Origin of the sequence: Kitasatospora sp. NPDC018058 (assembly GCF_044327205.1) — a bacterium.
Classification (GTDB): Bacteria; Actinomycetota; Actinomycetes; order Streptomycetales; family Streptomycetaceae; genus Kitasatospora.
Genome location: NZ_JBIRFA010000035.1, coordinates 1 through 54993, shown reverse-complemented (window position 1 = coordinate 54993; position 54993 = coordinate 1). Strand labels below are relative to the sequence as shown.

Annotated in this window: 54 protein-coding genes (1 of these 54 only partly in view); 27 read left to right on the top strand and 27 right to left on the bottom strand. The window is 74.3% G+C overall.

Annotated features, from left to right (window positions below; genetic code table 11):
* The 3 genes in view from ACH4E7_RS34675 to ACH4E7_RS34665 are tightly spaced (at most 24 nt apart) and all read left to right on the top strand, a layout consistent with a single transcriptional unit that may run on beyond the window.
* On the top strand, positions 1–287 hold the 3' end of the coding sequence (locus ACH4E7_RS34675) for a LamB/YcsF family protein (RefSeq protein ID WP_396253137.1). The gene continues 490 nt to the left of window position 1, outside the view; only the last 287 of its 777 coding nucleotides appear in the window; its start codon lies off the left edge, out of view; its stop codon occupies positions 285–287.
* Entirely contained in the window at positions 284–910 is a 627-nt protein-coding gene (gene pxpB, locus ACH4E7_RS34670; RefSeq protein ID WP_396253136.1) for a 5-oxoprolinase subunit PxpB, read from the top strand. The genes ACH4E7_RS34675 and pxpB overlap by 4 nt, the downstream gene beginning before the upstream one ends.
* 24 nt (positions 911–934) lie before the next feature.
* A complete protein-coding gene (locus ACH4E7_RS34665) occupies positions 935–1798 on the top strand; it encodes a biotin-dependent carboxyltransferase family protein (protein ID WP_396253135.1) in 864 nt (287 codons plus the stop codon).
* A 32-nt stretch (positions 1799–1830) separates the two neighbouring features.
* On the opposite strand, the gene ACH4E7_RS34660 is transcribed toward ACH4E7_RS34665, so the two are convergent.
* Both ACH4E7_RS34660 and ACH4E7_RS34655 read right to left on the bottom strand, forming a co-directional pair.
* Positions 1831–2757, bottom strand: a complete 927-nt coding sequence (locus tag ACH4E7_RS34660) for an aminoglycoside phosphotransferase family protein (protein ID WP_396253134.1) — start codon at positions 2755–2757, stop codon at positions 1831–1833.
* Positions 2758–2880: 123 nt separating this feature from the next.
* Positions 2881–3651 (bottom strand): alpha/beta fold hydrolase, encoded by a 771-nt coding sequence (locus ACH4E7_RS34655; protein WP_396253133.1) that lies wholly within the window; start codon positions 3649–3651, stop codon positions 2881–2883.
* Positions 3652–3796: 145 nt separating this feature from the next.
* Between ACH4E7_RS34655 and ACH4E7_RS34650 the strand changes: the two genes are divergently transcribed.
* The 3 genes from ACH4E7_RS34650 (at position 3797) to ACH4E7_RS34640 (ending at position 5887) form a co-directional block, all read left to right on the top strand.
* The gene (locus ACH4E7_RS34650) at positions 3797–4357 is read left to right on the top strand and encodes a PadR family transcriptional regulator (protein WP_396253132.1); all 561 of its coding nucleotides are present in this window, start codon (positions 3797–3799) and stop codon (positions 4355–4357) included.
* Between the two features lie 57 nt (positions 4358–4414).
* The gene (locus tag ACH4E7_RS34645) at positions 4415–5128 is read left to right on the top strand and encodes a class I SAM-dependent methyltransferase (RefSeq protein ID WP_396253131.1); all 714 of its coding nucleotides are present in this window, start codon (positions 4415–4417) and stop codon (positions 5126–5128) included.
* Between the two features lie 204 nt (positions 5129–5332).
* Complete coding sequence (locus ACH4E7_RS34640; protein WP_396253130.1) at positions 5333–5887, top strand: undecaprenyl-diphosphate phosphatase; 555 nt, start codon at positions 5333–5335, stop codon at positions 5885–5887.
* A 144-nt stretch (positions 5888–6031) separates the two neighbouring features.
* Here the strand turns inward: ACH4E7_RS34640 and ACH4E7_RS34635 are convergent, their stop codons facing one another.
* Positions 6032–7531, bottom strand: coding sequence for a HEAT repeat domain-containing protein (locus ACH4E7_RS34635; protein WP_396253129.1), 1500 nt, complete (start codon positions 7529–7531; stop codon positions 6032–6034).
* Positions 7532–7817: 286 nt separating this feature from the next.
* Between ACH4E7_RS34635 and ACH4E7_RS34630 the strand changes: the two genes are divergently transcribed.
* Entirely contained in the window at positions 7818–8354 is a 537-nt protein-coding gene (locus tag ACH4E7_RS34630) for a PAS domain-containing protein (protein ID WP_396253128.1), read from the top strand.
* A gap of 90 nt (positions 8355–8444) precedes the next feature.
* Here ACH4E7_RS34630 and ACH4E7_RS34625 read toward each other — a convergent pair whose 3' ends face one another.
* Positions 8445–9926, bottom strand: coding sequence for a hypothetical protein (locus ACH4E7_RS34625; protein WP_396253127.1), 1482 nt, complete (start codon positions 9924–9926; stop codon positions 8445–8447).
* A gap of 470 nt (positions 9927–10396) precedes the next feature.
* Between ACH4E7_RS34625 and ACH4E7_RS34620 the strand changes: the two genes are divergently transcribed.
* Positions 10397–11608 (top strand): phosphotransferase, encoded by a 1212-nt coding sequence (locus tag ACH4E7_RS34620; protein ID WP_396253126.1) that lies wholly within the window; start codon positions 10397–10399, stop codon positions 11606–11608.
* Between the two features lie 57 nt (positions 11609–11665).
* On the opposite strand, the gene ACH4E7_RS34615 is transcribed toward ACH4E7_RS34620, so the two are convergent.
* The 4 genes from ACH4E7_RS34615 to ACH4E7_RS34600 all read right to left on the bottom strand — a co-directional run bounded on the left by ACH4E7_RS34615 (position 11666) and on the right by ACH4E7_RS34600 (position 14813).
* Positions 11666–12958, bottom strand: a complete 1293-nt coding sequence (locus ACH4E7_RS34615; protein WP_396253125.1) for an acyl-CoA dehydrogenase family protein — start codon at positions 12956–12958, stop codon at positions 11666–11668.
* A 167-nt stretch (positions 12959–13125) separates the two neighbouring features.
* A complete protein-coding gene (locus ACH4E7_RS34610; RefSeq protein ID WP_396253162.1) occupies positions 13126–13209 on the bottom strand; it encodes a putative leader peptide in 84 nt (27 codons plus the stop codon).
* Between the two features lie 67 nt (positions 13210–13276).
* A complete protein-coding gene (locus ACH4E7_RS34605) occupies positions 13277–13771 on the bottom strand; it encodes a hypothetical protein (protein ID WP_396253124.1) in 495 nt (164 codons plus the stop codon).
* 784 nt (positions 13772–14555) lie between these two features.
* A complete protein-coding gene (locus tag ACH4E7_RS34600) occupies positions 14556–14813 on the bottom strand; it encodes a DUF397 domain-containing protein (protein WP_396253161.1) in 258 nt (85 codons plus the stop codon).
* A 369-nt stretch (positions 14814–15182) separates the two neighbouring features.
* Between ACH4E7_RS34600 and ACH4E7_RS34595 the strand changes: the two genes are divergently transcribed.
* Positions 15183–15722 carry a PTS-dependent dihydroxyacetone kinase phosphotransferase subunit DhaM gene (locus ACH4E7_RS34595; RefSeq protein ID WP_396253123.1) on the top strand — a complete coding sequence of 180 codons (540 nt, stop codon included), beginning with the start codon at positions 15183–15185 and terminating at the stop codon, positions 15720–15722.
* 22 nt (positions 15723–15744) lie between these two features.
* Here the strand turns inward: ACH4E7_RS34595 and ACH4E7_RS34590 are convergent, their stop codons facing one another.
* Positions 15745–16233 (bottom strand): NUDIX hydrolase, encoded by a 489-nt coding sequence (locus tag ACH4E7_RS34590; RefSeq protein ID WP_396253122.1) that lies wholly within the window; start codon positions 16231–16233, stop codon positions 15745–15747.
* A 354-nt stretch (positions 16234–16587) separates the two neighbouring features.
* Positions 16588–16860 carry a hypothetical protein gene (locus ACH4E7_RS34585; protein WP_396253121.1) on the bottom strand — a complete coding sequence of 91 codons (273 nt, stop codon included), beginning with the start codon at positions 16858–16860 and terminating at the stop codon, positions 16588–16590.
* A 342-nt stretch (positions 16861–17202) separates the two neighbouring features.
* Here ACH4E7_RS34585 and ACH4E7_RS34580 point away from each other — a divergent pair, with 342 nt between their 5' ends.
* On the top strand, positions 17203–18288 hold the full coding sequence (locus ACH4E7_RS34580) for a polysaccharide deacetylase family protein (protein ID WP_396253120.1): 1086 nt from the start codon (positions 17203–17205) through the stop codon (positions 18286–18288).
* A 518-nt stretch (positions 18289–18806) separates the two neighbouring features.
* Here ACH4E7_RS34580 and ACH4E7_RS34575 read toward each other — a convergent pair.
* Entirely contained in the window at positions 18807–19577 is a 771-nt protein-coding gene (locus ACH4E7_RS34575; protein WP_396253119.1) for a glutamate racemase, read from the bottom strand.
* 57 nt (positions 19578–19634) lie between these two features.
* Here ACH4E7_RS34575 and ACH4E7_RS34570 point away from each other — a divergent pair, with 57 nt between their 5' ends.
* Together ACH4E7_RS34570 and ACH4E7_RS34565 are read left to right on the top strand one after the other, a co-directional pair.
* Positions 19635–20783 carry a glycosyltransferase gene (locus ACH4E7_RS34570; RefSeq protein ID WP_396253118.1) on the top strand — a complete coding sequence of 383 codons (1149 nt, stop codon included), beginning with the start codon at positions 19635–19637 and terminating at the stop codon, positions 20781–20783.
* A gap of 43 nt (positions 20784–20826) precedes the next feature.
* A complete protein-coding gene (locus ACH4E7_RS34565; protein WP_396253117.1) occupies positions 20827–21573 on the top strand; it encodes an SAM-dependent methyltransferase in 747 nt (248 codons plus the stop codon).
* Positions 21574–21591: 18 nt separating this feature from the next.
* Here ACH4E7_RS34565 and ACH4E7_RS34560 read toward each other — a convergent pair whose 3' ends face one another.
* The 3 genes from ACH4E7_RS34560 to ACH4E7_RS34550 all read right to left on the bottom strand — a co-directional run bounded on the left by ACH4E7_RS34560 (position 21592) and on the right by ACH4E7_RS34550 (position 24523).
* Entirely contained in the window at positions 21592–22467 is an 876-nt protein-coding gene (locus ACH4E7_RS34560; protein WP_396253116.1) for an alpha/beta fold hydrolase, read from the bottom strand.
* Between the two features lie 72 nt (positions 22468–22539).
* On the bottom strand, positions 22540–23214 hold the full coding sequence (locus tag ACH4E7_RS34555) for a thiol:disulfide interchange protein DsbA/DsbL (RefSeq protein ID WP_396253115.1): 675 nt from the start codon (positions 23212–23214) through the stop codon (positions 22540–22542).
* A 103-nt stretch (positions 23215–23317) separates the two neighbouring features.
* Positions 23318–24523, bottom strand: a complete 1206-nt coding sequence (locus ACH4E7_RS34550; protein ID WP_396253114.1) for a glycosyltransferase family 4 protein — start codon at positions 24521–24523, stop codon at positions 23318–23320.
* 437 nt (positions 24524–24960) lie between these two features.
* Between ACH4E7_RS34550 and mscL the strand changes: the two genes are divergently transcribed.
* The 5 genes from mscL to ACH4E7_RS34525 all read left to right on the top strand — a co-directional run bounded on the left by mscL (position 24961) and on the right by ACH4E7_RS34525 (position 30805).
* Positions 24961–25410 (top strand): large conductance mechanosensitive channel protein MscL, encoded by a 450-nt coding sequence (gene mscL / locus ACH4E7_RS34545; protein WP_396253113.1) that lies wholly within the window; start codon positions 24961–24963, stop codon positions 25408–25410.
* 398 nt (positions 25411–25808) lie between these two features.
* Positions 25809–26591, top strand: a complete 783-nt coding sequence (locus ACH4E7_RS34540; RefSeq protein WP_396253112.1) for a DUF6643 family protein — start codon at positions 25809–25811, stop codon at positions 26589–26591.
* Positions 26592–26801: 210 nt separating this feature from the next.
* Positions 26802–27677: an MOSC domain-containing protein gene (locus tag ACH4E7_RS34535; RefSeq protein ID WP_396253111.1), complete on the top strand. Its 876-nt coding sequence runs from the start codon at positions 26802–26804 to the stop codon at positions 27675–27677.
* A gap of 268 nt (positions 27678–27945) precedes the next feature.
* Positions 27946–30375, top strand: a complete 2430-nt coding sequence (locus ACH4E7_RS34530; protein WP_396253110.1) for a right-handed parallel beta-helix repeat-containing protein — start codon at positions 27946–27948, stop codon at positions 30373–30375.
* A 115-nt stretch (positions 30376–30490) separates the two neighbouring features.
* Positions 30491–30805 (top strand): DUF6191 domain-containing protein, encoded by a 315-nt coding sequence (locus tag ACH4E7_RS34525; protein ID WP_396253109.1) that lies wholly within the window; start codon positions 30491–30493, stop codon positions 30803–30805.
* 83 nt (positions 30806–30888) lie between these two features.
* Here the strand turns inward: ACH4E7_RS34525 and ACH4E7_RS34520 are convergent, their stop codons facing one another.
* Positions 30889–31461, bottom strand: coding sequence for a TetR/AcrR family transcriptional regulator (locus tag ACH4E7_RS34520; RefSeq protein ID WP_396253108.1), 573 nt, complete (start codon positions 31459–31461; stop codon positions 30889–30891).
* Positions 31462–31575: 114 nt separating this feature from the next.
* Here ACH4E7_RS34520 and ACH4E7_RS34515 point away from each other — a divergent pair, with 114 nt between their 5' ends.
* On the top strand, positions 31576–32031 hold the full coding sequence (locus ACH4E7_RS34515) for a DUF4267 domain-containing protein (RefSeq protein WP_396253107.1): 456 nt from the start codon (positions 31576–31578) through the stop codon (positions 32029–32031).
* 7 nt (positions 32032–32038) lie between these two features.
* On the opposite strand, the gene ACH4E7_RS34510 is transcribed toward ACH4E7_RS34515, so the two are convergent.
* A complete protein-coding gene (locus ACH4E7_RS34510; protein ID WP_396253106.1) occupies positions 32039–33169 on the bottom strand; it encodes a PLP-dependent cysteine synthase family protein in 1131 nt (376 codons plus the stop codon).
* A gap of 207 nt (positions 33170–33376) precedes the next feature.
* Entirely contained in the window at positions 33377–34651 is a 1275-nt protein-coding gene (locus ACH4E7_RS34505) for an ROK family protein (RefSeq protein WP_396253105.1), read from the bottom strand.
* A gap of 17 nt (positions 34652–34668) precedes the next feature.
* On the opposite strand from ACH4E7_RS34505, the gene ACH4E7_RS34500 reads away from it, so the two are divergent.
* Both ACH4E7_RS34500 and ACH4E7_RS34495 read left to right on the top strand, forming a co-directional pair.
* Complete coding sequence (locus ACH4E7_RS34500; protein ID WP_396253104.1) at positions 34669–35898, top strand: MFS transporter; 1230 nt, start codon at positions 34669–34671, stop codon at positions 35896–35898.
* Positions 35899–36017: 119 nt separating this feature from the next.
* On the top strand, positions 36018–36593 hold the full coding sequence (locus ACH4E7_RS34495) for a HutD family protein (protein ID WP_396253103.1): 576 nt from the start codon (positions 36018–36020) through the stop codon (positions 36591–36593).
* A 62-nt stretch (positions 36594–36655) separates the two neighbouring features.
* On the opposite strand, the gene ACH4E7_RS34490 is transcribed toward ACH4E7_RS34495, so the two are convergent.
* Complete coding sequence (locus ACH4E7_RS34490; RefSeq protein WP_396253160.1) at positions 36656–37579, bottom strand: esterase/lipase family protein; 924 nt, start codon at positions 37577–37579, stop codon at positions 36656–36658.
* A gap of 150 nt (positions 37580–37729) precedes the next feature.
* Here ACH4E7_RS34490 and ACH4E7_RS34485 point away from each other — a divergent pair, with 150 nt between their 5' ends.
* Positions 37730–39055, top strand: a complete 1326-nt coding sequence (locus ACH4E7_RS34485; protein WP_396253102.1) for a PucR family transcriptional regulator — start codon at positions 37730–37732, stop codon at positions 39053–39055.
* A gap of 110 nt (positions 39056–39165) precedes the next feature.
* Here ACH4E7_RS34485 and ACH4E7_RS34480 read toward each other — a convergent pair whose 3' ends face one another.
* Positions 39166–39921, bottom strand: coding sequence for an acyltransferase (locus tag ACH4E7_RS34480; protein ID WP_396253101.1), 756 nt, complete (start codon positions 39919–39921; stop codon positions 39166–39168).
* Positions 39922–40077: 156 nt separating this feature from the next.
* Between ACH4E7_RS34480 and ACH4E7_RS34475 the strand changes: the two genes are divergently transcribed.
* Entirely contained in the window at positions 40078–40851 is a 774-nt protein-coding gene (locus tag ACH4E7_RS34475) for a maleylpyruvate isomerase family mycothiol-dependent enzyme (protein ID WP_396253100.1), read from the top strand.
* A gap of 27 nt (positions 40852–40878) precedes the next feature.
* Here ACH4E7_RS34475 and ACH4E7_RS34470 read toward each other — a convergent pair whose 3' ends face one another.
* Positions 40879–41652 carry an enoyl-CoA hydratase family protein gene (locus tag ACH4E7_RS34470; protein WP_396253099.1) on the bottom strand — a complete coding sequence of 258 codons (774 nt, stop codon included), beginning with the start codon at positions 41650–41652 and terminating at the stop codon, positions 40879–40881.
* A 189-nt stretch (positions 41653–41841) separates the two neighbouring features.
* On the opposite strand from ACH4E7_RS34470, the gene ACH4E7_RS34465 reads away from it, so the two are divergent.
* Positions 41842–42639: an ATP-grasp domain-containing protein gene (locus tag ACH4E7_RS34465; RefSeq protein ID WP_396253098.1), complete on the top strand. Its 798-nt coding sequence runs from the start codon at positions 41842–41844 to the stop codon at positions 42637–42639.
* 63 nt (positions 42640–42702) lie between these two features.
* On the top strand, positions 42703–43107 hold the full coding sequence (locus tag ACH4E7_RS34460; RefSeq protein ID WP_396253097.1) for a RidA family protein: 405 nt from the start codon (positions 42703–42705) through the stop codon (positions 43105–43107).
* Positions 43108–43114: 7 nt separating this feature from the next.
* Here the strand turns inward: ACH4E7_RS34460 and ACH4E7_RS34455 are convergent, their stop codons facing one another.
* Positions 43115–44461 (bottom strand): MFS transporter, encoded by a 1347-nt coding sequence (locus tag ACH4E7_RS34455; protein ID WP_396253096.1) that lies wholly within the window; start codon positions 44459–44461, stop codon positions 43115–43117.
* A 76-nt stretch (positions 44462–44537) separates the two neighbouring features.
* Here ACH4E7_RS34455 and ACH4E7_RS34450 point away from each other — a divergent pair, with 76 nt between their 5' ends.
* Entirely contained in the window at positions 44538–45530 is a 993-nt protein-coding gene (locus ACH4E7_RS34450; RefSeq protein ID WP_396253095.1) for an ArsR/SmtB family transcription factor, read from the top strand.
* A gap of 12 nt (positions 45531–45542) precedes the next feature.
* Here the strand turns inward: ACH4E7_RS34450 and ACH4E7_RS34445 are convergent, their stop codons facing one another.
* Positions 45543–46883, bottom strand: a complete 1341-nt coding sequence (locus ACH4E7_RS34445; protein ID WP_396253094.1) for a geranylgeranyl reductase family protein — start codon at positions 46881–46883, stop codon at positions 45543–45545.
* 139 nt (positions 46884–47022) lie between these two features.
* Between ACH4E7_RS34445 and ACH4E7_RS34440 the strand changes: the two genes are divergently transcribed.
* The gene (locus tag ACH4E7_RS34440) at positions 47023–48387 is read left to right on the top strand and encodes a dipeptidase (RefSeq protein ID WP_396253093.1); all 1365 of its coding nucleotides are present in this window, start codon (positions 47023–47025) and stop codon (positions 48385–48387) included.
* Here ACH4E7_RS34440 and ACH4E7_RS34435 read toward each other — a convergent pair.
* Positions 48338–49201, bottom strand: a complete 864-nt coding sequence (locus ACH4E7_RS34435) for a DUF4184 family protein (RefSeq protein WP_396253092.1) — start codon at positions 49199–49201, stop codon at positions 48338–48340. The genes ACH4E7_RS34440 and ACH4E7_RS34435 overlap by 50 nt on opposite strands.
* Before the next feature lie 110 nt (positions 49202–49311).
* Complete coding sequence (locus ACH4E7_RS34430; RefSeq protein ID WP_396253091.1) at positions 49312–50379, bottom strand: NUDIX domain-containing protein; 1068 nt, start codon at positions 50377–50379, stop codon at positions 49312–49314.
* Positions 50380–50805: 426 nt separating this feature from the next.
* Here ACH4E7_RS34430 and ACH4E7_RS34425 point away from each other — a divergent pair, with 426 nt between their 5' ends.
* Positions 50806–51720 (top strand): PfkB family carbohydrate kinase, encoded by a 915-nt coding sequence (locus ACH4E7_RS34425; RefSeq protein WP_396253090.1) that lies wholly within the window; start codon positions 50806–50808, stop codon positions 51718–51720.
* A 74-nt stretch (positions 51721–51794) separates the two neighbouring features.
* Here the strand turns inward: ACH4E7_RS34425 and ACH4E7_RS34420 are convergent, their stop codons facing one another.
* The 3 genes from ACH4E7_RS34420 to ACH4E7_RS34410 form a co-directional block, all read right to left on the bottom strand.
* On the bottom strand, positions 51795–52664 hold the full coding sequence (locus tag ACH4E7_RS34420) for a C40 family peptidase (RefSeq protein ID WP_396253089.1): 870 nt from the start codon (positions 52662–52664) through the stop codon (positions 51795–51797).
* A gap of 267 nt (positions 52665–52931) precedes the next feature.
* Complete coding sequence (locus tag ACH4E7_RS34415; protein ID WP_396253088.1) at positions 52932–54353, bottom strand: acyl-CoA synthetase; 1422 nt, start codon at positions 54351–54353, stop codon at positions 52932–52934.
* Positions 54354–54567: 214 nt separating this feature from the next.
* The coding region (locus tag ACH4E7_RS34410) for an electron transfer flavoprotein subunit alpha/FixB family protein (protein WP_396253087.1) at positions 54568–54993 on the bottom strand (426 nt) is incomplete at its 5' end.

The following is a 54993-nucleotide window of genomic DNA, read 5'->3' as shown; positions in this document are numbered from 1 at the left end:
GGTTGCCGGTGGTCACCGAGGCCTTCGCCGACCGCGCCTACACCTGGGCCGGCACCCTCGTCCCGCGCCGCGAGCCCGACGCGGTGGTGCACGACCCCGAGTCGGTGATCACCCGTGCCGTCGGCATCGCCCGGGACGGCTGGGTGGAGGCCGTCGGCGGCGAGCGGATCGGCGTCGAGGCCCGCTCGCTGTGCGTCCACGGCGACACCCCCGGCGCCGCGCAGCTCGCCTGGCGGATCCGCGGCGCCCTCGCCTCCGCCGGGGTCCGGGTCGAGGCGTTCACATGACGGTCGGCGCGGTCCGGCGGGTCGGCGAGCGGGCGCTGCTGGTCGAGCTCCCGGGGGCGGCCGAGGTCGCCGCCCTGTACGGCTGGCTGCGCGAGCGGCAGGCGGCCGGGAAACTCGGCGAGGTCGAGGAACTCGTGCCCGCCGCGCGCACGGTGCTGCTGGACGGCGTCGCGGACGTCCCGGCGGTGGCGGCGCTGCTGCGCACCGCCCGGCCACGGGCGGCCGCCGCGGCGAGCGGCCCCCTCGTGAAGGTCCCGACCGTGTACGACGGCGCCGACCTGGCCGAGGTCGCGGCGCTCTGGGGGGTCTCCGAGGAGGCGGCCGTACGGATCCACACCGAGCCGGAGTACGTGGTCGCCTTCTGCGGCTTCGCCCCCGGCTTCGGCTACCTCACCGGGCTGCCGGCGCGGTACGAGGTGCCGCGCCGGGACACCCCGCGCAGCTCCGTCCCGGCCGGCTCGGTCGCCCTGGCCGGCCCGTACACCGGCGTCTACCCGAGCCCCTCCCCCGGCGGCTGGCAGCTGATCGGGCGCACCGCGCTGGCACTCTGGGACCCGGAGCACGAACCGGCGGCGCTGCTGGCGCCGGGGGTGCGGGTACGGTTCACGGCGGAACGGGCTTAAGGGCTGGCTTAGGGGCGGGCTGAGTTGGGCGAACTGCAGGTGGTGCGGCCCGGGCCGCTGACCACCGTCCAGGACCTCGGGCGACGCGGCGTCGCCCACCTCGGGGTGCCCCGGGCCGGGGCGCTGGACGAGCCGGCGCTGCGGGCGGCGAACCGGCTGGTCGGCAACGAACCGGGGGCCGCCGGGTTGGAGACCACCCTCGGCGGGGTCGCACTGCGCGCCGTCCGGCCGGTGCTGGTCGCGGTCACGGGCGCGCCCTCCCCGGTGACGGTGGACGGACGGGCGGCCGCCTGGGGTGCGCCGGTCGCGGTCCCGTCCGGGGCGGTGGTCGAGGTGGGCGCGGCGACCGCCGGGGTGCGCGGCTATCTGGCGGTGGCGGGCGGCATCGACGTCCCACCGGTACTCGGCAGCCGCTCCGCCGACCTGCTCTCCGGCCTGGGCCCCGCCCCGCTGGCCGAGGGCGACCGGCTGCCGGTCGGTGCTCCCCCGCCGTACCGGGACCGGGCCGACCTGGTGCCGCTGCCCGCTCCCCCGGCCGAACTGGTGCTGCGATTGCGGCTCGGCCCGCGCGCGGACTGGTTCGCACCCTCGGCACTGGCCCGGCTGGCCCGGGACGGGTACCGGGTCTCCCCCGCGAGCAACCGGATCGGGCTGCGCACCGAGGGCCCTGCGGTCGCCCGTACACGGGAGGGTGAACTGCCCAGCGAGGGCATGGTGTTGGGCGCGGTGCAGATCCCCCCGGACGGGCAGCCGGTGGTCTTCCTGGCCGACCATCCGACCACCGGCGGCTACCCGGTGGTCGGCGTCGTACCGGCCGCCGACCTCTCGGCCGCCGCCCAGGCCCGGCCGGGGACGCCGGTGCGCTTCGTACTGCTGCGGGAGCGCTGAGGCCGGGAGCGTTGGGTCGGAAGCGCCGCAGGTCAGGAACGGTCCAACAGCAGTTCGGCGATGGCGCGTTGGGCCGGGTCGAGCGCCGTCTCGCCCTCCTCCGCCGCCCAGGCCGCGTTCTGCAGCACCCGGGTCAGCGTCCAGGCTGCGGCCACCTCCCGGTCCAACTCCAGTACGTCCACCAGGAGGTCGAAGCGCAACCGCAGCGCCCGACCCGGGTTGCCCCCGGCCCGCAGGTCGTCCCAGCGGTTGCGCAGGGCGGGCAGCAGCTCGAAGCCGGGGTGCCCGGCGAGCGGTTTGGGGTCGATGGCCAGCCAGGGTCCGCGGCCGCTGCCCGGCAGCGGGGCGAGGACGTTGCCGTAGTGCAGGTCCCAGTGCAGCAGCCGGTCGCCCGGCTCGGCGCGGACCTCACGCAGGGCGGCCGCGCAGTCGGCGACCAGCCGCCGCTCGCCGGGGTCGACGAGGGCGGCCGCCACCGCCGGGGCCCGCATCAGCAGGCCATCCGAGAGGTCCGTCAACCTCCGCAGCCGCGCGGGAGCCTGATGCCTGGTCAACTCCCTGAGCAGTTCGGCGATCACTCGCAGCGCCGCCAGGTGGTCGGGCAGGTCGAGCAGCGATCGCGACGGGTCCAGGCGCTCCAACAGCATGGAGCCGGAAGCCGGTTCGCAGTCGAGCAGCCGGACGGCGCCGCGTCCGCCCCAGGCCCGCAGGGCGTCGGGCTCGCCCGCCGTCTCCTCGTCCACCGGCTGGAGCTTGAGTACCGCGGGCGTTCCGTCGGCGCGCCGCACGGGCAGCACCAGTCCGACCACACCGTGGGACGTCGGCCCGTCCGGGCGCAGTTCCCACCGCTCCAGCAACTCTCCTGCCAGGATGGGGAGTCGGGCCGCCCAGACGCGGCCCTCCTCGCCCAGGAACTCCTCCAGCGACTCGGTCAACGCGGGCGGCACGGCAACCGGCATCGGGCGGGCTCCTCTCGGGCGGTCCCGTTCAGCCTAGTTCGGACTCAACCCGCGTTGCGGGCTCAACGCGCGCTGAGCTCCTTCCACGCCGAGCCCATGACGTTGAGCTCAGCCGCGTTGAGCTCATTCCGCGCCGAGCGCTTCCGCGGCCGCGCTCGCGAAGCCCTCCAGATTGTCGAGCATGATGTTGTGCCCGCAGTCCGGCACGGCCACCACCCGCACGCCCGCCGCCTGCAGCCCGTCGACGCCCTCCGGCTCGCCGTCCGCCGCCGGGTGGAGGAAGGTACGCGGGAGGTCCAGCCCGAGCAGCAGTTCGCGCATGGCCGGCTCACTGCCCCGGGCCAGGTGCAGGGCGCTGCGGTACAGGCCCTCCGGTCCGGCCAGCCGCATCGTGGACCACCAGAACGGGCCGACCCGCTCGGCGACCTCTGCCCGCCCTTCGGCCAGGAACTCCGCCTCGGTGTAGCTCGCGATCCCGCTGCTGCCGATCCGCTGCCGACCAGGGGTGATCGGGTCCAGGTTGGCGTCCACCAGGAGCAACCGCGCGACCAGTTCGGGGTGCCGGTGCGCCAGGACGATCGCGATGGCGCCGCCCATGCTGTGGCCGACCACCTCGACCCGGTCCAGCCCGGCCGCCGCTACGGCCGCAGCGACCGCGTCGGCGTGCGCCTCCAGGGTGTAGTCGAAGTCTCCGGGCCGGTCACTGATGCCGAAGCCGAGCAGGTCGAGCAGCAGCGAGCGGCGCCCGGTGAGCAGCGGGTGGGTCGCGGCCGCGGCGAAGTAGACCGGCGAGCTGGCGCCCAGCCCGTGCAGGTAGACCCGGGCGGGCTCGGCGCCGGGCAGTTCGACCCAGCGGATCCGGTCGCCGTTCGGGGTGACGGTGGCTTCGCGCATGCGCACACACTCCTGGTTCGAAGGACTCGAAGGACTCGAAGGACTCGAAGAGGCCGGTGGAATCGCGAAGACCATACCTCGATGCCGAGGTATCACGGAAGCGATATACCCGCGCCACGAGACATGGATCTGAGAGGGTGGCCCCATGCTGAAGCTCGCCATCCTCGGATTCCTGTACGACCGGCCGCTGCACGGCTACGAGCTGCGCCGCCACCTCGCCGGGCTCACCGGCCACATCCGCCCGATCAGCGACGGCACGCTCTACCCCGCGATCAAGCGCCTGGAGGCCGACGGCCTGCTGGTCCGCGAGACCGAGCCCGGCAGCGCCGCCGCACCCCGACACACCCTGCACCTCACCGAGGCCGGCCGCACCGCACTGCTCGACACCCTGCGCGCGCCCGAGCCGCTGGACATCAGCGACGGCAACCGCTGGACCACCCTGCTCTCCTTCCTGCGCCACCTCGACGACCCGGCCGCCCAGGCCGCCGTGCTCCGCCGCCGACTGGCGTTCCTCTCCGAGCCGGCCAGCTTCTACTACGACGGCGACCGTCCGCGCAGCGCCGAGGAGTTCACCGACCCGTTCCGGCGCGGCCTGCTGCTCACCGCCCGCGCCACGACCGAGACCGAACTCTCCTGGCTGCGCGCAGCCGTGGCCGAGCTGGAGGGCGCCGCACGGACCGGTGCACCGGCGGAGCCGACAGACTGACCGAAAGCCGCCGAACCGTCCTTCCCCACTCGCCCCGCCCGTGTTCCGATGGTCCCCATGGGCAACGACACGAACATGAGCGACGAGCGACGCCGGGGTTACGACGGCACGGGTGCGGGCGCGATCACCCCGGACGGCTGCGCGGTCGAGGTGTGGACCCGACTCCCGGTGGGCAACGCACCGGACGTGATCGAGTCCGCCGTGCCGCCCGGCGCGAGCATTCTCGAACTGGGTTGCGGCGTCGGCCGGATGACCCACCCGCTGGTCGACCGCGGCTTCACCGTCACGGCCGTGGACGAGTCCGCCGAGATGGTGGCCCGGGTCCGCGCGGGCGTCCGCACCGTGCGCAGCGCGATCGAGGAACTGGACCTCGGCGAGCGCTTCGACGTCGTCATGCTCGCCTCCTTCCTGGTGCACGCCGGCGATGTGGCCGTCCGCCAGGGCCTGTTGGAGACCTGCCGCCGCCATGTCGCCGAGGACGGCTGCGTGCTGGTGCAGCGCGAGGGTGAGGACTGGCACCTCAACGTGCCACGCGAGAGCCGGATCGGAACGGACGGGACGGCCCGGATCCTCTCCGCCACACCGGTGGGCGACGGGGTGAACTCCGTCCACGCGCAGTACGAGTTCCCGGACGGCACCTGGACGCAGACCTTCCTGTCCCGTCCGCTCACCACGGAAGCCTTCGAACAGGCCCTGGCGGACGCCGGCCTGCGGGTCGAGACGTATCTGACGGAAGACCGCACCTGGGTCAGGGCCCGGCCGCTCGGCTGAGCCGTGGAGGCCCGGCGCGCAAAGGCCGATTAAAGGGTGAACAAAGAACTGTCAATTTCACCCCGTACCATCGACCGCGCGCCGGGCCCGCGCGCGGCCCGGGTCCGCGCGGGTCGCGGTCGTCCGCACGCCCGCTCCGACCCGCAAGGACCCGCCGATGCCGCACCAGCACAGCGCCCGCCCGATACCCCCGGCGGATGCCTGGTGATCGACTGGCTCCACGGGGCCGTTCTCGGCCTGATCCAGGGGCTCACCGAGTTCCTGCCCATCTCCTCCAGCGCCCATCTGCGGGTGTTCTCCGCCCTGCTGGGCTGGGACGACCCGGGCGCGGCCTTCACCACCGTCACCCAGCTGGGCACCGAGGCCGCCGTGCCGATCTACTTCCGCAAGGACATCGCCGGGATCATCCGGGCCTGGGCGCTGTCGCTGTTCCGCCCGGCGCTGCGCTCCGACCCGGACGCCCGGACGGGCTGGTTCGTGATCATCAGCACCCTGCCGATCGGCATCCTCGGCAAGCTGTTCCGGGACACCACCGAGACGCATCTGCGCGACCTTCGGATCATCGGCACCACGCTGATCGTCTTCGGCCTGGTCCTGGCCTTCGCGGACCGCACCCGCGCCGTCCGCCACGCCCGTCCGATCACCGACCTGACCCTGCCGCACGGCGCCGGCCACGGCTTCGCCCAGGCGCTGGCGCTGATCCCGGGCGTCTCCCGCTCCGGCGGCGTACTGGCCCCGGACGCGGGTTCGATCAAGTAGAACGCCGTTCCACAAAAGACATCCGAGACGCCGGATCGGCCGGAAAAGCAGTGGGCCGGGACACCTTCGCGGTGTCCCGGCCCACTGAACGTTGAGGACCAGCGCCCCGGCGTCGCCCCGCAGGCGGGAGCCTGCCGACGGGACCTAACGCCCGAACTCCCGGGCGGCGGTCAATCGGCCGCGGACGGCGGCGTGGACCTCGGCCTCCTCGGCCGGGTCGGCGGCGAGCCGTCGCAGCCGCTCCAGCACACGCGCGTCGCCCGTGGTGGCGACATGGCGCGCGGCGAGCTCACGCGTGGACTCCTCGCAGTCCCAGAGGCACTCGACGGCGGGCCCCTCGGGGAAGTGCACATCGGTGACGGCGAGCGCCCGGGCGGCGCGGCCGCGCAGTTCGGAGGAGGCGGCCTCCCCGTAGATGTGGCGCAGGACCGGTACGGCGTCGGCGGCGGCCAGCCGCCCCGCACCGTCGACCAGTGAACCGAGCCCGGTACCGCTGACCCCGCGCACGGACATCCAGCGGCGCAGCCCGGCGACCACCAGCGGCGCGTCGACCGGCTCCCCGGCGTCGGCGAGCAGGCGGACGGCGGCCTCGCCGAGCGCGCTGTCGGCGCCCCCGCTGGCCGGGTCGGCCCAGCGGCGGGCCTGCGCCAGCACCTCGGGGCCGCGCATCCGGCCGAACAGCTCCAGCGCGGCCCGCACGATCCGGTCGTCCACGTCAGCTGCGGCAGCCTCGATCAGTTCGAGGGCGGCCGGGTCGCGTTGGTCGACCAGGTAGCGCAGGGCGGCCCGCCGGGCGCCGGTCAGACCGCCGCGGGCGGCTTCCAGCAGCACGGGACGATCCTCGGGGCGGACCACGGCGGTCAGGCAGCGGGCGGCCGCGGCGGCGCGGCGGTCCACGGCATCGGGCGCGGACGGGTCGTCCTCGGCCCGCACGGGCTCCGGGCGGGACAGGAAGGCGCCGGCGCCGAGGTCGCCCAGCTCGCCCTGGTCGGCCCAGACCAGCACGTCGGCGGTGGACCAGCCCGGGGTGACGCCGCTGCGGTTCAGCTGGCGCTGCCAGAGGTCGAAGGGTGACTGCTCGCTCGCCGCGGAGACTCTCGGGTGGTAGGCCGCCCACAGCCGCCAGGGCCGGGGCTCGTACGCGTTGCGGATGAACTCGCGCAGCTCGGCGTCGCCCTCGGGGCCCGGCGGGAAGCGGTCCAGCACGGCGGTGCCGAGCAGCAGCAGGCCGCGGTCGTCGTCGCGCAGGGCGAGCTCGTCCAGGGCCCAGGCCCAGTTGGCGCCCGTGGCGGCGTACTCGCGCAGCATCAGCAGTGCGTCCCGCCGGCCGTAGGCGGCGAGGTGGCCCAGGACGGAGAGGGCGAGACCGGTGCGGTTCTCGTCGTCGCTGACGAGGTCCTCGGCTGAGTGGAGGTGGTCCTCGATCCCGTCGAGGGAGGCCTCCAGCTCCATGTAGAGGCGGGCGTAGTAGAGGGAGCGGCTCTCGACCTGCCAGTCAGCCCGCGGATCCCTGGTGACGCACTCCTCCAGCGCGGCGATGGCCTCGGCACGGTCGGCGGCCAGCGCATGGAGCTGCCCGTCACCACGGCCTCGCTGCAGGAGGCCTAGGAGGCTGGCACTGGGTGCTATCACTGGCTCGAACATGAGGTCAGCATCCGTTGCGGCGGTCGTAGTGGCAACGGGATTTCCGTCGCCGGGGTCTCTGGTCGGTACTGCGGTGGGCGCCCGGGCGCCGGAATCACCGAAGGTTACCGCCTCGGGCCCCCTTCCGCACACAGGGCGACGAAGGCCGCTGCCACAGTGGCATATGCCAGGGGAATTTTGCCTGCGATCTGTCCAAATCGCCCACAGCGGCGAGGACGCTGTGCGACAGTCTTCTCACTACCCAACGACCCGCACACGGCTGGTCGCACCGAGCGATGGACCCGTCATGAACATGCCCTTAGGCGCCGCCCGCCCGCCGGACACCGCCATGGTGGACGGCACCCCGGCGGGCGCCGACGGCCCGGGCGCCGCGGGCAGCACCGACCACGCCCGCGACGAAACGGACGGCGGCACCGACAGCGGAACGGACGGCAGAGTGGACGGCACGGCGCAGGAGCCGTCCGGCCCCTACCTCGGCAACGGCGGCGCCGACGACCGGTTCGTCGGCTCGGCCGAGTGGGACCTGCTGACCGACGGCATTCGCTGGAACGCGGAGACCTACCTCCTCCTCGGCTGCGACCCGGGCCGCGGCCCGCTCAGCCTCGACCGGCTGCCCGACCGCCTTCCCGAGGCGGACCGGCCGCTGCTGCGCCGGATGATGACCGACGCCCTGGTGCACGGCCGCCCGGCCGCCGGCACCCTGCGGATCCGCCGGACCGACGGGCGGCACGACAGCGTCCAGTGCGCGGGCGAGCCCGTGCTCGGCGCGGACGGCACCGTCACCGCGCTGCGGATGCTGCTCCGGCCGGCCCCGCCCCGCTGAGCCGCACCCCGAATCCTCCCGGGCGAGCGAGCACGCCACCCACCCGCCTCACGACGGCCGAGGCCGCACCCCGGCCCGTCACCACCCGCCTCACGACAGCCGCGGCCGGTTCTTGGTGTCCGCCGCCCGCAACTCCCGCCCGAGCTCCGCCCGCAGCTCGTCCACCACCGGCAGCCCCCGGTACCGCGCGGTCAGCCGGTACATCTCGCGCAGCCGGTCCCAGGTCCGGTGCGAGGAGTTCTGGCCGATCAGGTTCATCACCATCTTGGCCTGGAACTCCGCCGCGTCCGGCTCCCCGGTGATCCAGTGCACCGAGGCCAGGGTGATCCGGTCGAACAGTGCCGAGCGCAGTTGCCCGGTGCCCTCCCGCAGGGTGATCACTTGTTCCGCGTGCCGCTGGGCCAGGGGAGCCGCCGCCTGGTCGTGCTCGGACAGCGTGCGCAGCACCAGCGCCTGCATGCCGCGCAGCTCCGCCTCGTCGAAGACCTGCATCCAGTTCGGCGGCGGCTCCGGCGCCTCCTCGGTGAACAGTTCCTCGGCCTCGCCGAGGAGGCGGTAGGTGTCCTGGGAGTGCCCGATAGAGGCGTGCGCCCAGGCCTCGACGGTGTTGAACATCGCGCGTGTTCTGGGCAGCAGCCGGCCGCCGGAGGCCTTGGCCGCCGACATCAGGTCGATCGCGTCGTCGGCCCGGCCCAGGTGCACCATCTGCCGCGCGGCCCGGGAGATCGCCTCACCGGCCCGCGGCCGGTCGCCGGCCTCCTTGGCCGCCTCGGCCGCGATCATGAAGTACCGCTGGGCAGTGGGCTCCAGCCCCACGTCGTGCGACATCCAGCCCGCGAGCACCGCGAGGTTGGCCGCGACCAGCCACAACCGCTGCTCCACGACCGGACTGTGGCGGTGCGTCAGAAGGCCGCCCACCTCGTTGAGTTGACCGACCACGGCCTTGCGCTGGAGCCCGCCGCCGCGCGCCGCGTCCCAGGCGCGGAACACCTGCACCGAGCGCTCCAGCGACTCCACCTCGTCGAGCCCGACCGGGCCCGCGTCGTACACGTCCACCACCGGGCGCGCGCCGGCCCCGGTGACCACCTGGCGGGGCCCGGGCACCGAGGCCGCGTACGCGACCGCGTCCCCGCCCAGCCAGCCCTTCAGCGAGTCGGCGATGACCGCCCCGGCCGTGAGCGCGGCTCCCGCACCCACCAATCCACGTCGGTTCAGCATGAGGTCCATTCCCGTGAACTCGGTGAGGACCGCGGCTGTTCGCTCCGGCGACCATGGCGCTGCTGCGGACGGCTCCGCTCCGGACCTGGTGGGCCGGTGTCGTTCCAGACCGAGGTCCTCAGTGGTGACGACACGTCCGAGCCGCTCCGTGAACACGGCTGCCAGCACCCTCGGTACCGGATCGCGCGGGATCTCCCCCTGCTCGATCCAACGCCGTACCCTCGACGTGTCGGTGGACAGCTGCTGCTGCCCCATCGCGGCACCCCGACGGTTGACCAGCCGCGCCAACTCGCCCTTGGACCATCCGGTCAGGACGAACAGATCGGCGAGTCGGGTGTTGGGTCCCCTGCTCAATGAAGCCCCCAGGTTCCTCGGCTTCCTCCGAGGCTAGAGGCTCCGGCAAGTGCCAGGCGAGCATTCGCCACCGTTCGCCAGGGCCCGCCAGACTACTAAGCCAGTGCCCGACGGGTGTGTTGTAGGGGTGCGCCACCTCGCCCCCGGGTCGGGCGGCGTCCCACCTGGGTCGGGACAGTCCCCCGACCGTGGCACGGGACGCTCCCGGTCATCACCCGAGGGGGTGGCGCGGCCGGGTGGCGCGGGGGCGCCGGGCACGGCCACGGCGATCCGGCCGACCGCATTCCCCAGGGTGCGGACGGCCGGAGCACTGCCGAACAGGGGTTCCGACCCCGCGTCCGTGCCCGGCGCCCGCGCACCACCCACCGACCGAAGCAGGGCCGCCGTCGCACCAGGAAGCACACGGCACCGGCCCTCCCCCGCCCCGCGGGGTAACCCGCCGACGGACCGGAAGGGACCACCCTCAGCCCATGTACTCCTCAGCGACGACCCCCACGCCGACCGCGACCCGCACCGCGCTGCGCCCCCCCACCGCAGCCGCCGGCCGTCCCGGCCCGAAGCAGGCGCCCCCGGCGAGCCGCCCGGTGGCTCCGCGGGGCACCGAGGGCCGGTCCACGGACGCCCGGGTCCCGGCCGGCCGTACGGCGCTGGGACTGAGCGGCCCGGTGGCCGCCCCGCCGGCCGGCCACCGCCTCCCGCTCGCCCGCCAGGCCGACGGCCAGGTGCTGCGGGCCCGCCGGCCCGGCCAGCCCGCCGCGCCCGAGCGGATCGACCCGTCGGCGCTGCAGACCCCGGCGGTACGGGCCGCGTTGGCGAGCGTCGCGCGGATATGTCCGGCTTTCACCCCGCGCCAGGTCCTGCGCGAGGGCAGCCGCCACATCCTGGTGGCGGGCACCATCGGGCGGGCCCCGGTGGTCGCCAAGTGCCTGGCGCCGCAGGCGGTGCGGAGTGAGTACTTCGAGCAGCTGGTGGCGGACTTCCACCACGAGGTCGCGGTCTACCGGGCGTTCGTCCGGCACCGCCCGCCGGTGCGGCTGCCCCGGCTGGTCGCGGCCGACCACGACCGCTGTGTGCTGGTCATGGAGCGCGTTCCCGGCCGGCCCGCCGCGCGGGAGCGGCACCCGGTCAACGCGCCCACCCCGGGCGAGGTGCGGGCGCTGCTCGGCGCGGTCCGGACGCTGAACCTCTGGCGGCCGCCGAGCGACGTGTTCCAGCCGCGCCTGGACTACCAATTGGAGATCGCCCGCTACCACTCGGTGGGCCAGCTCACCGACCGGGACGCCGGCGACCTGCGCGGTCTGCTGCACGGTCTCAGCCACACGCCGCTGCAGCTGTGCCACGGCGACGCCCTGCTCAGCAACATGCTGCTGGCGCCGTCCGGCCCGGTGCTGGTCGACTGGGAGCAGGCCGGCTGGTACCTGCCGGGCTACGACCTGGCGGTGCTGTGGAGCGTGCTCTCCGGCGACACGGCCGCCCGCCGCCAGATCAGCCAACTCGCCCAGAGCGGCGGCACGCTGGCCCGGGACGCGTTCCTGGTGAACCTGGTGCTGGTGCTGATGCGGGAGATCCGGCTGTACGACGTGCCGGGCGCCGGCGAGGAGCAGCGGATCATGATCCGCCGCCTCTACGACGACGCCGCGCTGGCCCGTCGGGCCGTCCGGGCCGCAGTCGGGACCCGCTGAACCGGCTTGCTACGGCACGGACTTGCCACGGCACGGGCCGGTCACGGCGCGGGCTTGTCAGGGCCGGGCGCCGCGCTCCAGGGCGGCCCGGCCGGCGGCCTCCAGGACGGCCTCCTCCGGCGCCAGGTGCACCCGACTGCTGAGCACGTCCCGCAGGTAGCGCTCCAGCGGGTGACGCCGGCTCAGCCCCGGGTTGCCGGTGAGCGCGACGGCCTGCTGGACCGCCGCGGTGGCGGCCCGGGTGGCCAGCACGTGAGCCGGACCGGTCCGCGCCACGGCGTCCGGCTCGCCCCGGTCCACCCGGAGGGCCAGGCCCTCGACCAGTTCCTCGGCGCCGATCAGGTGGGCCTCGATCTCGCCGAGGGCGCAGCGGTAACGGGGCAGAGTGCCGAGCGGTTCGGTCAGATTGGCCGGAGTGCGCTGGTCGAGGAAGCGAACCAGCCAGGATTCGGCGGCCCGGGCGACCCCGATCGCCACTGCGGCGAGGGCCAGATCCTGCCAGGCACGGGAGAGTTCGGCCTCCGGGCCGTCCTCCTGCCCGGGGCCGGGGGCACCGAGGCCGAGCGCCAGTTCGGCCGGCACCCGCACCTGGTCGAGGACCACGTCGTGGCTGGCGCTGGCCCGCAGGCCGAGCTGGTCCCAGGTCGGGTCGATCTCCAGGCCCTCGCTCTCGCCGCGGACCAGGAAGATGCCGATCCTCGGCTCGGGCTCGTCGGTCCGCGCGGTGACCGCCATCCAGGCCAGGGCCTCGGCGCCGGTGCAGTAGGTCTTCCGGCCGGTCAGCAGCCAGCCGTCGTCGTCCCGTCGGGCCACCGTCCGCGGCAGTCCACCCGGCTGGCCCCCGGGCTCCGCCCGGAGGGTGTTGACCAGCGCGGGCCCGCGCCGGGACTCGGTGAGCAGCCGCCGGTAGCCGGCCGTCGGCCAGGTCGCGCGGCGGGCCTGCTCGGCGTGCCGGAGCAGGGTGAGGGCGGTGACCACGGCCACCGAGGCGTCGCCGCGGCCGAGTTGGGCGAGCATCCGGACGGTGTCGGCAAGCGTGCCGCCCGGTCCGCCGTACCGCTGGGAGACGGTCAGGGTGAGCAGCCCGGCCTCGTGGACGGCCTCGACGCCCTGGTACGGGAAGGTGGCGTCGCGGTCGTGCTCCTCGGCGCGGGCGGCGAGCAGGTCGACCACCCGGGGCAGTCCGGCCAGGGCGGCCTCGACCGCGGTGCGGTCGGGCGCGAGCGGCGCGGAGTGGCTTGAACCGGGACGGCCGGAAGTGAGCCGCTCGGAAGTGGGCTGGCCGGAATCCGATGATTCGGTTCGAGAACGATCGTTCGTAGGACGATCGGTGACAGGGCGGGTCGTCATGATGCTGGTGCCTCCGGGCGGCAGCGTGGGCTCAGCGGGTGCGTACGGCACGCCGTACGGGCGTGCGGAACCGGCCGGCGGCCCCGGAGGTCGACGCACGGCCCGCCCCCGGATTCGGCGCCGACCGGGTCAGGCCGGCTGCCCGCCGCCACGGGGACGAATCCCCCTCAGCGCCCCGGACACACCGCACTGGCGGTACGCCGCAGGTCGAGATGCCTGCGACGGGTCAACAGCGGGAGGCGGCACGACATGTCCGCGACTGTACGAACCGGTGATCGAAACCGTCAAGCAGCGCCCGGGCCCCGGGGGCGCGCCCGGTCAGCCCTGCTGGAACATGTCGGCCGGAAGCGGCTTCAGCAGCTGATACAGGTCGTCCGAAATCGGTCGGTCCCAGGACGCGATGGTGACCAGGACGCCGTCACTGCGGCCGAACTGGGCGCAGAACACGCGCTCCTCGCTGACCTTGATCTTCTTCACGATCAGCAGGTCGTCCCCGAGCATGACCGGGAAGTCCTCGGCCGAGACGAACTCGACCGGCTCGTCGTTCTCCAGCGCCGCGAGCAGCTGCCGCACCTCGAAGGGCACGCTGTCGCCGGTCTCCCGGGCGGGCGAGCCCTCGGGGAGATTGCCGATGAACATCGCCGGGCCTCTGCCGCCGAACAGGTCGTAGCGCAGGAAAATCCCCTGGCAGGAGCCGTCCGGGCCGGTCATCATGGCCGCACCGAAGTCGCCGGGCCAGTCGCCCGGGTCCATCGCGAGCACGTCGAAGTCCGGGCCGGCGGGCTGTCCGGAGCGACGGCGGAGAAATGACATGGGAACATCGTACGTGCCCGGCACACCGCGCTCGCGAGGTGGGTGGGGCACCGACTCGGGACCGGCGGGAGATCGACGCTCAGAGACCAATGTTGACTCTGAGCAACCGTCCGGGCTACGTTCGGTTCAGCACGACAGCCGTTCTGGGTTTCACCCTTCGGGGGGACGGCATGTCGCAACGCGGCCCTACACGCGTATCCCTCACTGTGCACTTGTCGTGCCGAAAAGCCGAGCACCCAGCTTCGTCATCGCACACAGCACAACACACAAGCCAACAGTTCCATGCAACAAGAGCCAGATCCGCGGGGCCCCGGCCCGTCGCTCCCGTGGATCTGCTCGGGACGCCGCCGCGTGGGGGCGTGCGGGTCCCGAGCAAAAGGCGCCGTCACCCGAGTCGCTCTCGGCTTCGGCGCCAGCCTCCCGGCGACTGCCGGCCCCTTGTGGGCCGGGACCGGCCGACGCACCCCGGTGCGCAGGGGATGACTGGGAGGATGGCCTGGCAATACTGCCGGGCCGCACAGCAGGCGCCGTGTCTGGCCGCGTGGGGGCGGTGGGCACGGCGTCTGCCTGTGCTCATACTCTGAGCTGCGTTTGTCTAACAGTCAACAGAAATTCTGACGGGGCACGCTCAAAGAATCATCGGATGTGATGTTCGGTGCCGACATCAGCCGCCGAACCACCCGCGGAGCGGACCCGCTCGCCGCGCACGTCCGTGCCGGAGGGGTCCGCTCCGCGGGTACGTGTCGGCGCCTCAGGTGCGCCGGCGGCCCGGTGAGGCCGGGCCTCAGGTGAGGTCGAACTCGCCGTCCCGGGCACCGAGCACGAAGGCCCGCCACTCTGCCGGGGTGAAGACCAGGATCGGACCGTCCTCCTGGCGGCCGTCCCGCATCCCGATGTACCCGTCCACGAAGGCGATCTGGACGTCCCCGACGCCCTGGCTGCTGCACAGCCACTCGGCCCCGGTGAAGTCCACCTTCGGCTTCCCGTTCGGCGCGAGCTCCGGCTGGGCGCCGGCCTCCTCGATGCCCGTCCCGCTGTTCACTGCCACTGACCGATCTCCTCCCGACGACATTCCACGGCCAGCCTAGCCACACCGCCCGGGCCCGGTCAGCGGGTTGACGAGGACTCCACCGGGCGGGGAGGCGGGGCCTCGCAGGAGCGCCGCCGCAGGAGCGGTCGAGGCTCCACGGCGCCCGTCGCCCTCCTCGCGGCCCGGTCGAGGCCCGGTCGGGCCCCACCGGGGCTCGTACGCGCCCCGGTGGGGCCCCTCCGAGCCCGCTGCGGCTCGTCCGGGCGCGCCGGAGGCGTGTCCCGAGCGACGGGGGCCGGGGGCAGCTGCCAGAGTGCTGCCAGGGCGCGTACGGCCCCGAACCCACCACCCAGCCCACGACCCCGCCTTAGGGAGCAGCCGATGAGCCGCCGGGACGGCAGCCGCGCAGACGTCATCCCCATCTCCGACGCCCCCTCGGCCCACCCCCCGGCACCCCGCACCCCACCCGTACCCACCCCGCGGCCCCGACCGACCCCCGCCCGGCCGGCCACGCACGGCCGGGTCGGAATCGTCCTGGTCTCGCACAGCCAGGAACTGGCCACCGCCGTACGCAACCTGGCGCTCGCTCTGACCGGATCCGACTCCCCCACGCCGGTCGCCGCGACCGGCGGCGATCCGACCGACGGGCCGGGCATCAGCGCGGTACTGGTGGCCGCCGCCACCCGGCGGGTCGACCAGGGGCACGGCGTGGTGGTGCTCGCCGACCTGGGCGGGGCGGTCACCACCGTCCGGGCCCTGCTCTCGGACGCCGACGAGCACGGCCTGCCCTTCCCGGTCCGCTTCGCCAACGCCCCGTTCGTGGAGGGCGCGGTGGCCGCCACGGCGACCGCCACGGCGGGCGGGGACCTGACGGCGGTGCTGGACGCGGCGGAGGAGGCCTACCGGCAGGGGAAGATCTGACGGGGCCGCGGGCCGACGGGCTTCACGGACGCTCCTTGCCGTCCCAGCTGAAGATCGCCGGGCCCTGGCACTCCAGGGCGTGGCGCAGCCGCTCGTACTCGGTGTCGATCATCGGCGGCAGCTCGTCCAGCCCGAACCAGCCGACCTCCAGCGACTCGTCGTCGTTCACCCGTGCCTCGCCGCCGACCGCCCGGCAGCGGAAGGTGAGCACCAGGTACTGCGTCACATCGCCGTTCGGGTAGGTGACCTGGGGCGAGACGGTGACCGAGGCGAGCAGCTCGGGAACGACCACCACCCCGGTCTCCTCCAGGCACTCGCGCACCACCCCGTCGGCGGGCTGCTCGCCGGGGTCCAGGATGCCGCCGACCGGCGCCCAGCGCCCGTCGTCGGCCCGGCGGGCGAGCAGCACCCGTCCCCGGTCGTCCACGGTGACGGCGACGACGGAGCTCAGCCAGAGCGGGCGGGTGCCGACCATGGAGCGGAGTTCGGCGAGGAAGGGGGGAATGGCCATGCCGCGAGCCTATCCAGCCACCCCGGCTGATCGCCGGGGGGAGGTCACCGTACGGGGTGGTGGCCGTACATGTGGTCGCCTTACGGGTGGTCGCCGTGCGGGCCGACGGGGCGGGCCGGCGACGGACGCGGCCACACCCGGTCTGCCGCTCATCGCTCCCCTCCACGGCGCTCCGAGTCGCAAGAATCTATTCACAGTAAGGGGAGAATGAAGTGGTTGTCCGGGAATGGTGAAAGAGGGGGCCTCGGATTGTCGGACAAGATGGAATTCGGTCAATCTGACCAATTTCACTCGATCTGTTGATCTATCGCTCAACAGTTCCCGGGTGACGGCTCGGGTCCGGCTCCGTTCCCGCTAGAGCGTGGCGCGCCGCCGGTCACGCAACACCCCGAAGGCGATCCGGCCGAGCAACAGGACCCCCGCCGCCAGGCAGCCGGCCACCGCCATCGCCCAGGCCGGTCCGTCACTGTCCGGAACCATCACGGCCACGACGATGCCCAGCGCCAGGCAGGCCAGGCCGACCATCGCCAACGGGATCTGGTGGGTGACCAGGGCTCCACCGCTGCACGCCCGGGCCATCCGGCTCGCACCGTGCAGGTGCAAGGGATCACGGTCCGCATCTGCCATGAGCCCAAGGTACCCCGGGCGCGCGCCCGCGGCAGCCCGCGGGGAGCGAGGGATCCGACACTCAGGGCAACCGGCCGTACGGGGGTGCTCCCGACCCGCGGAGCCGTGTTCCTGCTCCACAATCAGTCCACGAAAAATCCTCGTCCCCCCGGTACAACCATCCATGCGGGGCAGCGGTCTCAATGACATCGAGTGATCCAGGAGCCGTTCACGGGACGGGTGAGAACCCCCCACCAATGAACCGGAATACCCAGGGAGCGGAGCCGCCGCCTCCTGGAGTCGGAGGCCGGGCTCCGTCCTCCGGCGGGACCGCCACGCCGCTCGGCGACCGAGGGGGAACCGTTGCCGCAAACCCAGTCCACCACACCGATCTCCATCGCCCGCGCCAGGCCCGTGCCCGGCGTGCGGGCGCTACCGCCGCCCACCGGGTGGGCGGCCGACCACTACCGCGCCGACCATCCCGGCGCCGACCCGCACCGGACGCCCGTCACCGCGGGGCACGCCGAGACGGAACGACAGGACGCGCGGGGCGAATGGCTGCGGTTCGCCCCCGTGCAACCCCTGTTCCGGGCCCGGGCCGCCCAGCGGCTCGCCGTCCTCGCGTACCACGGGGTGACCGACCACCGCTCCTTCGGCGCCCAGCTCGACCGGCTGCGAAGACTGGCCACCCCGGTCTCACTCGAAGCCGTGCTCCAGGCCGTCACCGAGCGGCGGCCGCTGCCGCCGCGCAGTGTCCTGGTCACTTTCGACGACGCCGACCGAAGCGTCCTCACCCACGCCCTGCCCGCCCTCGACGCGCGGGGCATCCCCGCGACCGCCTTCGTCATCTCCGAGCTCATCGGCACCGAGCGCCCCTTCTGGTGGCACGAGGCCGACTTCCTCGCCCGCCACGGCGGCCGCGCCCGCTCGCTCGACTGCGGCCGCCCGTCCCAGCTGCTCCTGCGGCTCAAGGCCATGCCCGACCCGGACCGACGCCGCAGCCTGCACGAGCTGCGGGCCAGCGCGGACCGCCGACCGCCCCGCCAGGAACAACTCACCCCCGCCGACCTGCTCGCCCTGCGGGACGGTGGCGTCGCCATCGGCAACCACACCCAGGGGCACCCGTGCCTCGGCCGCTGCGACGACGCCACCGTCCGCGCCGAGATCACCGGCGCCCACGAAGCCCTCACCCGCTGGCTCGGCGAACCCCCGACCGCCTTCGCCTACCCCGACGGCGGCCACGACCCCCGTGCCGAAACCGTCCTGCAGGAACTGGGCTACCGCCTCGGCTTCCTCTCCGACCACCGCCTCGGCCCCCGCCTCCCCACCCACCCCCTCCAGATCAGCCGCCTCCAGGTCGACTCCACCACCAGCACCCGCCGCTTCGACACCATCCTCTCCGGCCTCGAACCCGCCTACCGCCGCTGGCGCCGCCAAGCGGTCGCCTGACACCACCCCCGCCGTGGGGAAGCCAGCCGGGACTCGGCTTCCCCACGGCGGCGGACTCGCTCCGGCCCATGCCTCGCCGCGACGGCACAGGGCGGTCCACGTCCGACCAGCCGCTCGGTTCGTTCATGCGGCAGGCTGCGTGCCTCTCAGGCACGCAGCCTGCCCGGACGGCGCACGAGCTTCCGCGCGGGCACCGGTGGGGTGCGACCGAGCGGCTCCCACCGAAGGCATCGGGCCCGAAAGCACAATGCCGCTCCGGTGGGGTGCGACCGAGCGGCTCCCACCGAAGGCATCGGGCCCGAAAGCACAATGCCGCTCTGGCACACACCGTGCCCGCGCGGCCAAGCCCGGGGGATGGCTGATTCAGCTCGGTCTCAAGCTTCGGGAAGGCCCACGCCGCGCAGGAAGTCGACCTGGCCGACTTCCCGTGCGAACGGCCGAGAAGCTGCCGGCCGGGCGACCCGTTCGAGTCGGTCGGGAAGCCGCAGGATGAGAAGTCGGCTGGGCCGACGCTCCCGTCAGGGGATGAGGGTGGCCAGGGAGCGGCCCTGGGGGTAGAGGGCGGCGGCCTCGGGGAGGGTGGCCGGGGCGCCCGCGTGGAGGACGGTGAGGGTGCCGGTGCCGGTGCGGGTGGGGTCGGCGATGCGGCGGAGGGCCTGGGCGGCGACGGCGTCGGCGGAGCCGTGGAAGGTGAGGGCCGCGGAGGCGGTGGGGGCGACCGCGGCGCGGATGCGGTCCTCGACGAGTTCGTAGTGGGTGCAGCCGAGCACGATCGTGTCGGTGCCCACCGGCGTACGGGCGGCGGCGTCGGCGATGGCGCTGGTGATGGCGTCGTCGTCCCCGTGCTCGACGGCGTCCGCGAGGCCCGGGCAGGCGACCTCGGTGACCTCGGCGGTGCCGCCGAAGTCGCGGATCAGGCCGCGCTGGTAGGCGCTGCCGGTGGTGGCCGGGGTGGCCCAGATGGCGACGCGGCCGCCGAGTGCGGCGGCGGGCTTGATCGCCGGGACGGTGCCGATGACGGGCAGTCCGGGCTCCAGTTCGGTGCGCAGGGTGGCGAGCGCGTGGACCGAGGCGGTGTTGCAGGCGATCACCAGCGCGTCGGGTTCGTACGCGGCCGCCGCCCGGCAGCAGCCGAGGGCCAGCTCGGTGATCTTTTCGGGTGTGCGCGGCCCCCACGGCATCGAGGCCGGGTTGGAAGAGAGCACCAGATCGGCGTCCGGCCGCAGCTTCCGAACGGCGGCGGCGGCGGCCAGCAGGCCGATTCCGGAGTCCATCAGTGCGATCTTCACGGGGCAAGACTTTAGTCGATCCTCCCGACGGAGCCCGTTCTGCGGCAGACTTCCGGGGTGACCGTCCTGCTGTGGATCGCCGCGTTCTCCCTGCTGGTCTGGCTCTGGCTGGCGTGCTGCCACGGATCGTTCTGGCGCACCGACGTGCGGCTGCCGCCGCGTCGCCCGCCGGTGCGGTGGCCGTGGGTGGCGGTCGTGGTACCGGCCCGGGACGAGGCGGCGGTGCTGCCGCTGAGTCTGCCGACACTGCTGGCGCAGAAGTACCCGGGGCGGGCGCGGGTGATCCTGGTGGACGACCACAGCTCGGACGACACCGGCGCACTGGCCGCGGAGCTGCGGACGATGGACGGGCTGGAGCTGACCGTGACCACCCCTCCCCCGCTGCCGTCCGGCTGGACGGGCAAGCTGTGGGCGCTGCGGCACGGGGTGGAGCTGGCCGGTCCGGACGTCGAGTATCTGCTGCTGACGGACGCGGACATCGCGCACGGCCCGGATTCGCTGGCCGACCTGGTGGCCGCCGCCGAGAGCAACGGGCTCGACCTGGTGTCGCAGATGGCCCGGCTGCGGGCGGAGACCGGCTGGGAGCGGCTGATCGTCCCGGCCTTCGTCTACTTCTTCGCCCAGCTCTACCCGTTCCGCCGGAGCAACCGACCCGGCGCCCGGACGGCGGCCGCGGCGGGCGGCTGTTCCCTGGTGCGGCGGGATGCGCTGGAGCGCGCGGGCGGGGTGGCGGCGATCCGGGGGGCGGTGATCGACGATGTGTCGCTGGCCCGGGCGGTGAAGTCCTCGGGCGGGCGGATCTGGCTGGGCCTGGCGGAGCAGGTGGACAGCGTCCGTCCGTACCCGCGGTTGGAGCAGTTGTGGCGGATGGTGTCCCGCAGCGCGTACGCCCAGTTGAGGCATTCGCCGCCGCTGCTGCTCGGAACGGTGCTGGGGCTGGCGCTGGTGTACCTGGTGCCGCCGGTGGCGACGGTGGCCGGGCTGGTCGCGGGGGCTCCGGCGGTGGCGGCGGCCGGCGGGGCGGCCTGGGCGCTGATGGCGGGCACCTATCTGCCGATGGTCCGGTACTACGGGCAGCCGGCCGCGGCCGTGCTGCTGCTGCCGTTCACGGCCTCGCTGTACCTGCTGATGACGGTGGACTCGGCGGTGCAGCACTGGCGCGGCCGGGGCGCGGCCTGGAAGGGCCGGACGTACTCACGGGCGTGAGAAAAGCCCGGCGCTCCGGGCCGGGCGGATTCATACTGCTCGGATGGACCATCAGCAGATCTCCCGCCTCGCTCATGCCCACCACCCGATCGCGGCACCGCTGGCGGACGAGTCGGTGGCCCGTCTGCTGGACCGCGCGCTCGCCGGGCAGGAGTCCGGCTGGGCCCTGGACCTCGGCTGCGGCGAGGGTGCCTGGCTGCTGCGGGCGCTGGCCGCCCGACCGGGCTGGCGGGCGGTGGGGGTGGACCAGGACGCGGAGGCGCTGACCCGGGCCCGGGAGACGGCGACCGCGCTCGGTGTGGTGCGCCGGATCGGCCTGCACCATCTGGACGCCCGGGAGTTCACCGCCGAGGAGCCCTTCGACCTGGTGCTGTGCGTGGGCGCCACCCACGCCTTCGGCGGGCTGCTGCCGACGCTCGCGGCCGCCCGTGAGCTGTTGGCCCCGGGCGGCCGGTTGCTGGTCGGCGAGGGCTTCTGGGAGCGCGAGCCGTCCCGGGCCGCGCTGGACGGGCTGGGCGCTGCCCGGGAGGCCTTCGCGGACCTGGCGACCACCACCGACCGGGTGCTCGCGGAGGGCTGGACCCCGGTGTACGCGCATGTCACCACGGCGCGGGAGTGGGACGACTACGAGTTCTCCTGGACCGGTTCGCTGGCCGCGTGGGTGCTGGACCACCCGGAGCACCCGGGCGCGGCGGCCGCCCGCGAGGCTGCGGACCGCCACCGCACCGAGTGGCTGCACGGCTATCGGGGGACGCTCGGCTTCGTCACCTACCTGCTGCGCCGCGACTGAACCATCGTACGGGGCAGGCTACTTCTGCGTGCGCGCGAGGAAGTCGTCGATCAGCGGGGCGATTTCGGGCAGCTTCTCCTCCAGCGCGAAGTGCCCGGTGTCGAAGACGTGCAACTCCGCCTCGGGCAGGTCGCGCAGGTAGGCGTGGGCGCCGGCCTCGGTGAAGAACGGGTCGTTGCTCCCCCAAACCACCAGCGTGGGAGGCTGGTTGGTGCGCAGCCACTCCTGCCAGGCCGGGTAGAGCTCGACATTGGAGAAGTAGTCGAGGGCCAGTTCGACCTGGATGTCCTTGCGGCCGGGCAGGTCGAGGAAGTGCTGGTCGAGCGTCCAGCCGTCGGGGGCGACCAGGCTCGGGTCGCCGGTGCCGCCCTCGTACTGACTGCGGGTGATCTCCAGGGTGAGGATCGACCGGGCGGCGTCCTCGGCGCCCGGGACGCCGCGCTTGTTGGCGATGAACTCCCTTGCCTGGTCCGAGAGTCCCTCCTCATAGGCATTGCCGTTCTGGACCACCAGGCCGGTGATCCACTCGGGCCGGCGGGTGGCCAGGCGCAGGCCGACGGGTGCACCGAAGTCGAAGACGTACAGCGCGAAGCGGTCCAGGCCGAGCGCGAGGCAGAAGCGTTCGACCACGTCGGCGAGGGTGTCGAAGCGGTAGCGGAAGGCGTCGGGCGCGGGGCTGTCGCTGTGGCCGAAGCCCGGGTAGTCGGGGGCTATCAGGCGGTAGCGGGTGCCGAGCGCGTCGAGCAGCCGGGCGTACTGGTGCGAGGCCGAGGGGAAGCCGTGCAGCAGCAGGAGGACGGGGGCGTCGGCCGGGCCGGTTTCACGGTAGAAGACGCGCAGGCCGTCGAGGTCGACGTAGCGGTGGTGGACGTGCGGGATCGTCAGCTCGCTCATATTAACCATTAAACAGCATCTGAATGGTTAGACAAGGGGTGGGCTGACCCCACGTCACCGGTCCGGCCACGCTCAGCGCTTCTGCGGCCACTCCTGCTGCACCAGGTAGTTCAGCACCTCGGGCATCGCGTCGACGCCGCCCGCCTTGGTCGGCGAGGTGCGGTACTCGCCCTGGACGACCACGGTCGGCAGCTCGTCGATGCCGTAGCGGACGAACTGGGCGGCCGCGTCGTCCACCGACTCGCGCACCTCGGTGGAGCGGTAGGCCTGGCGGAACAGCTGGGCGTCGACGCCGTGGCGCACCACCCAGTCGACGGCGGCGGCCTCGGTGGTGAGGTCGACCCTGTCGTTGTGGATCGAGCGGAAGGCGCCGGTCTGCAGGCGCTCGACCAGGCCGAGGCGCTCCAGCGTGTAGTACAGGCGCGCGTGGGCACGCTGGGTGCCCTCCCCCGGGTCGCCCGGCCAGATCGCCGGGACCCGGCGCAGCGCGACGTCCGCGCGATGCTTCTCCGCCCAGGCCTGCAGCGGCTGTTCGAGCTGCTGCGAGTGCTCGCAGTCGTACCAGAAGAACTCGACCGCCTCGGTGCGGGCGCTCTCGCGCACCGGCTGCGGGTGGTCGAGCTTGACGAACTGGACGCCCTCGGAGGGGGGTTCGTGGGACACCGCGCCGGCCTGAACGGGGGATGCGGCGATCCCGGCGGCGACGGCGAGCAGGACGGTTGACCGCAGCAGCGACTTCGAGTTCACATCGGGAAGTCTGCTGGCGACGGTTCGCTACCGGCGGGTCGGTGCGGAGCGGCGGGCCCGGATTCGCCCGAACGGCGCAGCTGGCCCGCGAACGAGCCGCCCGTCAGCGCGAGTCGGAAGCGCCGGTCCACACCTCGGCGACCAGCCGCTGCCAGTCGTCCACCACCGCACCGAGCTCGAAGTGCTCCAGCGCGTGCGCCCGGGCGGCCGCACCGAGGCCCGCCCGGTTGCAGGCGAGCACCTTGGCGAGTGCCTCGGCCAGGGCGAGCGGGTCCCCCGGGGCGACCAGCGCGCCGGTGGCGCCGTCCCGGACCACCTCGCGCACCCACCCGACGTCGGTGGCGACGGCTGGCACCCCGGCCAGCGCCGCCTCGATCAGCGCACCGGGCACGCCCTCGCTGTCGCTGGTGAGCAGCAGGGCGTCGGCGGCCCGGTACAGCGGGACGGGGTCGGGCAGGGGGCCGAGGAAGTGGGCGCGGGCGGCCGCCGGGTGGCGGGCCAGGGTCTCGCGCAGCGGGCCGTCCCCGGCGACGGCCAGCCGGACGTCGGGCAGCCGGTCGAGCACGTCGAGGGCGAGGTCGAGCCGCTTCTCCGGCGCTATCGCACCGATCCAGGCGACCAGCAGGACGTCCGCGGGCAGGCCCAGGGCGTGCCGGGCGGCGCGCCGCTCGGCCCGGCCGTCGGCGGGCGGATAGCTCTCGGCGGCACGGGAGTTGGGTATCACCCAGACCTTGCCGCCGGGGAGCTGGAACTGCCCCTCCAGGACCTCGCGCGCCTCGGCGGTGAGCGTGGTGACGGCGGCGGCGCGGTGCATCAGCGCGCCGCCGCGCAGTCTGCGCAGCCGGTTGGCGGTCCAGTAGCGGGGGTGGCCGACCGAGACGTAGACGAAGGGGGTGCGGGTGCCGGCCAGGGCGAGGGCGCAGGCGGCCAGGGTGTCGGAGCCGTGCGCGAGCACCACGTCGGCGGCGCGGGCGGCGGAGCGCAGCGCGCGCAGGGTGCTCGGGCGCAGCCGACCGGGGCCGAGGACGGCGGCGGTGCGCAGGCCGGCGGTGTCGGGGCACTCCTCGTCGCAGGCGCCCGGAACGACCGTCTCCGCGCTGCACACCCCCGAAGCGACCGTACCCGACCGGGCGGGTGGCACGGCCGGGTGCGGGGCGAGGGCGCACAGTGCGGAGGCCTGGCCTCGGCGGCGCAGTTCCCGGTGGAGGTCACGGGCGAAGTTCTGGGCGCCGCCCCGGCGCGAGTCACTGATCAGATGCAGGACGCGCGGGCGGGCTCCGGCCGAATCGGCCGCCGTATGGTCGGGCATGGACAGACCTTGGCACAGCACCACGGCCGGTACAGCCCCTTCGCGCAACCCGGTGGTGGCCAGTGCGCCCGCGCCCGTACACCCGATGTGCGCTGAAGGCCCGCCGTCGTGCGCCGGGTGCGCCCGCCGTGCGCCCCGCCTCGCCCCGGGCCGCTCCGGACGGCCGCCCCTCCGCTCCGCCGCGCTCCGCCTCAAGTCGCCGGCCGGATCAAGTCGCCGTCCGTACCGCCCGGTTGTCCGGCCACGACGCCACCGATGGGCCGGTACGCGGAGCGCCCGCGCGTCGCCCGGGAAGGCGGGCACCGGCGATCGGCCGGTTACGCGGATCGGGTGAACGCGGTTGGACCTCGGCCCGGGCCGCTCGGCAGGATGTCCGGCCGGGGCGGCTCCGCTCCATCCCACCTCCCCCCTTCTCCGTTCGGATTTGGAGTCACCCGGTGTTCAAGGGATTCCGCAGCTTCCTGCTGCGCGGCAACGTGGTGGATCTCGCGGTCGGCATCGTGATCGGCGCGGCCTTCACCGCCGTCGTCACCGGGTTCGTCAGCGCCTTCCTCACCCCGCTGGTCGGGGTCGCCACCGGCGCGGTCGGCGACTTCACCCAAAAGACCTTCGACGTGGGCGGCACCGAGTTCCCGTACGGCCTCTTCGTCAACGCGCTGATCGGGTTCGTGCTGGTCAGTGCGGTGATCTACTTCGCCGTGGTGGTGCCGGTCGGCAAGCTGCGGGCCCGCTTCGAGTCGGCCGAGCCGACGCCGGTCGCCAAGGCGGACTGCCCGGAGTGCCTGAGCTCGATCCCGGCCGCCGCGACCCGCTGCTCCTTCTGCACCTCCGAAATCGCCGCCCGGCCCGCCCTGCCCGCGCAGGGCCAGGCGCTGCACTCGCGCTGACGGCCCCGCAGGAAGCCCCCACCGCTCGGGTCGCCAACCGGACCGCCGTCCGGATCGCCCGCTGTGGGCGCTGACGGGAAATTTATTCCCCAAACATTCACGAGCCTCTGTCGGCCCGTCGGCGGGGGCTTGAATGCGCCGGCGCACGCCCTGTCCGCAAAAGTTTCTCCGCAGGGCCCACAGCCGTCCATCGGCCGGTCACCGCCAGGTCTTGCGGCGGCCTCGTCCGGGTGCTGTTCGATCACTGACGGGGTGCCAGAGTTGTCCGGAACTGAGCTCCAGTTTGTCCGTTATTATCACTTTCGAAACCTTTGTGCGAGCGAAGACTGTGTAAACACTCGAACTGCTCCCCCTCCCACTCTCCTCAGCAGGCGCATTGTGGGCTTACCGTATGCCCCATGACCTCGCCCCGCTCCTACGACGGAGTCGGCTACCCCTCTCCGTCCTTCTCCTCCGGCACGCCGATTTACGACAGCCTCGTGGCTGAGCGCGGCGTCCCGCAGATCGCGCCCATCAATGTGCCGGCCGCCCTGCCGCCGGCACTGTCGTCCGGATACGGATCAGGCCTCGCCCCGTCCTACGAGAACCGGTACGGCAACGGGTACGAGAGTGCCGGCAGCAACCTCCCCGCGCTGCCGCCCGCCCGCCTCGCCCTGGGCCCCGGCCCGAGCAGCGGCCCCTCCGCCGGCCCCGCCACGGCGTACATCCCCGCGCAGCCCGCGCCGGCGTACGCCGCCGCTCCGCAGCCGCCCGTCCCCGGTTACGGCGCCCCCCAGCCGTACCAGCGGCCGCAGCCCGCCGCCCCGGCGTTCGCGCAGACCGCCAGCGGTGGCTACCAGCCGACCGGCGGCCAGAGCTTCGGCGGCCAGAACACCTTCATCGGCCAGGGCGGCCCGCAGACCTTCGGCGCTCAGCCGAACGGCGGCCCGGCCGGTTTCGGCCACGGCCAGCCGCAGGGCGGTCCGCAGAGCTTCGGCGGCCAGCAGTCCTTCGGCGGCCCGAACCCGGCCGGCCCCGGCTTCCAGGGTCAGGGCGGCGACCAGGGCTTCGGCGGCGCCCAGCTGCGCCCGGCCATGGCTCCGGTCGCGCCGGTCCGCCCGATGCAGCCGCAGCGCCCGGGCCCGTACGGCGAGCCCGGCAACTTCCAGGGCGGCTACCAGTCGCAGGCCCAGGGCTACTGAGCCCCTGGCACCACAGGGCCGAACCCCACCCGGCCCGCACCCGCACCACCTGAGCACCACCCGGCGACCCCTGAACGCCGGGCGAACGGAGAAACGGGTCATCCACGGACCGCCCGGAACGCCCCCCACGGCGTCCCGGGCGGTCCGTGCGCGTACAGGGAGATCCGGGGGCCGTGCGGGTGGCCGCAGCGCTGCTGGCAGGATGGGGGAATGCGCCTCACCGGACTCCACGTCTACCCCGTCAAATCGATGTACCGCCTGAGCCCGGACACCGTCGCGGTCCAGCCCTGGGGTCTGGCCGGAGACCGCCGCTGGATGCTCGCCGACGCCACCGGACGCTTCGTCAGCCAGCGCGAGAACGCCGCCCTCGGACAGATCCGGGTCGCCCTGCTGCCCGACGGCGCGCTGTCGCTGACCGCCCCCGACGGCTCCCGGATCGAGGTCACCGCCCCCGCCGTCGCGGCCGGCGACCCGCTCGCCGAGGTCGAGGTCTGGGGCACCCGCTTCCGCGCCGTCGAGGCCGCCAAGGAGGCGCACGGCTGGATCGCCGAACACCTCGGCGAGTACCGCCTCGTGCACCTGGACGACCCCCGTGCCCGGCCCGTCGACCCGGAGTACGGCGAGCCCGGCGACACCGTCTCGATGGCCGACGGCTTCCCGCTGCTGCTCACCACCACCGCCTCGCTGGACCGGCTCAACGAGCTGATCGCCGCCGAGCACCCGGACGGCCACGAGACCCTGCCGATGGAGCGCTTCCGCCCCAACGTGGTCGTCGCCGGCTCCGAGGCCTGGGCCGAGGACGGCTGGTGCCGGATCCGGATCGGCTCGCTCACCTTCAAGGTGGTCAAGCCCTGCGGCCGCTGCGTGATCACCACCACCGACCAGGAGAGCGGCGAGCGGCGCGGCCCCGAGCCGCTGCGCACCCTGGCCCGACACCACCGTCTGTTGCGCAAGGCCGCGTTCGGGCAGAACCTGATCCCCGAGCGCCCGGCCGACGTCGAGGGCGACGTGCTCGGCGCGCTGCGGCTCGGCGACGACGTCGAGGTGCTGGAGGACGGAGCTCACTGGCCCGCCGACGGGCGCTGAGCACGCGTCCGTGCCCCGGGGCGCTCCATCGTTGCGGCTCGTCGGCCTGCGTTCCGGCTCCCGGGCGGCGGTACGGAACCCAGGCTGTGCGCGCTCGTTGAACAAGTGGTCGGAACCTGTGGCCGCGGTGGGTGCTAGCGGTGTCCGGCCGCCCGCGGGCGGCCGGAGCACCCATACAGGCGCGCTACGGTGGGGCGGACGGCCCGCGCACCCCGCGCGTACGGCCCGTTGATCGCCGGCACGACGAAGGTGGGGACGACAGACCGTCATGGCTGAGCACAGGGTCCGGGTCACCCAGGACAGCGCATCCCGATGGCGTCGCCGCGCGGGCGAGTACGACACGCTCGCGGAAGCCCTGGCGGCCGCCGAACCGGGCGACACCGTGACCGTCCGGCCGGGGACCTTCCGGGAGAACGTGCTGCTGGACAAGCCGGTGACGATCGTGCCGGCCCAGGGCCCGGGCACCGTCCGGATCGAGCCGGCCTCCGGGGTGGCGCTCACCGTCACCGCCGCCGCGACCGTGCGCGACCTGGTGATCGAGGGCGGCGACAGCTCCAGCCCGGCCGTCCTGGTCACCGGCCCGCAGGCGACGCCCGCGCTCAGCGGCTGCCGGGTCGAGACCCGCTCCGCCACCGGGATCGAGGTCGGCGGCGGCGCCCGGCCGACCCTGCGCGGCTGCGTGGTCACCAACCCCGGCGGGCTCGGCCTGCGGCTGCGCGGCGAGGGGACCGCCGCCGCCTTCGAGGACTGCGAGGTCGCCGCGGCCGGCCAGGCCGGGCTCGCCGTCCTCGGCGGCGCGACCGCCGCGCTGGACCGCTGCCGCGTCCACCACACCTCCGGCGCCGGAGTGCTGCTCTCCGACCCGGGCAGCGCGGCCGAACTGACCGGCTGCGAGATCTACGAGATCCGCGGCAGCGGCGTGCAGGCCGAGGCGCAGGCCGGCGGACGACTGGTCGACTGCGAGATCCACCGGGTCACCGGCAACGGCCTGACCCTGGACGGCGAGGCCGAGCTCGTACTCACCGGCTGCCGGGTGCACGACCTGCCGGAGAACGGCGCCGACCTGCGCGGACGCTCCCGGCTCAGCCTCGTCCACAGCACCGTGCGGGACTTCGGTCGCGGGGCGCTGTCGGTCTGGGACCAGGGCACCGAGGCGGTCGCCGAGTCCTGCCAGATCCACGGCTCCACCGGTGAGTACCCGGCGCTGTGGGTCAGCGACGGCGCTCGACTCACCCTCACCGACTGCTCGCTGCACGACCTGCCGGACGCGCTGTTCGTCCTCGACCGGGACTCCGCCGCCGTCGCCGAGGGCTGCTCGTTCAGCCGGATCCGCAGCTCGGCGGTCTCGGTCAGCGGCGGGGCCACCGTCTCCCTGGCCGGCTGCCGGGTGCAGGAGGCCGGCACCGGGCTCTGGTTCCGCGACCACGGCAGCGGCGGACTGCTCACCGGCTGCGAGATCTCGGACGTGGCCACCGGCGTCATCGTCACCAAGGGCGCCGACCCGGTGCTGCGCGACTGCACCGTGCGGGCCAGCACGGACGCCGGGGTGTACGTCTCGGCGCAGGGGCGGGGCACCTTCGAGGACTGCCGGGTATCACACGGCAAGGGCTTCGGCTTCCACATCATCGACGGATGCCGCACCCAGCTCACCCGGTGCCGGACGGAGCAGAACGAGCGGGCCGGGTTCGAGTTCTCCGAGCCGGGGCCGATCACGGAGGGGTGCACATCGGACGATGTCGGGCCGGCCGCCCCTGCGGGCGCCGCCACTGAGGTACCGGCACCTCGGCCGGCCCGACTGACCGCTGCCGTGCCCGTGTTGGCCGCTCCTACGGGGGCTTCGACGGCCTCGGCTTCATCTGCGATCGCCCCGATCCCGGACTGCCGGCCCGCCGACGAGGCGCTCGCCGAGCTGGACTCACTGGTCGGGCTGGCGACGGTGAAGCAGGAGGTGCGCACCCTGATCGACCTGATCTCGGTCGGCCGGCGCCGCCGCCAGGCCGGGCTCAAGGCGCCCTCGCTGCGCCGCCACCTGGTGTTCACCGGCGCCCCCGGCACCGGCAAGACCACCGTCGCCCGGTTGTACGGCGAGATCCTCGCCTCGCTCGGGGTGCTCCAGCGCGGACACCTGGTCGAGGTCGCCCGGGTCGATCTGGTCGGAGAGCACATCGGCTCCACCGCGATCCGCACCGCCGCCGCCTTCGACCGGGCGCGCGGCGGGGTGCTGTTCATCGACGAGGCGTACGCGCTCGCACCCGAGGACGGCGCGCGGGACTTCGGGCGCGAGGCGATCGACACCCTGGTCAAGCTGATGGAGGACCACCGAGACGAGGTGGTCGTCATCGTGGCGGGTTACACCGCCGAGATGGAGCGCTTCCTGTGCGCCAACCCCGGTGTCTCGTCTCGGTTCTCACGCACCATCACCTTCCCCGACTACACGGCGGACGAGCTGCTGGAGATCGCCCGGGCGCAGTGCGCGGAACACGAGTACGCGCTCTCCGAGGCGACCGAGGGCGCGCTACTGGACCACTTCGCCCGGCTGGAGCGCGGCCCCAACTTCGGCAACGGGCGCACGGCCCGGCAGGTGTTCGAGACGATGGTCGAGCGTCACGCGGTGCGGGTGGCGGCGCTGGCCGACCCGTCGACGGAGGAGCTGCAGCTCCTCGTGCCGGCCGACCTGCCGACGGGGCCACTGCCGTAGGGGTTCGGGGGCGGTCGGGGGCGCCCGGCGTCGGTGGTCCGATCGGCCGGGGCGCTCTTCGTGCTCTTCGCGGCTGCCGGGAACTCAGCTGCGGACACTGACCGTTGACGCCGGTATGGGCATGCTTCTGACGGGCGCGGCGGGCGGGTTACTGCTGCCGGCCGGGCTGGTGGTGCTGTTCTTCCTCGGTGCGGTGGTGCGGCGACTACGCGCCCGGCCGGCGGCGGCCGGTTCGGCCGGTGGGCGCGGTGCGGGTGCGACCGCGACGGAGGAGCTGCACGCGCTGCTGTACCCGAGCAAGCGGGTGCAGCTGGAGCAGCGGCGGGTCGAGCTGGTACTGCGGGACGACGAGCACGACGGCGCGCCGAAGCGTACGGGGATCGACCTCGCGGGCGGGAGGGCGGTGATCCGCAGGCCGGCGGACGGCTGACGGCGAACAGGTGACAGCTGACAGACTCTGAAATCCGTCAGCTGTCAGCCGTCACCCGCTCCCCGCCCCGCTCCGCGACCCACCTACCCCAGCAGCCGCCGCACCAGCAGCTCCACCCGCTCCTGCTCCAGCTCCGGCCGGAGCCGGCCGCCCCGCGCCAGGGTCACCAGCCCGTGCAAGGAGGCCCAGCCCACCTCTGTGAACGCCTCCGGGTCCCCCTCCCCCGCGACCTGGGCGAAGGTCCCCGCCAGCGCCCCGAACGCTTCCTTCAGCGGCTCCGGCGCATCGGGCCGCCCGAACGGCAGGTCCGTGGCGAGGGTGAACATCGCGTCGTAGAGCGCCGGATTGGCGAGCCCGAAGGCCAGGTACTCCCGCGCCGCCGCCGCGAACGCCGCCACCGGCCCGTCCGCCTTGTCGACGACGGCCCGCAGGTCCGCGGCCAGTTCCGCGAAGCCTTCCAGAGCGACGGCCGCGACGATCTCGTTCTTGCCCGCGAAGTGGCTGTAGAGCACGGGCTGGCTGTACTCGATGCGCTCCGCCAGCCGACGGGTCGTCACCGCGTCCCAGCCTTCGGCCTCGGCCAGTTCCCGCGCGGTCCTGATGATCAGCCGGTGTCGCTCGGCACGTTCGCGCTCACGGCGCTGATGAATCGACATAACCGGATCCTAGCAGCGCTAGACAAGAGAGCGGCGACCACGCTAGCTTCATTCCCGTTCCTAGCGACGCTAGAAACCAGAGCGGCGCCAAGCCTTCGAACCCGAGGGGGACCCATGTCCAGCACCACCCTGAGCAGTCGCAGCACCTCCGGCCGGGCCGCCCGGGCCCGCGCGCTGACCGCCGACACGCTGACCGTGCTGATCGCCCTGGGCATCGGCTACGTCGGGGTCGGCTACCTCGTCACGCCGGACAGCATCGTCTCGGGCTTCGGCCTGCCCGAGTGGCCGCACGGCGGGGCCTCGGCCTTCTTCAGCATCAAGGGCATCCGCGACCTCGCCTCCGGCATCGCCCCGCTGGTCCTGCTCTTCACCGGCCAACGCCGGGCCCTCGGCTGGCTGCTGCTCGTCGACGTGCTGATCCCGCTCGACGACGCCATCACCGTGCTGAGTCACCACGGCTCCACCGCCACCGCCCTCGGCATCCACGGCGCGACCGCGGTCGGCGTCGCCGTGGCGGCCGGGCTGCTGCTCACCGAGCGTCGCAACCCGGCCGCCACGACCGACGCCTGAGGTGGCGTCAGTCCGTCCAGGCGCCGCCCGCCAGGAAGGACTCCATGGCGGCCCGGTATGGCGCGATGTCGATCCGCTCGCCGGCCAGCCAGTCGTCGGAGTAGTACTTGTCGAGGTAGCGGTCCCCCGGGTCGCAGATCAGACCGACCACGCTGCCCGTACGCCCGGCCGCCCGCATCTCGGCGACGATCCGCAGCGCGCTCCACAGCCCCGTCCCGGTGGAGGCACCCGCCTTCTTCCCGAGCACCTGCTCCAGCACCCGCACCGCGGCAATCGAGGCGGCGTCCGGCACCTTCATCATCCGGTCGATCGCCCCCGGGACGAAGCTCGGCTCCATCCGGGGCCGTCCGATGCCCTCGATCCGGGAGCCGCTGTCGCAGACGGCGTCCGGATCGTGGTGCACCCAGCCGTCGAAGAAGCAGGAGTTCTCCGGGTCGGCGACGCAGATCCGGGTGTCGTACTGCATGTAGTGCACATAGCGGGCGATGGTCGCCGAGGTGCCGCCGGTACCGGCGGTGGCGACGATCCAGGCCGGCTCGGGGTGCGGCTCCAGCCGCAGCTGGGCGAAGACCGACTCGGCGATGTTGTTGTTGCCGCGCCAGTCGGTGGCCCGCTCGGCGTAGGTGAACTGGTCCATGTAGTGTCCGCCGGTCTCCTCGGCGAGCCGGGCGGAGGCCTCGTACACCTCGTCCGAGCGCTCGACCAGGTGGCACTCGCCGCCGTGGAACTGGATCAGGTCGATCTTGGCCTGGCTGGTGCTCTTGGCCATGACGGCGATGAACGGCACCCCGATCAGCTGGGCGAAGTAGGCCTCGGAGACGGCGGTGGAGCCGCTGGAGGCCTCGATCACCGGCTTGCCCGGGCGGATCCAGCCGTTGCAGAGCCCGTAGAGGAAGAGCGAGCGGGCGAGGCGGTGCTTGAGCGAGCCGGTCGGATGGGTGGACTCGTCCTTGAGGTAGAGGTCGATCCCCCACTCGGCCGGCAGCGGGAAGCGCAGCAGGTGGGTGTCGGCGGAGCGGTTGGCGTCGGCCTGGACCTTGCGCACCGCCTCCTTGAGCCAGGCGCGGTACTGCGGGTCCGAGCGGTCGACGTCGACGGTCGGCTCGATGCCGGGGCTCCCACCGGGCTGGGTGCTCATTGGTCACTACTCCCTCGTTGCGGCCCCCCGCTGCTCACTACGAGTGTACGAGGGTCACGATAAGTGACCGTTTCTAGAAGCCCAGCTTCCGCTTATCGCCCCTCGGGCGACACCGCCGACACCGTTCAGGCCCGCACCGTTCAGGTCGGCCACGCCAGGCCGACCACGTCGGACAGCCGCGTCAGACCGGCCCCGCCATGGCCGGCCTCAGACCGGCACCGACTGCGGGTCCGCCAGGTACGGTCCCCAGCCCAGCTCGGCCGCGCCGGCGAGCGCGCCGTGCTCCAGCTCCGCCCCGACGATCGGCACCCGTCCGCTGCGCCCCCAGAGGCAGCGCTCGGCGACCACCGCGCGCAGCCGGTCGGGGGCGGCCTCCAGCAGGTCGAGGTGGAGGCCGCTGAGCACCACCCGGTCCGGGTTGAGGATGTTGGCGACGCCGGCCAACCCGAGCCCGAGCCGGTCGATGACGTGCTCCACCGCCGCCCGCGCCCGCTCGTCGCTCGCGGCCGCCCAGCACAGCTCGCGGGCCTGGTCGAGCAACGGGCGCCCGGGCTCCGGGGCGATCCCGGCGGCGGCGAACAGCGCGTCGGGGTCGGTCTCGGAGTTGAGGCAGCCCCGGTTGCCGCAGACGCAGGGGCGGCCCTGCGGGTCGACGGTGAGGTGGCCGACCTCCAGGGCGAGCCCGGCGCTGCCGGTGTGCAGGTGACCGTCGATCACCAGCGCGCCGCCGACGCCGCTGTGGCCGGAGGTGACCAGCAGCAGGTGGCGGGCACCGCGCCCCGCGCCGTGGCGGTACTCGGCGAGCGCGGCGAGGTTGGCGTCGTTGCCGACGAAGGTGGGCAGCGGACGCAGGGCGTTCGGGCCGTGGTCGGCGCGGCCGACCTCGACGTCGTACAGGTCCGCGACCGGGGTGCCGCTGGGCCAGGCGAAGTGCAGTGCGGCCAGCGCGGTGCCGTCGGGCTCGGTGACGGGGTTGGGCAGCGCGAGCGAGGCGGCCAGGCAGCGGCGGTCGGTCGAGCGGGCCAGTTCGGCACCCGCCTGGGCGACCGCGCGCAGCATCCGGACCGGGTCGGTGGCGGCGGGCAGCGGCAGGTGGACCGGCGGATCGAGCAGTCCGCCGAGGCCGACCAGGGTGACGCCGAGCTGGTCGGCGTGGATCTGCCCGGCGACCACCACCGGCCCCCGGGGGTCGATCGCCAACCGGTGCGACGGGCGGCCGCGACCGCCGCCGGCCGGGCGCGAGTCGACCGTGATCAGGCCGAGCGCCTCCAGTTCGGCCGTGACCGCCCCGGCGGTGGCCCGGGTGACGTCCAGCGCGCGGGTGAGTACGGAGCGGGTGGGCGTCTGGCCGGCGTGGATGAGCGACAGCGCGGGGCCGAGCAGCGTCCGACCGCGGTCGGGGGCCGCGCGGCGGTTGGCGTCGCGCGGCGCGTCGGGGCCGGCCCCGGAGCGGGGCCTCGGGCTTGAAGGTGAGAGCTGCACGCCCCTATTGTGACTTTGTGCCGCTTCGAAACAAAATTTGTTCCCGCCACCCCGACCACTCCCCCGCCCAGTCTCGCAGCACAACCCCGGTGACCGACAGTCCCTGGGGCCCCGCGCGGCTCGCACTCACCGCCTTCTTCGCCGTCGACGGCTTCCTCTTCGCCGCCTGGGTCGTCCGCATCCCGGACGTCCGCAGCCAGGTCAGCGCCTCGCACAGCGCCCTCGGCCTGGCCCTGCTCTGCCTGTCGATCGGGGCCGTCCTCACCATGCCGGTGGTCGGCCGGCTCTGCCTGCGGTACGGCTCGCGACCGGTCACCGTCGGCTCGCTCGCCCTGCTCAGCCTCGCCGTCCCGTTGCCCGCACACGCTCATTCGGTGCTCTCGCTCGGCGGTGTGCTGCTGCTGTTCGGCGCCGGGTACGGGGGCGCCAACGTCGCCATGAACAGTGCCGCCGTCGACCTGGTGGCACAGCTGCGACGGCCCGTCATGCCCAGCTTCCACGCCGGGTACAGCCTCGGCGGGCTGCTCGGCGCGGGCCTTGGCGGGCTGCTCGCCGACCGGCTCACCACCGCCTGGGCGCTCGCGCTCGGCGGGCTGCTGGGCCTGGCCGTCACCGTCGGCGCGGGGGTCGTGCTGCTGCGCAGCCCGGCGGCGCCGATGGTCGCGCCCGAACCCTCGGCCAAGGGCGCGACGGACCGACCGGCCGGGGGCCACGCCCGACTGCTGGTGCTGCTGCTCGGCCTGACGGCGCTGTGCACCGCGTACGGCGAGGGGGCGATCGCCGACTGGACCACCCTGCACCTCACCGACGACGTCCACGCGAGCGCCGGGACGGCCGCCGCCGGGTACGCCGCGTACGCCTTCGCGATGACCAGCGGGCGGGTGGGCGGCACCTGGCTGTCGATCAGACTCGGCCAGACCCGGCTGATGCTGCTCGGCGGACTGGCGGCCGCGGTCGGCATGCTGGTCGCGGCACTGGCCCCGGCGGCACCGGTCGCCATCGGCGGCTTCGTCCTGGTCGGCCTCGGCCTGGCCAACCTGTTCCCGCTCGCCATCGCCCGGGCCGGCGCGACGGGCGGCCCGCAGGGCGTCGCGCTCGCCTCGACGCTCGGGTACGGCGGGATGCTGATCGGACCGGTGGTCATCGGCTTCCTCGCCGACGCGGCCGGACTGCCGCTGGCCCTGACCACGGTGGCGCTCGCGGCGACGGCGGCGGCGTTCCTGCCGCTGGCGGTGCGGCGGCGCTGACGGCGGCGAACGGATGACCGCGAACGGATGACAGACTTCACCATCCGTCATCCGTTCGCCGTTACCCGCCCCCGGCCCCCGCTGCCGCACCCGCCGCAAAGGTGGCAGGATGCGGCCCCATGACGACCAGCGGACGCATCCAGGTACTGCGCGCCACCGAGCGCCCCGCCACCGCGTGGCTCAACGGGGGCGGGGTGACCAGGGAGGTCGCCGGGTTCCCGGCCGGGGCCGGGCTGGACGGCTTCGACTGGCGGGTCAGCCTCGCCGACGTCGCCTCCGCCGGCCCCTTCTCCCCCTTCCCCGGCATCGACCGGGTGATCACCCTGGTCGAGGGCGCCGGCATGGCCCTCACCGTGGACGGCACCGAGCAGCTGGTCGACGCACCCTTCCGCCCGTTCGCCTTCCCCGGGGACGCCACGACGGACTGCCGGCTGCTCGGCGGCCCGGTGGTGGACTTCAATGTGATGACCCGCCGCGGCCGGGTCGAGGCCGCCGTGGACCTGGTCAGCGCACCCGGCCCGGTGGAGGCCCCGCCGGCGGCGACCGTCCTGCTGGTCTGCCTCTCCGGTTCCGCATCCCTCGACGGCATCGAACTGGCCCGCTTCGACGCCGCCCTGCTCACCGCCGCCGGCCCGTACGAGCTGCGCCCGGCCGACGGTACCACCGCCGTCGTCACCTTCCGCCCCGCCCACTGAACGACGCGCCACCCGTGCCCTCGGGACGACCGGGGGCACGGGCGGCGGGCAGCGGCCGGCACTCAGCCGCAGAGCACCGGCGTGGCGTGCGCCGGGTCCAGCGCGTTGGTCACCAGGTGCAGCGCCGTCGGCGAGAAGGCGATCGCCACGTGCTCGGCGAGCGTGATCGGGCAGTGGTCCTGCAGCACCTCGTCGTCGACGTCCGGCCCGCTCAGGAACTGGGTCCGCCACGGGGTGACGACCTCGTCGTAGACCGTCGAGATCACCGTGTAGCTCACCCCCGGCACGGTGTCCGGCCGGGAGGCCATGGTCAGGTTGAAGTCGGAGCCCACCGCCTGGTCCCGGCAGGCCTGGCAGACCGTGTAGACCAGGTCGGCGACACCCGGGAAGTACGGCGCGAGCTTGGTGATCCCGTCGAGGGTCGTGCCGTGGTTGGACGGCGCCAGGCCGACCAGCCTGTCCACCTTCGAGGCCCCGCCGAGGAACTTCAGGTAGTAGTTCGGCAGCATCCCTCCCTGGGAGTGCCCGACGATGTCGACCTTGGCCGCGCCGGTCGCGTTCCGCACCAGGTCGACGAAGGTCGCCAGTTGGGCCGCCGAGGCGGGCACCGGCCCGAGCCCGCCGATCGGCAGCAGCAGGCCGCTGCCGGTGGAGGTGATGCCGGGGATGGTGCCGTAGTCGAGGGCGAAGACGCAGTACCCGAGGCTCTTCAGCAGCGGGGAGAGCGCCAGCCAGTTCTCGTAGCGGTTGGCGAAGGTGCCGTGCACCAGGACCACCGGGTTGGGGTGTGCGGCGGTCGGTCGGCAGCTCCAGTCGTTGGCGCCGGGCGGCGATGCCACCGAGTCGCCGTCGGGCGGGAGTTCAGCGGCGGCGGCCGGGGCCGCGGTGACCGCCGGGGCGGCCGAAGCCGGGCCCGCCGTCGCCCCCGCCAGCAGCGCGCCCGCCAGCAGGGTCGCGCCGAAGGCTCCACCGAGCCGACGACGCAGGGGAGTTGCGGAGAAGCGGAGAAGTGGGGTTCTCAACTGTTGCCTCCACAGCGGAAGTTTGTTACCAACAGGTAACCCGAGTGGCTCAATGATGCGGTCGCCCCTCCGGCCCGGCCCTTGGGTGTTCCCCAGACCTGGACGGTGTTCTCTGTGACCGGTCACAACGCACCCCACTGCACGCCCCCGGACACCCCCGAAACCGCGCCGACCTGGCACGTCCCGGTGATCGGCGGCCGCCCGGCCGACCAGCTACTGCTCGGCGGCGTCCGCGAGTTGGCCGTGAGCGTGGTCGCCGCACTGCTCGACCGCGTGCCGGTCTACCGCCGCCTCCCGCGGGAGCAGCTCACCGGCGAGCTCACCCGGGACACCGAACGCCGCATCCGCGCCCTCGCCCACACCGTCCGCACCGGACTCCCCGCCCCCACCGCGGAGTTCAGCGCCGTACGGGAGGCCGCCGCGCGCCGCGCCGAGGAGGGCCTGCCGTTGGACGCCGTACTGCTCGCCCACCACCTCGGGCTGGAGGTCTGCTGGGAGTTCGTCACCCGGGACGCCCACGCCGGGGACGCCGCCGACCTGCTGGTGATCAACCGGCTGCTGCTCGACCAGCTCCGCCGGGCCACCACCGCCGCCGGCGCCGGATACCTGGACGGTCGCCGCCCGGCCGGCGACCGGCGCCCCACCGCCCGGCAGTCCCTGCTCACCGCACTGCTCGCCGGCACCCCCGCCGAGGAGGCCGCCGCCAGAGCGGGCGTCCGGCTCCCCGCCGGTTACGCCGTGCTCTGCCTGTCCATCGCCGACCACCCGGACGAGCACTCCCCCGGCGTCGACCCGGGCATCGCCGCCCGCCGCAAGCTGCGCCGCTTCGTCGCCGAACTCGACCACCGCACCCGGCAGTCGGCGCTCACCGCGCTCACCCCGTCGGGCGGCCTGGTGCTCGCCCCGCTCGCCCCGGAGCCCGAGCTGGAACCCGGACAGGCCGACGCAACCGCCCTCGAAGCCCCCTGGCCACAGCTCGCCGCCACCCTCGCCGCCGCGGCCCGCGCCGCCGGGGTGCCCGTGCTGGCCGGTGCGGCCGCCGCCGTACCGGCCGAGGTGTCCGGCGCGGCCGCGCTCGCGTACGAAGTCCTGGACGTGGCCCGGGCGTTCGGCCGACCGCCCGGTCTGCACCGACTGGACGACGTACTGCTGGAGTACCAGCTGACCCGCCCCAGCCAGGCCCGTTCCCGGCTCGCCGCACTGCTCGAACCGCTCGCCGACGGCGGGGAGTTGCTCACCACTCTGCGCACCCACCTGGCGAGCGGCCTCAACCGCCGGCTCACCGCGAGCGCCCTGCACCTGCATCCGAACACCGTGGACTACCGGCTGCGCCGGGTCGCCGTCCTCACCGGCCTGGACCCGTCCAGCCCGGCCGACGTCCTGCGGATCACCGCGGCCATCGCCGCGCGCGCCGCCGAGCAGTCCTCCCCGGCGCGCTAGTCGCACCCCGGTACCCGCGCCGCCGGAAACGGTGACGCGGGTGCCGGGGGCGAGCGGGGATCAGCGGTACAGCGAGGCGCGGGCCCCCAGGAAGGACCGACGGACGGTCCTCAGCCCTGCTCCCCCGGCAGCCGCAGGTCCCAGCCGACCAGGGCCCGCAGCTGCTCCGCCGTCACCCCGTCCGGCACCGGCCGGGGCGGTTCGTGGCGCAGCGGCGGCTGCCAGCCCTCCTCTTCGGTCCAGCGGCGCACCACCTTGGCGGGCGCCCCGGCGACCACGCAGTGCGAGGGCACCTCACCGCGCACGACCGCGCCCGCCGCGACCACGACGTTGCGCCCGATCCGCGCCCCCGGCATGATCACCGCGCCGGTGCCGATCCAGCTGCCCGCGCCGATCTCCACCGGCTCGTTGCGCGGCCACTGCTTGCCGATCGGCAGCTCTGTGTCGCGGTACTCGTGCGCCTGGTCGCTCACGTACACGCCAGGGCCGGTCCAGACGTCGTCGCCGATGACGATCGACTCGTGGCCGACGATGTGGCTGTCCCGGCCGATCACGCAGCCGCCGCCGATCCGCACGATCGGCTCCGGCCCGAGGTCGAGCCCGGGCAGGAAGCCGGCGCTGATGGTGACCCGCTCGCCGATGATCGAGAACGGCCCGATGGTGATCCACTGCTCGTTGAACACCGCCCCGGGCGGGAAGGCGAGGGTCGTGCCGTCCCCCAGCTCGCCGAACCGGTACGGGCCCGGGTTCCGGTTGGTGACCGCGCCGGTCCGCTGCACCCAGCGCCAGCCCCGGTGGACGAGGCGCCCGGCGGCCCTGCGGCCACCGGCCCGGACGGCGGAGAGAAGGGAACGGGTTATCGGCATGCGCTCACGTTACCGGCCCGTAGCGTCCGCCCGTCCGCCGGGAGGCCGACATCACACCGGCCCCGCCGCACCGGCCCCGCCGACCCCGCCCGCACCGGCCCCACGGTCGTCCGAAATCCGCCACCGAGGCGGAGCGGCGGTGAAAGACTCCGCCCCATGGAGATCTCCGCACACATCGACGCACTGCGCCTTGAGGGCGTGCTGCTCGCCGAGGCCGCCGACCGTACCGACCTCGCCGCCCCCGTTCCGACCTGCCCGGAGTGGCGGCTGGGCGACCTGCTGCGGCACGTCGGCCGGATCCACCGCTGGGCCGCCGCCCACCCGGCGAAGGGCCTGCGGGCGCCGCTGGACCCGGCGGGCGAGCACGAGGCGTTCGGACCGCGGCCCTCGGACGCCGCGCTGCTCGACTGGTTCCGCGAGGGCCACGCCGCCCTGGTGACGACGCTCGCCGAGGCCCCGGCCGACGTCGAGTGCTGGAGCTTCCTGCCGGCGCCCAGTCCGCTGGCCTTCTGGGCCCGGCGCCAGGCGCACGAGACCGCCGTCCACCGCTTCGACGCCGACGCGGCCGCCGGGAAGCCCGGCCCGGCCGTGGACCCCGCGCTCGCCCTGGACGGCATCGACGAGCTGCTGCGCGGCTTCATGGTCCGCGGCCGGGCGAAGGTGCACAGCGACACCCCGCGCACCGTCCGGGTCCGCACGACCGACGGCCCCGGCTCCTGGCACCTGACCATCACCCGTGAGCCGCTGGCCGTCACCACGGAGGAACAGCCCGAACCGGCCGACCTGACCATCAGCGGCCCGGCCCGCGAGCTCTACCTGCTGCTCTGGAACCGGCTGACGGCCGAACAGGCCGAGCAGGCCGGGCAGGCCGAGCTCAGCGGCGACCGGGACCTGCTCGGCCTCTGGCGGGAGACCGCGGCGATCCGCTGATCCTCAGCCCCGCCTCGGGGATGGCGCTCAGCGCACCCAGGCGGCGGGCCGCTTCTCCAGGAAGGCCCGCATGCCCTCCTGCGCCTCCGCCGAACCGAACAGCCGCGCCGACAACTGCACCAGTTCGTCGGCGTCCCGCTGGAAGGAGCGCACCACCTCGGCGTTGGCCAGCCGCTTGGACTCCGCGAGCCCCTGCGGCGAGCCCTGGCGCAGCGCGTCCAGCAGGCCCTTCAGCACCACCCCGGTGTCCTCGGAGGACTCGGTGGCCCGGGTGAGCAGACCGATCCGGGCCGCCTCGGCGGCGTCGAAGACCTCGCCGGTCAGGTAGTAGCGGGAGGCGGCGCGCGGGTCGAGCTTGGGGCGCAGCGGCAGCGAGATGACGGCGGGCGCGAGGCCGAGCCGGACCTCGGTGAAGGCGAAGGTCGCGGCCGGGCCGGCGATGGCGAGGTCCGCCGCGCCGACCAGGCCGAGGCCGCCGGCCCGGACGTGCCCGTCGATGACGGCGATCACCGGCTTCGAGCAGTCCACGATCGCCTTCTGCAGCTCGACCAGGCCGCGCGGGCCGACGGTCGGGTCCGCGCCGGTCGCCTCGGAGAGGTCCGCGCCCGCACAGAACACCTTGCCGGTGTGGGTGAGCACCACCGCGCGGACGTCCCCGTTCGCCGCCGCGACCGCCAGCCCGGCGTGCAGCTCGGACATCAGGCGGGAGGAGAGCGCGTTACGGTTGTGCGGCGAGTCGAGGGTGAGCGTGGTGACGGCGTCGGCGGTGCTGACGCGGACGAGGGGCTCTGCGCTGGTCATCGGCGTGGGCCTGCCTTCCGGCTGAGGGTGGGTCGGACTGCGGGCGCTGGTCCGGGGTGCCCGGACCGCGCCCGGACGACTCTGGCACGCCCACCCGCCCCTCGGCCAGAGCCAATCGCTCCGGGCCCTCAGCCGACCGCACCGAAATCCGCTGGTGGCGACCGCGGTACGCCCGGCAGCATGGGCGTCATGATCACCGACTCTCCGGTCCTGCTGCTCGCGCCCCGCGTCAACGAGACCGGCCGCCAGCTGCGCACCGCCGCCGGACTGCGCGGCCTGCGGGCGTACACCGCGACGTCCTGGCAGGCGCCGCGCGAACTGCTCGGCGCGCCGGTGCACGTGTACGGCGGGCCGCTGTTCGGAGACGCGGTCGGACGGGAGCTCGGCCTCGCCCTGCTGGAGCCGACCGAGGACTGGCTGGCCCGGCTGCCGCGCGCACTGACCGGGCGGCGGGTGTCCGCCACCACGCTGGCCAGGGCCCGCGAGCTGCGCGGCCCGGCCTTCGTGAAGCCGCCGGCGGACAAGCTGTTCGCCGCCCGGGTCTACCCGGACGGCGGCGCGCTGCCGGGGCCCGAGCTGCTGGACGGCGACACGCCGGTGCTGGTCAGCGAGGTGGTGCGGTTCCGCGCGGAGTACCGGCTGTTCGTGCTGGACGGCGCGGTGCGGGCCGGCTCGCGCTACGCGGTGGACGGTGACCTGTCCGTCGAGCCGCTGGGGCGGGAGCAGGCCGAGGTGCTGGCCTTCACCCGGGACGTGCTGGCCGCCTCGGTCTCGCACGCCCCGCTGCCGAGCGCGGTGGTGGTGGACGTCGGGCGCACCGACGAAGGCTGGGCGGTCGTCGAGGCCAACGCGGCCTGGGCCGGCGGTGGTTACGCCGCCGAGCCGGACGACGTCCTGGACGTGGTACTGCGCTCGGCCGGCCCGGCCGCCCAACTGCCCGCCACCGACCGGCCGTTCCGGCGCGAACTGCCCGAAGTGGTGCGCTGACCGGCCACTTGACCGGCGTCATCGCTTGCGGCACGGGCGAGCGATGACGCACGATCATGCGCCATGACCACCACGCACCTCACCCACATCACCGAGCCGCCCGGCGTCGCCCCGGGGACGGGCTACACCCAGGTCGTCACCGGCACCGGCCGACTGGTCCAGGTCTCCGGCCAGGTCGCCTTCGACGAGCACCGGAACCTGGTCGGCGAGGGCGACCCGAAGGCCCAGGCGCGGCAGGTCTTCGAGAACCTGCGCCGCTGCCTGGCCGCCGCCGGGGCCGACTTCTCCGACGTCGTGAAGTTCACCTTCTTCATGACCGACATCGGCCACCTCCCCGCCATCCGGGAGGCCCGCGACGAGTACCTGGGCGACCTGCCGCTGCCGGCCGCCTCCGCGATGCAGGTCGCGGCGCTGTTCCGGCCGGATGTGCTGATCGAGATCGAGGCGATGGCGGTCGTCCAGGAGTAGCGGCGTCTCACCCGGCCGCGGGCCGCGGATCCCGCCGTCCGGCCCACCGGACGGCGGGGCCCATCGCCAGGCCCGCCGCCGCCAGCACCGCGCCCAGGACCGCCCACCCGACCAGCCCGAAGCCGATCACGGCGGTGCTGACCAGCGCCGGGCCGGCCATCAGCGCGGCCGCCGTACCCGCGTTGAACACGCCCTGGTAGGCGCCGTGGTCGCGCTCCCCGGCGAGGTCGTAGCTCAGCGCCCAGCCTCCCGCCTGGCCCATCACCTCGGCAAGCGACTGCAGCGCGATGCCGACGAGCGCCACCACGGCGGCGAGGATCCCGGGCAGTCCATGCGCGAGGGCGACGACCAGGCAGGAGGCGGCGAGCACCAGTCCGGCGCGGCGGCAGGCCCGGGCGGCGGCCGTCCGCTCCTCGGTACCCCTGGTGGCCCGCACCTGCAGGGTGATCACCATCAGGGTGTTGACGATCAGGGCGCCGGCGACGGTGATCCTCGGCGCGTCGGTCTGCTGGACGATCCACAGCGGGACGCCCACCTCCAGGACGGCGAACTGCAGGCCGAGGACGGAGCACAGCGCGGTCACCACCAGGAACGGGCCGTCGCGCAGCGCCGGGTTGCGCCGTCGCCCCTGCTTGACGCCCTTGTCCGCAGGGTCCGAGGGGTTCGCCGTACCGGTCTTGACCGAGGGTTCGGTCGGCGTCGGGCCCATCGCTGCGGGCAGGCGGTGGAACAGGACGGCGACGGCCGCGTAGGAGACGGCGTCGGCCAGGATCGCCGTCAGGTAGACCGACCGGGTGTCGAGCTGGAGCGCGATCGCGCCGAGTCCGGTCCCCACGCAGATGCCGACGTTGGTCACCACCCGCAGGTAGGCCCGGCCGGCCACCCGGCGGTCGGCGGGCAGCACCTCGGCGTAGAGCGCGTTCCGTACGGCGGACGAGCCCCGGTCGACGGCGGCGACCGCGCAGGCCAGTGCGACGAAGGCCGGGTAGCTGTGCACCAGCGCGTATCCGGCGGTGCCGACCGCCTCCACCGCGACCAGCGCCACCAGCACCCGCCGGGCGCCCCAGCGGTCGGCGGCCTGGCCGGCCGGCACGCTGGCGACGACCCCGCACAGGCCGGCCGCGGTCATCCCGATCCCCAGCTGGGCTGCGCTCAGGCCGAGCACCCGGGTGAAGAACAGCACCGCGACGGACAGCGAGAGGCCGTTGCCCACCGTGTTGACCATGGTGATCCCGGCCAGCCGACGGACCGTCGGATCGGGGTGCAGGCGGCGCCGGAGAACTCCGGGGGGGCGGGTGGGAAGGCCGGACAGGGCGTCGGAAGGTGCGGCGGACTCCGCCTGCGTCGTGGTCATGCCCCGATGACACCGCCGAGCGGGCCGGGCCGGATATTCCTTTAGGCTCTGGCTGAATCTCACGAGGGGGACGTCCGTGCACCGCTTCACACTCCGGCTGGCCGACCTCGCCACCACCTGGTTCGCCGTCTCTCCGATCCACGAGGCCGTGCTCAGCCTGCGGATGTGGACCCACCCGGGCGTCTACCCGCTCCAGACCCGGGCCTTCGAGCAGCTCAGGCCCGCCTTCGAGCGGCTGGAGTCCCGCCGTCTCCTGCTCACGCTGGTCGCCGGGAACCGCTTCGTACCCGACTTCCTGACGCCCCGGCCGACCACCCCCGCAGCCGACTTCCGCACCGAGCTCGCCGTCGTCCGCGCGCTGCCGCCGGAGCTGCTGCGAGGCGAGCTGGAGCAGACCTTCCTGCCGCACGAGCAGTCGCTGCCGGCCCTGCTCGACGCCGGACTCGCGGATCCGGAGCGGCTGTTGGCGCGGATCGCCGACGCGCTGGAGGAGTACTGGGAGGTCTGCCTCGCACCCTCCTGGTGGCCGCAGGCCCGCACGACGCTGGAGGCCGACCTGGTCTACCGGGCGCGGGTGCTCGCCCAGCAGGGCGCGGCGGCACTGTTCGCGGACCTGGACCGTCGGTTGCACTGGGCGGACGGCGTGCTGTCGATCCGCCGGGACTGGGGGGACGGGGACGTGGAGACCGCTGTGGAAGGGCGCGGGCTCGTCCTCTGCCCGACCTGCTTCGTGCGCGGGGCGATCACCATGATCAGCAGGGACCGGCCGCCGCAGATCTCCTACCCGGCGCGCGGACAGGCGGCCATGGGCGGCGAGGGCGCGGGCGGGCCGGCGGCGTCGGCAGCCCTGGAGGCGCTGGTCGGTGCGCCGAAGGCCCGGCTACTGGCCCTGCTCGCCGAGCCGGCGTCGACCACCGACCTCGCCTACCGGCTCGGCGTCACCCCGGGCGCGGTCAGCCAGCACCTGTCCGTCCTCGCCGCCACCGGCCTGGTCACCCGCGCCCGGCACGGCCGCTCGGTGCTGTACCGGCGCAGCGTGCTCGGGGACGAGCTGACGGGTGGCAGATGACGGGGACGGCCGCTACCGCGAAGCCATCGCCGCCAGCCGCCGCGCCCCCTGGTAGTGCCGCAGCACCTGCGCGAAGCTCGTGTGCCCCTGGGTGGTTCGGGCGAAGGCCCGCCACGCCGCCGGCACCAGGCAGACCGCCGCGTGGAACAGGTACGGCCGCCGTTCGAAGGCGCCCAGCAGCTGCTTGCCCGCGCGCATCTCCACACCCAGCCCGGCCTTGATCGCGAACGCGTAGTTCAGCGCCTCGCGCCGCACCGCCGCCGCGTCGCCCGCCTCCGCGATCTGCACCGCCCACTCGCCGGCCAACCGGCCCGAGCGCAGCGCGTAGGAGATGCCCTCACGGGTCCACGGCTCCAGCAGCCCGGCCGCGTCGCCCGCGACCAGCACCCGGCCGCGCGAGAGCGGCGAGTCCTCGGCCCGGCACCGGGTCAGGTGCCCGGACTCGACGCTCGGGGTGAAACCGGACAGGCCCAACCGCCGGATGTAGTCGGCGAGGTACTGCTTGGTCCGCTCGCCGTCGCCGCGCGCCGAGATGACGCCCACGGTCAGACTGTTGGACCCGGTCTTCGGGAACACCCAGCCGTAGCTGCCGGGCAGCGGGCCCCAGTCGAGGTGGATCCGGCCCGACCAGTCGGCGGCGACCTGCGACGGGACGGGGATCTCCGCCTCCAGGCCGAGGTCGATCTGGTCGAAGGTGACGCCGACGTGCCGGGCGATCCGGCTCGCGCTACCGTCCGCGCCGACCACCGCGCGGGCCTCGAAGGTGCGCCCGTCGGCCGCCGTCACCAGCGCCGTCCGGTGCTCGCCGCCGCGCTGCTCGACCCCGGTGACGGTCACTCCGGTGACCAGCACCGCCCCGGCCTGCTTGGCCGCCTGCACCAGGCGCAGGTCGAACTCGTCCCGGTTGACCAGCCCGAACAGCATCCGCTCGGAACGACGCGTCCGGGTGTACCGCCCGTCGTACGCGAAGGTGACGGCGTGCACCCGGTCCTGCAGCGGCAGCTGGAAGTCCGGCGGCAGGCTGTCCCGGGAGAAGCCGATGATGCCGCCGCCGCAGGTCTTGTAGCGGGGGTGCTCGGCCTTGTCGAGCAGCAGCACCCGGCGACCCCGCGCGGCGGCCGCGTACGCGGCGGAGGCCCCGGCCGGTCCGGCACCGACCACCACGACGTCCCAGACGCCGTCCAGCTGTTCAACGGCCGCCGGCGACCCGGTCGGCGCCGTCGACAGAACCGACGCGGCCTCCGTTGACGCCTCAACCGGCGCCGATGACACCGGCGTGGACGCCTCACTGTCGACCGGCGCGGTCGTACGGTCGAGCGGGCTACGGGAATCGGAGCTTCCGGAGTCAGTCACGTCGAGCAATCCTATGCGTCCGCACGGCCACCCGGACGCCGTACCACCCGGCAATCGCCTCCGCCTATGATCGGCGGTACCCCAACCGACCACTCCGCCCGTACCACCCCACGGGTGGACCCACCCCCTCGGAGTCCCGATGTCACAGCCCCTGGCCGACGCCGTCCGGTCCCTGATGGACCGTGCTCGCACCGACCTCGCCGAACTGGTCGCCTTCCCCTCGGTCGCCGACCCGCGCCAGTTCCCGGTGGAGGAGTGCCAGAAGGCCGCGCGCTGGGTCGCCGACGCTTTCGCCGCCGAGGGCCTGACCGACATCCAGCTGCTGGACACCCCGGACGGCACCCAGTCCGTCTACGGCGAACTGCCCGGCCCCGAGGGCGCCCCGACCGTCCTGCTCTACTCGCACTACGACGTCCAGCCCCCGCTCGACGAGAACTCCTGGCTCAGCCCGGCCTTCGAACTGACCGAGCGTGACGGCCGCTGGTACGGGCGCGGCGCCGCCGACTGCAAGGGCAACATCCTGATGCACCTGACCGCCCTGCGGGCGCTGCGCCAGGTGTACGGGGGCGCCTACCCGGTCGGCCTGAAGATCATCGTGGAGGGCTCGGAGGAGCAGGGCACCGGTGGCCTGGAGCGCTACGCCGAGGCCCACCCCGAGCTGCTCGCCGCCGACGCGATCATCATCGGCGACACCGGCAACTTCGCCCCCGGCCTGCCCACCGTGACCGCCTCGCTGCGCGGCATGACGGTGGTCGAGGCCTCGGTCACCACCCTGGGCGGCAACCTGCACTCCGGCGCCTTCGGCGGCGCCGCCCCGGACGCCCTGCAGTGCCTGGTCCGGATGCTCGCCTCGCTGCACGGAGAGAACGGCGACGTCACGGTCGCCGGGCTGGCCGCCGACCAGACCTGGGAGGGCGTGCAGTACTCGGAGGAGCAGTTCCGCGCCGACGCCAAGGTGCTCGACGGCGTCGCCCTGACCGGCACCGGCACCATCGCCGACCGGCTCTGGGCCCGCCCGTCCGTCACCGTCCTCGGCATCGACGCCCCGCCGGTGATCGGCGCCACCTCCTCCGTGCAGGCCGCCGCCAAGGCGCTGATCAGCCTGCGCGTCCCGCCGGGCATGAGCTCGGACGCCGCCCAGGACGCCCTGGTCGCCCACCTGGAGGCGCAGGTCCCGCTCGGCGCCCGGCTGACCATCGAGCGCCAGGGCAACGGCGCCCCGTTCCGCGCCGACACCAGCGGCCCGGCCTACGAGGCGATGGGTGAGGCCATGGCCGAGGCTTTCGGCACCCCGATGGTGGCCTCCGGCGAGGGCGGCTCGATCCCGCTCTGCAACACCCTGCGCTCGCTCTACCCGAAGGCCGAGATCGTGCTGATCGGCGTCGAGGAGCCGACCACCCAGATCCACGCGGTCAACGAGAGCGTCGACCCGCAGGAGCTGGAGCGGATGGCCCTCACCGAGGCCCTGTTCCTGCGCCGCTACGCGGAACTGCGTTCCGCCTGACGGCAGTCGGGGCCTGGCGGACCTCCGGGCCCGCCACCGGCCGCCCGCCCCGCCACCGGCGGGCGGCCGCCACCACCGCCGCGTAGCCGACCGCGCCCACCGCGAGCCCGGCCCCGGCACCGAAGCAGACCTCCGGGATCAGGTTCCGGCGCAGCGGGCTGAGCCGGTGCAGCACCCCGGCCGCCGTCGCCGCGCCCAGCGCCGCGACGGCCGCCCGCCGGGCCCGGGCGGCCGGCCGGACGGCGGGGCGCACCGGCTCGACCGCCCGCACCGTACGCGCCGCCCAGCCCGCCATCGCGGCCAGCCCGAGCGCCGAAGTCCCGTACTGCAGCGCCTCGTAGAGCGGGACCCCGGCCACCTTCCGCTCCAGTACGGGCAGCAGCCGCACGCCCAGCCGGTCGCCATGGGTGAACGCGTCCCAGCCGACGTGGGTGGCCGCGCCGATCGCCGCCGACCCGAGGAACCACGCCGCGTCCGCACCGCGGATACCGCTGCCCTCGGCCCTGCGGACCGTCAGCGCCTCGGCGCCGCCCGCCCACCGCTCGGGCAGCAGCCCCACCAGCGGCGCCCGCAGCAGCCCGTGCCACCCCGCGACCAGCGCGGCGGCGATCGCCACGTCCACGGTCGGCACCGCCCACCAGCGGTGCAGCAGCCCGCCGTGCTCGTACACCCCGGGCAGCAGCGATTCGGCGAAGAACGGCACATCGGGCGCCATCGACCCGGCCACGAGCGCCGAGGCCACCAGGGGCCCGCGCTCCCCGGCGGCGCGCAGCAGGGGCAGGACGGCGGCGGGATGACTGAACGTGAACGGCATGCCCCCATCCTGACGCCCGCACCGCCCGCCGGGCCAACCGAGGCCGGCCCGGCCGGCATCCGCCCCACCGCCCGGCGCGGACCTGCGCCGCATCCGCCGCCCCCGCAGGCCTACGCCGCGTCCGCCGTACTGGCCAGCCCCAGCGCCACCCGACACCCCGCCTCCAGGTACCGCAGCTCCCCGCTCCGCCGCGCCTCCAACGCGGCGCCCAGGCGCCGGTAGCGGCTCGGCGGCAGCAGGTCGGCCGCCTCGTCGAGGGTGACGAACCGCCAGCCGCGCAGCTCCTCCTGCTGCAGCAGCAGGTTCTGCCGGCCCGCGTCGTCCAGCAGCCCGCCGTCGTACATCAGCCGCAGGCCGCCGCGGCGCGGGCCGGTGCGCGGTTCCCAGTCGACGACGAGCAGCCGCAGGGTGGCGGGGTCGAGCCGCAGCCCCAGCTCCTCGGCGGTCTCGCGCAGGGCGGCGTCGGTGGGGGCCTCCCCGCGTTCGACCACGCCGCCGGGGAAGTCCCAGTCGGGCTTGTAGACCGGGTCGACCAGCAGCACCCGGTCCTGTTCGTCGAAGAGCAGCACCGCGGAGGCCACGGTGTCCCCGGTCGGGTCCGGGGTCTGGACGATCGGGCAGCGCGCGGCGCCGACCCGGACCAGCTCGGCGATCCGGTGCGCGGTCTCGCGCGGGGTGAGCTCGCTGGTGTCGATCAACCGGGCGTCGCCGACCAGCCAGCGGCGGGCGGCACGGTAGCGGGGCAGGTGTTCCAGGCACCAGCTACGGACCCGCTCGCTGGCCTCCGGATCGCCCGGGCACTCCTCGCGGCGCGCGATGCGATCGCGCAGGATCGTTTCTTCTGGGTCCAGAACGAAGTGGTGCACCGCGATCCCGTGGGAGGCGAGGTCACCGAAGATCTCGTCCCGGTAGTCCTCTCTGAGGAGCGTCATCGGGACCACCAGCGGCCCGCCGACCTCACCGAGCAGTGCCGCCGCCGTCTCGGGGACGAGCCGACGCCAGGCCGCCAGGTCCTGGAAGTCGGACATCGCCGCCAGCCGGTCGGCCGGAAGCATCCGGCGCAGGCCGAAGCCCACCAGCTCGGGATCGAAGAGCACGCTCCCGGGCAGCAGTTCCACCAGCTCGCGGCAGGCGCTCGTCTTGCCCGCCCCGAATGTGCCATTGACCCAGACGATCACAACGTCCCCTGCCCTCGACTTGCCCCGATGCTGTTCGCACCGGGCAGCGCCCCCGTCGGCCGAACCAGCGCCACCCGTGGTGGTACCCGCGCCGCGCCGCTCCCCATACCTGCGCGTAGCGCCCGCCCACGCGCCCCGGCCCGCCCCTTGACAGAGGCATGTGCCCAGGCCAGGAGCCCGGACGGGAGGTGTGCAGACCGTTCGACGCCAAAGCTGCACCCAGACCTCACGTCCTTCGCACAAGGAGTCGGACCGGCCGACTTCCGGCGCGCGCCCCACCCGTACGCCGCGCGCGCCGCCCCTGCACCCCCTCCGCTCCCCTCCCCATACCTTCCCCGTACCTTCCCCCCGCCGGCCGCTCGGCGGAGCCCCATGTCCGTCGGGTCCCTCTTGCGCCGCCCGCGCCCCGGCACGTACAGAGGAACGATGAAGCTGCTTCCCGCCGGCCGGGTCATCGTCATCGGTTCGGTCAACACCGACCGGATCCTCCGCTGCCCCGTGCTCCCCGCTCCGGGCGAGACCGTCCTGACCACCTCCGCCACCCGGGGCTTCGGCGGCAAGGGCGCCAACCAGGCGGTGGCCGCGGCCCGGATGGGTGCGGCCACCCACCTGGTCGCCAAGGTCGGGCGTGATCCCGACGGCGAGGCGGCGCTCACCGATCTGCGCGGCGCGGAGGTTCGGACGGGCGCCGTGCTCGCGCACCCCGATGCGCCCACCGGCCAGGCGATCGTGATGGTCGACCCGTCGGGCGAGAACAGCATCGTGGTCATCCCCGGCGCCAACGCCGAGCTGACCCCGGAGGAGGTCACCGCCGCCCTGGCCCGGCTCCACCTCCTCCCGGTCGACGTGGTCCTCACCAGCAACGAGGTCCCCGCGGAGTGCATCCGCGCCACCGCCGCCGCCCTGCCCGCCGCGGGCCCGAACGGCGGCACCCGCTGGCTGCACAACACCGCCCCGGCCGGCGCGCTGCCCGAGCCCGGCCCCACCGGCCGCCGACCGCTGGTGGTCGCCAACGCCGTCGAGGCCCGCCAGCTCACCGGCGCCCCGACCGTCACCGAGGCCGCCCGCTCCCTCGCCGGCCACGGCGAGGGAGCCGTGGTCACGCTCGGCGGCGAGGGCGCCCTGGTCGTCACCGGGGAGGAACTCACCCGGCTGCCCGCGCCCACCGTCCGGGTGGTCGACACCACCGGCGCCGGCGACGTCTTCTGCGGCGCCCTCGCCGCCCGACTCGCCCGCGGCGCCGCCCTCCCCGAGGCGGCCGCCACCGCCGTGGCCGCCGGGGCCTTCGCCGTCACCGCGCTCGGCGCCCGCGGCGCCCTCCCCCGCCCGGCCGACCTGTGAGGGCCTGCGGACGGGCGCGGGTCAGGGACGCCGAAGCGAACGGCGGCGCCCCGGCCCGCGTGCCGGCGGACCCGCTACGGCCGCCCCATGTACGCCGGGTAGTAGCCTTTGCTGATCCCCGAGATCCGGACCTTCGTCCCGGGCCGCGCCGCCTCGACGTACTGGTTGTTGCCGAGGTAGATCGCCACGTGCTGGATACCGCGCGGGGTACCGTTCGGCGACCAGAACAGCAGGTCGCCGCGGCGCAGCTGGTTCGCGCTGATCGGCGTGGTCGCCGCGTACTGGTCGTTGGCGACCCGCGGCATGTTGATGCCGCCGCGCCGGAAGGCCTGCTGCACCAGGCCCGAGCAGTCGTACCCGTCCGGCCCGTTGCCCGCCGTCATGAACGGCTTGCCGAGCTGGGCGAGCGCGTACTGCACGGCGGCCTCGACGTTCCGGTCCGCCGCCACCTGCTCATGGGATGAGCCCGAGGGGCCGGAGGAGGACGAGCCCCCGCCGGTCCGTTCCAGGTAGATGTCGTAGTGCGTGGTCCAGCGCCACTCGCCCTTGCTGTTCTTGAACCAGTACCGCGAGCCGTCCCAGCCCTGCTTGATCCCGCCACTCGACTTCGCGGACGACGTCGACGGGGACGTCGCCCCGCTGGTCCGCGCCACGTAGACGCTGTAGTGCGTGGTCCAGCGCCACTGCCCCTGGCTGTTCTTGAACCAGTACCGCGAGCCGTCCCACCCGGCGTGCGCCGGCGCCCGCTCCGCGGCCGCGGGGCTCACGCCGGTGCCGAGGCCGATCACCCCGGTGCCGACCGCGATCACGGCCGCCATGCCCATCCCCCGACGGATCCGCGCGGCCCGCGAGGAACGGGCGGGGCGACCGGAACGGTCGGCGGGGGCGAGCTGCCCGGTCGGTTCGTCGGCGGTATCCGGCACGCTGGTGTTGACGGTGGTCATCCTGCTGACTTCCTTCACTGCTGCGAACGCACTGGTGCGAACGGCCGCCGCACGGGCGGCTGCGGAAACTGCTCCGGACACGCGGTACGCCCCGGCATCGCCGGTTCGTACGCTCGGCAGATCCAGTTCTGCCTGCGTGTCACGTTATGCACGCGTTCGCTCACGGCGCGCAGTGGAGTGCGCCAAAGGAAGGTATCCCGGGTGGTGGGCACCGACAGGGCATCAGGGTGAGGGTCCGTCAGCTGACGCTCACCCGACGCCCCCTCATCACCGGCCCTCGGCCTCCGTCAACAGCTGCTTCTTCAGCACCTTTCCCAGTGCGTTCCTGGGTAGTTCGGGCACCAGGACGACCCGGCGAGGCCGCTTGTGCACCGAGAGCCGCTCGGCCACGAAGGCCGTCAGCTGTTCCCCCGTCACGGCGCCGTCCGGGATGACGTACGCGACGATCGCCTGTCCCAGGTCCTCGTCCGGCGCGCCGACCACCGCCGCATCGGCGACCGCCGGGTGGTCCCGCAGCGCGGCCTCCACCTCGCCGGCGCCGATCCGGTAGCCGCCGCTCTTGATCAGGTCCACCGAGGCGCGGCCGACGATCCGGTGGAAGCCGTCCGCCCCGATCACCGCGACGTCCCCAGTGCGGAACCAGCCGTCCGCCGTCCAGGCCTCGGCGTCGGCGTCGGGCCGGTTGAGGTAGCCGCTGAACAGGGTCGGCCCGGAGACCTGCAGCTCACCGACGCTCTCCCCGTCGTGCGGCACCGGTTCGCCGTCCTCGCCGACCAGCCGGGTGCGCACCCCCTCCAGCGGCAGCCCCACGCTGCCCGGGCGCCGCTCACCGTCCGCCCGGGTGCTGACGGTGATCAGCGACTCAGTCATCCCGTACCGCTCGATCGGGGCGTGCCCGGTGAGCGCGGCCAGCTTCTCGAACACCGGCACGGGCAGCGGCGCGCTGCCGGAGACGAGCAGCCGGGCCGGGGCCAGCCGGGCGGCCGCCTCGGGGTCGGCCGCCAGCCGCGACCAGACGGTGGGCACGCCGAAGTACAGGCTGCCGCCCGCCGCCGCGTACCCCGCCGGGGTGGGCCGCCCGGTGTGCACCAGGGCGCTGCCGGTGCGCAGGGCGCCGAGCACGCCGAGCAGCAGCCCGTGCACGTGGAACAGCGGCAGGCCGTGGACGAGGGTGTCATCGGCGGTCCACTGCCAGGCGGCGGCGAGGGCGTCCAGGTCGGCGGCGATCGCCTCCCGCCGGATCACCGCGCCCTTGGGCGCGCCGGTGGTGCCCGAGGTGTAGAGCACGAAGCCGGTCGCGTCGGCGGCCGGCTCGGCGTGGCCGGTGGCGGAGCGCTCCGCGGGGTCGACCGGCAGGGCCTCCAGCGGAAGGCCCTCGGGCGCCGCCTCCCCGGCGGCGTGCGCAAGCAGCGCCGCGCCCGAGTCGCGCAGGATGTGCTCGCGTTCCTTCGGGCCGGAGTCGGGCGGCAACGGCACCACCGGGACGCCCGCCAGCAGGCCGCCGACCACTGCGGTGACCGTCTCCACGGTGGGGCGGGCCAGCACCGCGAGCGCGCGAGCCCCGGCCACCCGGTCGGCCACGACGGTCGCCGCCCCCAGCAGGTCCTCCCGGGAGAGCGCCCGGCCGTCGATCCTCAGCGCGTCCGCCGCGTCCCCGTAGTCGCCCTGAAGCGCCGTCAGCAGTGCCATGCTTCCGTCCTCGCCCTCGTCTCACCCTGGTCGTGCCGAACGCCGCCGCGCCTTGCGCCGTCGCGTCCCGCACTGTCGCGCCGACTCTACGGGCCGCCGCTTGCGCGCCTGCCGACCGGGGCGAACGACGGAGGGCGTGGCACCGAACACCCGGTGCCACGCCCTCCGGCCTGACGGCCTGTCTATCGATCGGCCGGTCGGCCTATCGCCCTGCTCAGGCCTTGCGGGCCTTCACCTCGGCGGTGAGCTGCGGCAGCACCTCGAAGAGGTCGCCGACCACGCCGTAGTCGACCAGCTCGAAGATCGGGGCCTCGGGGTCCTTGTTGACGGCCACGATGGTCTTCGAGGTCTGCATGCCGGCCCGGTGCTGGATGGCGCCCGAGATGCCCGCCGCGATGTAGAGCTGCGGGGAGACCTGCTTGCCGGTCTGGCCGACCTGGCTGCTGTGCGGGTACCAGCCGGCGTCGACGGCGGCACGCGAGGCGCCGACGGCCGCGCCCAGCGCGTCCGCGAGCTCCTCGACCACGCCGAAGCCCTCGGCGGCGCCGACACCGCGGCCGCCGGAGACCACGATGGCGGCCTCGGTCAGCTCGGGGCGGCCGGTCGAGACGCGCGGGGTGCGCGAGGTGACCTTGGCCGC

Excerpts from the sequence above, each read along its gene's own strand:
- ACH4E7_RS34610 (WP_396253162.1), bottom strand. The coding sequence starts at position 13,209 with ATGTCGTGCCGCCTCCCGCTGTTGACCCGTCGCAGGCATCTCGACCTG.
- ACH4E7_RS34510 (WP_396253106.1), bottom strand. The coding sequence starts at position 33,169 with ATGAGCACCCAGCCCGGTGGGAGCCCCGGCATCGAGCCGACCGTCGAC.
- ACH4E7_RS34635 (WP_396253129.1), bottom strand. The coding sequence starts at position 7,531 with ATGTTCGAGCCAGTGATAGCACCCAGTGCCAGCCTCCTAGGCCTCCTG.
- ACH4E7_RS34590 (WP_396253122.1), bottom strand. The coding sequence starts at position 16,233 with ATGGCCATTCCCCCCTTCCTCGCCGAACTCCGCTCCATGGTCGGCACC.
- ACH4E7_RS34460 (WP_396253097.1), top strand. The coding sequence starts at position 42,703 with ATGACCACCACGCACCTCACCCACATCACCGAGCCGCCCGGCGTCGCC.
- ACH4E7_RS34420 (WP_396253089.1), bottom strand. The coding sequence starts at position 52,664 with ATGACCACCGTCAACACCAGCGTGCCGGATACCGCCGACGAACCGACC.
- ACH4E7_RS34535 (WP_396253111.1), top strand. The coding sequence starts at position 26,802 with ATGCGCCTCACCGGACTCCACGTCTACCCCGTCAAATCGATGTACCGC.
- pxpB (WP_396253136.1), top strand. The coding sequence starts at position 284 with ATGACGGTCGGCGCGGTCCGGCGGGTCGGCGAGCGGGCGCTGCTGGTC.
- ACH4E7_RS34645 (WP_396253131.1), top strand. The coding sequence starts at position 4,415 with ATGGGCAACGACACGAACATGAGCGACGAGCGACGCCGGGGTTACGAC.
- ACH4E7_RS34585 (WP_396253121.1), bottom strand. The coding sequence starts at position 16,860 with ATGGCAGATGCGGACCGTGATCCCTTGCACCTGCACGGTGCGAGCCGG.
- ACH4E7_RS34440 (WP_396253093.1), top strand. The coding sequence starts at position 47,023 with ATGTCACAGCCCCTGGCCGACGCCGTCCGGTCCCTGATGGACCGTGCT.
- ACH4E7_RS34655 (WP_396253133.1), bottom strand. The coding sequence starts at position 3,651 with ATGCGCGAAGCCACCGTCACCCCGAACGGCGACCGGATCCGCTGGGTC.
- ACH4E7_RS34630 (WP_396253128.1), top strand. The coding sequence starts at position 7,818 with ATGAACATGCCCTTAGGCGCCGCCCGCCCGCCGGACACCGCCATGGTG.
- ACH4E7_RS34530 (WP_396253110.1), top strand. The coding sequence starts at position 27,946 with ATGGCTGAGCACAGGGTCCGGGTCACCCAGGACAGCGCATCCCGATGG.
- ACH4E7_RS34540 (WP_396253112.1), top strand. The coding sequence starts at position 25,809 with ATGACCTCGCCCCGCTCCTACGACGGAGTCGGCTACCCCTCTCCGTCC.
- ACH4E7_RS34660 (WP_396253134.1), bottom strand. The coding sequence starts at position 2,757 with ATGCCGGTTGCCGTGCCGCCCGCGTTGACCGAGTCGCTGGAGGAGTTC.
- ACH4E7_RS34520 (WP_396253108.1), bottom strand. The coding sequence starts at position 31,461 with ATGTCGATTCATCAGCGCCGTGAGCGCGAACGTGCCGAGCGACACCGG.
- ACH4E7_RS34565 (WP_396253117.1), top strand. The coding sequence starts at position 20,827 with ATGGACCATCAGCAGATCTCCCGCCTCGCTCATGCCCACCACCCGATC.
- ACH4E7_RS34475 (WP_396253100.1), top strand. The coding sequence starts at position 40,078 with ATGGAGATCTCCGCACACATCGACGCACTGCGCCTTGAGGGCGTGCTG.
- ACH4E7_RS34415 (WP_396253088.1), bottom strand. The coding sequence starts at position 54,353 with ATGGCACTGCTGACGGCGCTTCAGGGCGACTACGGGGACGCGGCGGAC.
- ACH4E7_RS34435 (WP_396253092.1), bottom strand. The coding sequence starts at position 49,201 with ATGCCGTTCACGTTCAGTCATCCCGCCGCCGTCCTGCCCCTGCTGCGC.
- ACH4E7_RS34525 (WP_396253109.1), top strand. The coding sequence starts at position 30,491 with ATGGGCATGCTTCTGACGGGCGCGGCGGGCGGGTTACTGCTGCCGGCC.
- ACH4E7_RS34480 (WP_396253101.1), bottom strand. The coding sequence starts at position 39,921 with ATGCCGATAACCCGTTCCCTTCTCTCCGCCGTCCGGGCCGGTGGCCGC.
- ACH4E7_RS34515 (WP_396253107.1), top strand. The coding sequence starts at position 31,576 with ATGTCCAGCACCACCCTGAGCAGTCGCAGCACCTCCGGCCGGGCCGCC.
- ACH4E7_RS34465 (WP_396253098.1), top strand. The coding sequence starts at position 41,842 with ATGATCACCGACTCTCCGGTCCTGCTGCTCGCGCCCCGCGTCAACGAG.
- ACH4E7_RS34620 (WP_396253126.1), top strand. The coding sequence starts at position 10,397 with ATGTACTCCTCAGCGACGACCCCCACGCCGACCGCGACCCGCACCGCG.
- ACH4E7_RS34470 (WP_396253099.1), bottom strand. The coding sequence starts at position 41,652 with ATGACCAGCGCAGAGCCCCTCGTCCGCGTCAGCACCGCCGACGCCGTC.
- ACH4E7_RS34650 (WP_396253132.1), top strand. The coding sequence starts at position 3,797 with ATGCTGAAGCTCGCCATCCTCGGATTCCTGTACGACCGGCCGCTGCAC.
- ACH4E7_RS34605 (WP_396253124.1), bottom strand. The coding sequence starts at position 13,771 with ATGTCATTTCTCCGCCGTCGCTCCGGACAGCCCGCCGGCCCGGACTTC.
- ACH4E7_RS34550 (WP_396253114.1), bottom strand. The coding sequence starts at position 24,523 with ATGCCCGACCATACGGCGGCCGATTCGGCCGGAGCCCGCCCGCGCGTC.
- ACH4E7_RS34425 (WP_396253090.1), top strand. The coding sequence starts at position 50,806 with ATGAAGCTGCTTCCCGCCGGCCGGGTCATCGTCATCGGTTCGGTCAAC.
- ACH4E7_RS34595 (WP_396253123.1), top strand. The coding sequence starts at position 15,183 with ATGAGCCGCCGGGACGGCAGCCGCGCAGACGTCATCCCCATCTCCGAC.
- ACH4E7_RS34560 (WP_396253116.1), bottom strand. The coding sequence starts at position 22,467 with ATGAGCGAGCTGACGATCCCGCACGTCCACCACCGCTACGTCGACCTC.
- ACH4E7_RS34455 (WP_396253096.1), bottom strand. The coding sequence starts at position 44,461 with ATGACCACGACGCAGGCGGAGTCCGCCGCACCTTCCGACGCCCTGTCC.
- ACH4E7_RS34615 (WP_396253125.1), bottom strand. The coding sequence starts at position 12,958 with ATGACGACCCGCCCTGTCACCGATCGTCCTACGAACGATCGTTCTCGA.
- ACH4E7_RS34495 (WP_396253103.1), top strand. The coding sequence starts at position 36,018 with ATGACGACCAGCGGACGCATCCAGGTACTGCGCGCCACCGAGCGCCCC.